Here is a 55,979-nt window from a genome sequence, read left to right on the forward strand (position 1 = left end):
TGTCGTTACCGTCGGCAACGGCACGGACGAGACCCGTCAGGTACAAGGTGTGGCGGCAGGTGTGGTATCGGCGGATTCTACCGATGCGATCAACGGCAGCCAGTTGTATTACACCAACCAGGCGATTGCCAATGTGGCGACACAAGCGACGGCGGCGAAAACCGAAGTTACCGCAGGTAAGAACGTCGTCGTTAACCAAACGACCGGCAACAGCGGTCAGACCGTGTACAACGTTGCGACTGCCGATAAACTCGACGTAACCAGCGTAACCGCAGGCGGTGTAACCGTTAACGCGCAAGGTGTCAGCATCGCTGCTCCGACCGCCCATAATCCGGCGAATACCGTCAGTCTCAGCCCGATCGGTCTGAACAACGGCGGACAACGCATCACCAACGTCGCTCCGGCGAAAGAAGGTACTGATGCTGTCAACCTGAACCAGCTTGCCGGCATGGGTAACGCTCTGCAAAACAACATCGAACGCGTCGGCAAAAAAGCCTACGCAGGTGTAGCGGGCGCGATTGCACAAGGCTCGATTCCGCAAGTAACCCGTCCGGGTGCGACCGGTATCGGCGTGGGTAGCGGCTACTACGGTGGTCAATCCGCCATGGCAATCGGTGTGTCTGCTATGAGCGACGGCGGTAACTGGGTTGTTAAAGGTAACTTCTCCGCCAACACAGACGGCCACGTCGGTGTCGGAGCAGGTGCGTTGTACCAGTGGTAAGCTAACGGCTCTTAGCTGAAGCAAAGCAAAGGTCGTCTGAAATCCAAACAGGGTTTCAGACGACCTTTTTTATATGGATGAAGGGAGTATGCAGGAATCAATTGTATAGTGGATTAAATTTAAATCAGGACAAGGCGACGAAGCCGCAGACAGTACAAATAGTACGGCAAGGCGAGGCAACGCCGTACTGGTTTAAATTTAATCCACTATAAAGATAGAGGGGTGCGCATAATTGTCGATATAAGACGGCGGTCTCAAACAAAACTCATCGCGGCAGGATGGTAACGTCAGGGCGAAAGTTGGACGAGGGCGGAGCAAAGTGGAATACCTGACAACAGTCATTTCTATTTGTATAGCAATAGCCGCAAAGTGGCTTGGCTTGTTTGTATTAGAGTCCACGACGATCCAGCATATCTGCGGTTTGCCGTCTTGTGTCCGCTTGACTGTTTTCTCTATTCTTTGCTTACATCGTTATGAAAAAAGGTCGTCTGAAACTGAATACATTGGTTTGAACTGGCCCCCAAATCTTGGACACTCATAAAAGCCTTTTCAGGCGCTCTGTGTAAGCTGGGTTCTGTATGCGACAGGACTCAGCTTTTTCAATTTCAGACTGCAACGCTCCCGGTTGTAGTAATCCATATAGTCATCTATCTGCTTCATCAATTCGTCCACCGTCAATTCTCCTGCGTTATAGAAACACTCCGTCTTCAACACCGCAAAGAAACTCTCCATTGGCGCATTGTCCCAGCAGTTCGCCTTACGCGACATGCTTTGAACCATGGAATGCTCCGCAAGCAATTCCCTATACCCCGCCGTACGGTACAGCACACCCTGGTCGGAATGCAGCATCGTTCCCTTATCAGTCAGACGGGGTGCGGCTTTTTCGAGCATTTCCTTCACCATTTCGCTGTCGGCTCTGCGGCTCATGGCGTAGGCGACGATCTCGCGGTTGAACAAGTCCAAGATCGGCGAGAGGTACAGTTTGCCGTCGCTTCCTTTGAGTTCGGTCACGTCGGTCAGCCATTTTTCGTTGGGCTTTCGGGCTTTGAACCGGCGTTTGAGGAGATGTTCCGATATTTCGCCCATGGCGGGATGGCGGTAGGCTTTTTTCGCCCGTATTTTGGCTTTCAGCCCCATCTGTTTCATCAGCCGAGCTGCTTTTTTGCGGTTCCAATCCAATGCTGTGGCAATGCGCCTTTGCCCGTAGCGTCCTTTGTGCCGCCGGTAGGTTTCGACAAGGAGGGCTTCGTCGGGGTCGGGGCGGTCTTGTTGGTGGTAGTAAAAGCTGCTTTTGGGCAGGTGTGCGATGTGCAGCAGGTATTTGAGCGGATGTTGCGCTCTCAGTGTTTGGACGGTTTGGCTTTGTCCTTTTCGGTCTGCTTTTGGCTGAGGGCTTTTAACTCCTTTAGGTAGGCGACCTCTGCGCGCATATAGCATAGTTCTTCGATAAGCTCTGCCTGTGTTTTTTCGTGGTCGGGTTTGTCGGCGATGAAGGGGTTTTTGCGGTGGTCGGTCATGGTTTTGGATTGGGGATGTTCGAGTGCGCCGATGCCGCCTTCTTGATAGGCGCGTATCCATCGTCGCAGGTGGGTTCGTGAGATGCCGTAGTGGTCTGCGGTACGCTGTTGGCTGCGTATGTGCAGGTAGTGGAGTACGGCTTGGTATTTGAAGTGTAATGTATATTTGCTCATAAAAAACTGCACCTTGTGAGTTGGAGGGGATGTGTCCAACTTTTGGGGTGCAGTTCAGTTTTCAGACGACCTTTTAATTTGGTAGCGTATTTAAGCAGATTGTTCTTTTTTATCTCCGTTCCAAGGCGCAACTTTAAACAGCAGCAACATACCCGGAATCCCCAACATGAAACACAGCCAGAAGAAATTGACGTAGCCCATCTTTTCAATCAGAAAACCTGCTGACGCGTTCATAAACGTGCGCGGTACGGCGGATAGGCTGGTAAACAGGGCAAGTTGGGTAGCGGTAAAGGCTGGATTGGTCTCGCGTGCCATGTAGGCTACAAAGCAGGCGGTACCCAAGCCGACGCCGAATGCCTCCGCGCCGATAATGCCTGCGAGCATTGTTTTTTCGGTCAGGGTAATGGTGTCGAATTTGCCGAAACTGGCCAGCCAAGCGAAGCCCAAGATGGTAACGAGCTGCACGACACCAAAGAGCCAAAGGGCTTTGTTGACACCAAGTTTCAGCATCCAAACGCCGCCAAGTATGCCGGCGATGACTGCGGGCCAGAGACCGGCGTTTTTGGCAATCAGACCAATGTCGGTTTTGCTGAAACCCATGTCGAGATAAAACGGAGTGGCCAGTGCGGTGGCCATGCTGTCGCCGAGTTTGTACAGGAAGATGAATAGCAGCACCAAGATGGCTTGTTGTGTTCCTTTGCGCGAGAAAAATTCTTGAAATGGTTCAACCACGGTCTGAGTCAGTGTTCGCGGTGCAGTGGGCGGCATATCGGGCTCTTGGGCGAGAAGCAGCGTCATCAATAGGCCGGGCAGCATGAATAGGGAGGTAATGAGGAAGACGCTGTTCCACGGCATTATGTCAGCCAAAATCAGGCTCAACGAGCCGGGGACGAGGGCGGCGATACGGTAGGCGTTGACGTGGATAGAGTTGCCTAGGCCCAGTTCTTGGTCCGACAGGATTTCTCGGCGGAAAGCGTCCAGTACGATATCCTGACTGGCGGAAAAAAAGGCGACGACGACGGAGAGACCGATGATGATGGGCAGGTGTTGGTGCGGATTAAGGAAGGCGTAGGCGGCAAGTGTCAGCAGTAAACCGATTTGCGTAACCAGCATCCAACCGCGGCGACGGCCGAGAAAGGGTGGGCGCACGGCGTCCATTACGGGAGACCAAATGAATTTCCAAGTAAAAGGCAGACCAATTAAAGACATCAGGCCGATGGTTTTCAGGTCGATATTTTCGGTGCGCAGCCAAGCAGGAATCAGGTTAATCAGGAAATAAAGCGGCAGCCCCGATGTGAAGCCCGTAAAAATACAAATCAGCATATTGCGCGAAAAAATCCGCTGCATCGTGCTTGGTTGGGAATCAGTCATAATAGATGAGCAGTACAAAAAGAAAGGCACATTGTAACAAATCCTGCGAAGCAGGGCGGGATTGCCTACTGTAAGGGTTTAGAAAACAAATGAGAGGGTATGAATTGCCGCAATTAGGTGTCAAAGAGCTGCTTGGTATCTGGATGGGGTCGTCTGAAAATTTAGATTCCGTCAGTAAGGGACGAGCAGCAATATATAGTGGATTAACTTTAAATCAGGACAAGGCGACGAAGCCGCAGACAGTACAGATAGTACGGAACCGATTCACTTGGTGCTTCAGCACCTTAGAGAATCGTTCTCTTTGAGCTAAGGCGAGGCAACGCCGTACTGGTTTAAAGTTAATCCACTATAGTGCCGACTATTCATTTATTTATTCAATTGCCGATTGTTTCCGCTATCGTTGCTAGAGTTGCATAGAAAAGTTAATATCCGTTAAATTAAGGCAGCCGCCGTCATACATAACAACTTACAAAGGAGCAAACTATGAACTTTCTGACTGCCGTCAGTCGGCAAATGACCCGATTCACCGCACTGATTATCGTCCTTGCCTCTGTCGTCGCCTTTATCGAGCCCGCGACATTTTCATGGGTAAAAGGCGACACTCAAGTCGTCGTACTCGGCATCATCATGCTCGGTATGGGCATGACTTTGGGCAAAGAAGATTATCAAATTTTGGCTAAACGTCCGCTCGATATTTTCATCGGCGCAGTCGCCCAATACACCATCATGCCGCTGCTCGCCATCGGTATTGCCAAAGCCTTCAACCTCTCGCCCGGATTGACGCTGGGTCTGGTTTTGGTCGGTACTTGCCCGGGCGGGGTTTCGTCCAACATCATGAGTTTCCTCGCCAAAGGCGATGTCGCCTTCTCGGTAGGGATGACTACCGTCTCCACCGTCCTTGCGCCCGTTATGACCCCGCTGTGGATGACTTACCTTGTCGGACAAACCGTCGAAATGGACGGCTGGGGCATGTTCAAGTTTATGTTGCTCGTTACCCTGTTGCCCGTCGTTATCGGCTCTGTCGCCAATATCCTGCTGCACAAAAAACACTGGTTTGAAGATGTTCGCGCCATCATGCCTGCCGTCGCCGTGGTCGCATTTGCCTGCATCGTCGGCGGTGTTGCCGCTGTTCACGGTCACCGCTTCGCCGAATCCGCCCTCGTTATGGTGCTCGCCATTGCCGCCCACAATATCGGCGGCTACATCCTTGGCTATTACAGCGGCGCACTGGTTGGTATGAACACAGCCAAAAAACGTACCCTCGCCATCGAAGTCGGCGTACAAAACGCCGGTCTCGCCACCGGTCTGAGCGCCAAATTCTTCCCGGGTAACGCCGAATCCGCCGTCGCCACCGCCGTCGCCTGCGTCTGGCACTCCGTATCGGGAACCGTCTTGGGCAACTTATTCGCTTGGTGGGATAAGCGTAAGCAATAAGCTTCGGTATTCGGTTACAAACCTTGCACAATAATCAAAAGGGTCGTCTGAAAAACATTTTCAGACGACCCTTTTGTGTCATGCGGATGAAAACGGCTTTAGCTTTAGCTGTTTTTCAATCCCAAAACGTCCTGCATATCGTATAAACCTGTTTTGCCGTTGACCCAAACTGCGGCGCGGACGGCGCCGGCGGCGAAGGTCATGCGGCTGCTGGCTTTGTGGGTGATTTCGACGCGTTCGCCGTCGGTGGCGAAGAGGGCGGTGTGGTCGCCGACGATGTCGCCTGCGCGGATGGTGGCGAAGCCGATGGTGGACGGATCGCGCGGGCCGGTGTGGCCTTCGCGGCCATAAACGGCGCATTGTTTGAGGTCGCGACCGAGCGCGTCGGCGATGACTTCGCCCATGCGCAGGGCGGTGCCGCTGGGGGCGTCGACTTTATGGCGGTGGTGGCCTTCGATGATTTCGATGTCGTAGCCTTCGTTGAGGACGCGGGCGACGGTGTCGAGGATGTGGAAGGTGAGGTTGACGCCGACGCTGAAGTTGGCGGCGAAGACGACGCCTGTTTTTTCGCCTGCGGCTTGGATGGCGGCTTTGCCTGCGTCGTCGAAACCGGTAGTGCCGATGATGATGTTGACGCCTTTTTCAACGCATTTTTGCAGGTGTTTCAGGGTCGGCTCGGGGCGGGTAAAGTCGATGAGTACGTCGCTTTGGGCGAGGACAGCGTCAACGTCGTCTGAAATGGCGATGCCGGTTTTGATGCCGGAGGCGAAACCTGCGTCCAAGCCTAAGACTTCGGAGCCGGAGTGTTCGAGTGCGCCGGAGAGGACGGTGTCGGGATGGTTGTTGACGGCTTCAACCAGTACGCGCCCCATGCGGCCGTTGACGCCGGCGATGGCGATTTTTAATGCGCTCATGCGTTTTCCTTGTGATTATTGTGCGGTTTGGGCTGCTCTTTGTTCGGCTTGGAGGGTTTCGATGGATTTTTGGATGGCGTCGCCTTCTGCGCGGACAAGGACGTCGTTTTCAAAATAAACGGTGAGGTTGCTGCGGTCTTTGATGATGCCGTTGCGGCTGGTATTGAAGGTGTAGTCCCAGCGGTCGGCGTGGAATGCGTCACGCAGCAGCGGGGTGCCGAGCAGGAGTTGGACTTGGTCGCGGCTCATGCCTGCTTGGAGGGAGACGACGGCGCGGGGATCAAGTTCGTTGCCTTGGATGACTTTGAGTTTGTAAGAGGGGAACAGGGAAACGCGTTCGGCGCTGCATGCGGAAAGTCCGATGAGGGCGGCGAGGGCAAGACAGAGGGTTTTGTTCACAGATATGCCTTTCTGTTCGAATTCGGGTGGAAGGGTATCATTGCTTGAATATTTCGAAAAAGCAAACGATAATCATCTCTTTGATTATAATTTCAGCCAACTATCGTTTGTATGCAAACAGGACTTGTGGTTTTATTGCAAACCGCTATGGTGTAATGGGCTGAAATTGCGTATTATAACGTCTATTACTTTACAGGGATATTGAATATTATGGAAAAATTCAGCAATATTGCGCAATTGAAAGACAGTGGTTTGAAGGTTACCGGTCCGCGTTTGAAAATCTTGGATTTGTTTGAGTCTCATGCTGAAGAGCATTTGAGTGCTGAAGATGTGTACCGTATTTTGCTGGAAGAGGGTGTAGAAATCGGCGTAGCGACGATTTACCGCGTATTGACCCAGTTCGAGCAGGCAGGCATTTTGCAGCGCCATCATTTTGAAACCGGCAAGGCGGTTTACGAATTGGACAAAGGCGACCACCACGACCATATCGTCTGCGTAAAATGCGGCGAGGTAACGGAATTCCACAATCCCGAAATCGAAGCCTTGCAAGACAAAATTGCGGAAGAAAACGGCTACCGCATCGTTGACCACGCGCTTTATATGTACGGCGTGTGCGGCGAATGCCAAGCGAAGAGCAAACGCTGATTCCCGTTTTAAGATGCTTGATGTTCAGACGACCTCGGATGAGAATTTGGGGTCGTCTGAAATTTTTTGCGGAACATAAACAGTGTGCCGCTGAGAACCAGAAAATATTTTAGGATTTCCGATGAGTATCCCCTTGCTTTACCCCGATGATTATACTTTTCCCGACCCGTTTTACGCGCTGGAAGAATGCGACGGCGTGGTCGGTATCAGCCGCGATTTGGATACGGGACGGCTGCTGTCGGCGTATCGTCAGGGGATTTTTCCGTGGTTCAGCGAAAACGGTTGGTTTTTTTGGTACACCATAGATCCGCGCGCCGTCATCGTTCCTGAAAATCTGCATATCGGGCGTTCGTTGGCGAAAACCTTGCGCAACAAACCCTATCGGGTAACGGTCAACCAATGTTTCGAAACCGTCATTGCGCATTGCGCCGCCTTTCCGCGCCCCGGTCAGGACGGCACATGGATTGTTCCCGAATTCCAAGCCGCTTATACCGAGCTGCACCGCTTGGGTCATGCCCACTCGTTTGAATGTTTCTATCCCGATGAAACAGGTCGTCTGAAACTGGCGGGCGGCTTTTACGGCGTACAAATCGGACGGGTGTTTTACGGAGAATCCATGTTCGCCCTTGAGCCGGATGCCTCCAAAATCGCCTTCGCGCGAGCCGTCCCGTTTCTTGCTGGATTGGGCATCGAGTTGATTGACTGTCAGCAAGATACCCTGCATATGCATCGTTTCGGTTCGGAACCGATACCGTTCGTCGAATTTCAGACAGCCTTGCAACGCTTGAATGCTTTGCCTTTGAAGGAAGCGTTGGGTACGCGGGTAGTGGGTGGAACGTTGGCATAGTGGCAAGATATAGAGCCGATTTCGAGTCAGAAGCGAATAGAAAAAAGGTCGTCTGAAAACTCAATTTTTGGTTTTCAGACGACTTTTTTAAAGATTACGCCTTACAAATCAAATTCAGCCACGACCGGCGCATGGTCGCTGGGGCGTTCTTGCGCGCGCGCGTCCAAATCGACATAAACATCTTTCAACACGGCAGACAGGGCGGGGCTGATGAGTTGGTGGTCGATGCGCAGTCCGAGTTTGCGTTGGAACATTGCGCCGCGATAGTCAAACCAAGTGTAAAACGCGCCTTTGGGGTGGATTTGGCGCAGGCTGTCGGTTAGGCCCAAATCCAACAGATTTTTGAACCACTGTCTCTCGATGGATGAGCAGTGGATTTTTTCATGCCATTTTTCGGGGTCGTAGCAGTCGGCATCGGCGGGCGCGATATTGAAGTCGCCGAGCAAGACCAGTTTTTCGTGGCGGGTCATTTCGTCGCGGACAAATTCAGTTAAAGCGGCAAACCATTGTTCTTTATATTGGAATTTCGGGCTGTCGAGGGCTTCGCCGTTGACACAATAAACATTGATGACGCGCACGCCGTTGACGGTTGCGGCGATGACACGGCGTTGCGGGTCGTCGGGCAGGGTGGGCAGACCGATATGCACGTCCTGAGGCTGATTGCGGCTGATGATGGCGACGCCGTTGTAGGTTTTTTGTCCGCTCCAAACGCTGTGCCAGCCCATCATTTGCAGGGCGGCGGCGGGAAATTTGTCTTGGTCGAGCTTGAGTTCTTGCAAAACGAGGACATCGGGCTGATGGTCGGCAAGCCAGTTTTGCACCTGCGGCAGGCGCACGTTGAGGGAATTGACGTTCCAAGTGGTGATTTTCATGCGGATTCCGTGTGTGAGGGTCGTCTGAAAAGTGTTTCGGGCTTTTCGGGCAAAATATAGTGGATTAAATTTAAACCAGTACGGCGTTACCTCGCCTTGCCGTACTATTTGTACTGTCTGCGGCTTCGTCGCCTTGTCCTGATTTAAATTTAATCCACTATAAGGACAAAACAAAAGCGGTTCATGCAAAACCGCTTTGTTGGGTAAACGGGACGTTATTGTAACATCAGGGGATTTTGGCGGCTGCCGGTTTTGAAACAAAAATCCGTTTGAGAAAATAAGGTTCAACAGCCCTTAGGCTGCTTTACGGTTTTCCAAATGGCGCAGCGTATTGAGAATGGCGGCGGCTTCTTCGGATACCAATCGGTATTCGATAATGCGGTGGTAGCGGGTGAAATCGATCAAACCTTCGGAGCGCAGGCGCGCGAGATGGTTGGAAACGGCGGTCGCGGGCTGTCCGAGTGCTTCGGATAACTCGGCGATGCTGCGTTCGCTGTCCATCAGCATGAACAAAATGGTCATACGGTCGGGGTTGGCGATAAGTTTGAGTAACGAAGAGAGACGTTTGGTTTCCATAGTGTGACTTTCTTTAATCAGTGAGATTGGTTTTTTGGGGATTGAAACAGGAAGAGCAAAATGAGTTTGATTCTTTTTGCGTTTATCCGTAAATTCAACCGTTTATATCGGTCAATTATAAAGCAAGCAGCGTGAAAAAGGAGTATATCCGTTAAAATTTATCGTAAATAATTGTTGTTTCGCCGGCTTTTGAGGCAGTAACCGAATCGGGTGAATATGTTTTTGGAATGTAGATAAAGGTTCTCATTTTATTTTTGTGTTTATAAAAACTAAAGAAACTATTTCTATACAAAGTGTTATCGGCGGTGTCGTATTTGGGAACTGTGTCGGGAGGTTGGAAATATTATTGGGGTCGTCTGAAAACAGAGGCAGGGAAGGGCTGTCGGGGAGTGTGATATTTTGCCGACACTTAAAGAGGTGTGGCGGATTGATGTCACAGATTATTTTTGTAGCGGGATTGGGTTTTTGAAGGTTTGCGCGTCGGTTTCGGATTAATTTATGATGAATGCTTGAGATTGAATAATCAGGAGATTTTTTGGATTTGGAAAGTGAAGGGATGGAAACGGTCAGGCAAGGTCAAGCTGAAGAATGGCAGCTTCAAAAAATGATAAGCGGTGTAAATTTTATACAAATGGTATTTTTTATTGTAAATAATATAAATTGCGTTATAATCATAAAAAATTACATTAGCATTATAAATAAGCTAATACATTATAAAAAATAACATTTTTGCCGTCTGTATGGGGTATGGGGAGTGCTGTTCATGCAGGAGCGGCAGTATTTGCGGGAAAATATCATTTATGGATACCGACTTTCTGTCTTCAGGCGGTCTTGTGCTGACGGGCTGTGCAGCGGCATTTGTGCTGGCAACCTGCCTGTCTAAAAATACGCCTGTCAAACAATTTATCAGCCGTTTTGCCGTCAATGTCCGTGCGGATTGCAGCTTGGACGAATCTGTCTATCATGAGTTTCGCGGCTTGGATATTTATCGAAATGGTCAACATGAACAGATCGATTATGTTTATGTATCCTGTTTCGGGATTTTCGTGGTTGCCACGCCGAATTATCAGGGCAGGATTTGGGGCGACGACGGCAATGGGATGTGGACGCAGAAGTTTCACAAAAGCAAGACGCTGTTTCCCAATCCTTTGTTGAAAAATCAGCAATACATTCGGATTTTGTCTGAAAAACTCCATTTGCCGACGCGGGCGTTTTCTTCGGTGGTGGTTTTTCCGGGTAATTGCCAATTTCAAACCATGATGCCGGACAATGTTACGGAAGACTCTGATTTTGCTGAATATATTTCACAATATACAGAAGTTGTGCTGATGCCCGAAGAAGTTAAGCAAATCAGGGAAGTGCTGGAAGGCTATGAATTTGATTTGGTTTTCAACCGGCAGAGGTTTGAATCGCATGTATGAACAGGGTGGGGCGGTTTGACTGGATTGGGCATAATCGGTTTTTATGTATTGCAGATTACCCACTTCATCAACCTTCCACCTAGAAAGGGTAAAACGTCGTCTGAATCGTTTTCAGACGACGTTTTTCTTCAGATGTTTTTAAGGTTCCGAGCGCCCCAAAACCATCGCGTCCCCGTAGCTGAAAAAACGGTATTCATGTTCGACCGCATGGCGGTACACCGCGCGGATGTGTTCCATGCCCGAAAACGCGCAGACGAGCATCAGGAGCGTGGATTTGGGCAGGTGGAAATTGGTAATCAGGCGGTCGATGACGCGGAAGCGGTAGCCCGGCGTGATGAAAATATCGGTGTCGCCCTGTCCCGCTTTCAGACAACCTGTCTCGCGCGCGGCGGATTCGAGGGCGCGCATGGAGGTGGTGCCGACTGCCCAAACTTTGTTTCCGCGTGCATGGGCGGCTTCGATGGCGGCGACGGTTTCGGGCGGTACGTCAAACCATTCGCTGTGCATTTTGTGTTCTTCGATTTTGTCCACGCGCACAGGCTGGAACGTTCCCGCACCGACGTGCAGGGTCACTTCCGCCGTTTCCACACCTTTGGTTTTCAGACGACCTAAAAGCTCGTCCGTAAAGTGTAAACCCGCCGTCGGCGCCGCGACCGCTCCCTGATGTTTGGCGTAGACGGTTTGATAGCGTTTGTCGTCATCCGCTCCGGCGGCGCGTTCGATATAGGGCGGCAGCGGCAGATGGCCGTTTTGCTCCAACAGCTCGTAAACGGTTTGCCCGCCTTCAAAGCGCAGGCAGAACAGTTCGTCCGCACGCTCAACCATGACGGCGCGAATATCGCCTTCGAAAATCAGCTTCGTGCCGGGTTTGGGCGATTTGGATGAGCGGATGTGCGCCAGCGCGGTGTGGTTGTCCAAAACGCGTTCTATCAAAGCTTCGATTTTGCCGCCGCTCTCTTTTTGCCCGAACAGCCGCGCTTTCATGACTTTGGTGTTGTTGAACACCAAAACGTCGCCCGCCTCAATATAATCAGGCAAATCGCCGAACGCCCGGTCTTGCAGCGGCATATCGGGCAGCGCGACCAAAAGACGGCTGCTGCCGCGCACTTCGGGCGGATGCTGGGCAATTAATCGGTCGGGCAGGGTAAAATCGAAATCGGAAATGTCCATTATCTTATTTTGATGCTTACAAATTTTGTCAGGCGGTCATTATACGCACTTTGGCTTTTTTCAGACGACCTTTTCCCTTCATAAACCAACAAATTAGAATAAACACTCATTGAAAAAATACACATTCGAGCGAAATCTCCGAATTTGCCCGTTTTGTTCAAAAACCGCCTTTTTTCGAGATTTTGCTAGACATTTGTCGGCAAGTTCGGGAAAATAGTCAAATTCATTTACGGGGTTTCCGCTCCTGCGAATGCCCTTTATGCAACCCAATACCGTCCGGCTTGCGCCGTTGCCGCAGGCCGGTTGTTTTCTGAAATATCACGCAACAAACACGGCCGCTTCACGACATTTGGGCCGTATCGTAAAGGAACGAAAATGGATTTGCGCAAATTAAAAAAACTGATTGATTTAGTAGAAGAATCAGGTATCGCCGAAATCGAAGTGACCGAAGGCGAGGAAAAAGTCCGCATCACCCGCGCCACCGCCGCTCCGGCTCCCGTTTATGCAGCACCCGCCCAAGTAGCGGTGCCTGCCCCTGCACCCGCCGCCGCTCCTGCTGCCGCAGCAGCACCCGCTCCCGCAGCCCCAGCCGCCCGCGACCTGTCCAACGCGCAAAAATCGCCCATGGTCGGTACGTTCTACCGCGCGCCCGGCCCGAATGCCGCCGCCTTCGTCGAAGTCGGCCAGCAAGTCAAAGCCGGCGATACGTTGTGTATCATCGAAGCGATGAAGTTGATGAACGAAATCGAAGCCGAGAAATCCGGCACGGTTAAAGAGATTTTGGTGGAAAACGGTACGCCTGTGGAGTTTGGCGAGCCGCTCTTCATTATCGAATAATTCATTTTCAGACGACCTTCCGGATTGCGCGCAGGTCGTCTGAAATGCTTTCCAACTCAGGATTTCCACCATGCGCCTGCTGTTAGCCATCTTCCTGCCCTTCGCTGTATTCTTCACCATCGGCCGTCCGATTGCGGGCATCATCTGTCTGATTCTCCAATTCACCTTAATCGGCTGGATTCCTGCCGCCATGTGGGCGGTGTACGCGTTGAGCCAATACAAGACCGATGAAAAAATCCGCAATGCGTTGGGCAAAAGGTAACAAGCAGGTCGTCTGAAACCACAGGAAAGGTCATCATGCTGAAAAAAGTATTAATCGCCAACCGAGGCGAAATCGCGCTGCGCGTCCTGCGAGCCTGCCGTGAAATGGGCATCGCCACCGTCGCCGTGCATTCCGAAGCCGACAAAGACAGTCTGCACGTCAAACTTGCCGACGAATCCGTGTGCATCGGTCCTGCCGCTTCCGCACAAAGCTATCTCAATATCCCCGCCATCATCGCCGCCGCAGAAGTTACCGGCGCGGATGCCATCCACCCGGGCTACGGCTTCCTTGCCGAAAATGCCAATTTTGCCGAACAGGTCGAACAATCCGGCTTCATCTTCATCGGCCCCAAAGCCGAAACCATCCGCCTGATGGGCGACAAAGTTTCCGCCAAACACGCGATGATTGAAGCGGGCGTCCCTTGCGTTCCCGGTTCGGACGGCGCCCTGTCCGACGATCCCGCCGAAATCCTCAAAACCGCCGATAAAGTCGGTTATCCCGTGATTATCAAAGCATCGGGCGGCGGCGGCGGACGCGGTATGCGCGTGGTCGAGAAAAAAGAAGACCTGATCAAATCCGTCGAAATGACCAAAGCCGAAGCAGGTGCGGCGTTCGGCAACCCGATGGTCTATATGGAACGCTACCTGCAACGCCCGCGCCACGTCGAAATCCAAGTGCTCGCCGACGAACACGGCAACGCCATCTACCTTGCCGAGCGCGATTGCTCCATGCAGCGCCGTCACCAAAAAGTCATCGAAGAAGCACCTGCTCCCTTCATCGACGAAAAAGCCCGCGAAAAAATCGGCAAAGCCTGTACCGACGCCTGCAAGCGCATCGGCTATCGCGGCGCAGGTACGTTTGAATTCCTGTATGAAAACGGCGAATTCTTCTTTATCGAAATGAACACCCGCGTCCAAGTCGAACACCCCGTTACCGAGCTGATTACCGGCGTGGACATCGTACAGGAACAAATCCGCATTGCTGGAGGCCTGCCTTTGCAATACAAGCAAAAAGACATCCACATCGAAGGCCATGCTTTCGAGTGCCGCATCAATGCGGAAGACCCGTACAACTTCATCCCCAGCCCCGGTCTGATTGAAAGCTGCCACCTGCCCGGCGGCTTCGGCATCCGCGTGGACAGCCACATTTACCAAGGCTACCGCATCCCGCCTTACTACGACAGCCTGATCGGCAAAGTCTGCGTCATCGGTAAAACCCGCGAGCAGGCAATGGCAAAAATGCGCGTCGCCCTCGCCGAGCTTGCCGTAACCGGCATCAAAACCAATACCCCGCTGCACCGCGATTTGTTCAGCGACCCCGGTTTTGAAAAAGGCGGCGTCAGCATCCACTATCTGGAACACTGGCTGGAAGAACGCAAAGCCAAACAGGACAAATAAAACCGTCCCGCTTGGATAGTCGAAGGTCGTCTGAAAAACCATATGGCTTTCAGACGACCTTTTTTCAGACAGGTTGAAACCTGATTTCGGGCGTACAGTCGCGATTGCCGACAAGCCTAGAATTATGACTGAGTAAGCCTGTCCGCCGCCATTTCACGCAAGAAAAAAACGTGTTCAGGCAGAAAAACGATTCAATCACACTGTTACGCCAATAGCCGAAACATACCGCAAACGACCAACATCGCGTATTTGACCGCCATTTCCTAATTTCAGACGACCTCACCGAGAAAGCCCACCATGTCCTATCAACAAATCACCATCAACGTCAACGACGCCGTCGCCGAACGCCTCGCCGACGCCCTGATGGAACACGGCGCACTCTCCGCCGCCATCGAAGATGCCTACGCAGGCACCGAAAACGAACAAGCCATCTTCGGCGAACCCGGCATGCCGACCGAACAAATCTGGCAGCAAAGCAAAGTCATCGCCTTGTTCGGCGAAAATGACGATGCCGCAGCCATGATTCAAGCCGCCAGCCAAGCATGCGGACTGAAAGACTTGGCATACACCAGCGAAATCCTCGCCGACCAAGACTGGGTGCGCCTGACCCAAGCGCAGTTCGACCCCATCCAAATTTCCGAACGCCTGTGGATTACCCCCTCTTGGCACGAAGCGCCCAACAGCAACGCCGTCAACCTCCAGCTCGACCCCGGCCTTGCCTTCGGTACCGGCAGCCATCCGACCACCCGCCTCTGCCTCAAGTGGCTGGACACACAACTCAAAGGCGGCGAAAGCGTCCTCGACTACGGCTGCGGCTCAGGCATCCTGACCATCGCCGCCCTCAAGCTCGGCGCAGGTTCTGCCGTCGGCGTCGATATTGACGAACAAGCCATCCGCGCCAGCAAGGACAACGCCGCACAAAACAACGTCGATGCACAGTTCTACCTGCCCGACGGTTTACCGCAAGGACAATTCGACATCGTCGTTGCCAACATCCTCGCCAACCCCCTGCGCATGCTCGGCGAAATGCTCGCCGCCCGCACCAAACAAGGCGGACGCATCGTGTTGTCCGGTTTGCTGGACGAGCAAGTTGAAGAACTCAGCGGCATTTACCGCCAATGGTTCGACATCGAACCCGCCGAAATCGACGAAGGCTGGGCAAGGCTCAGCGGCGTCAAACGCTGATAGCGATACGCTTAAACAAAAGGTCGTCTGAAAACCGATTCAGGTTTCAGACGACCTTTTTCATGCCAATCCTGTATTAATAATTGGTCGAACAGAACTGTTCACGCTTGTCCGCATCAGCGGCATAACACGTCAAGCCCATGCCCGCCGCGTTGCTGTTGCTCGCCTTCGCTCCCGGTTTTTTGTTCACCAAAACCTTGCCGTTTTTCCCGATTTCGACGGTTACGCCTTTACCGTTTTTCAGCTTCCATTTCAACACCTGCGCATCGGCATTCTGACACTTGTTGACCGAACAGCCGCCTTCAGCCGCGACATTGCCGTTTTTATAAATCACACACTGCTGCTGGCTGTCGGTGCAGGCCGCATAGGCAGCAACGGAAAAACAGGAAATCAGCGCGGCAAACAAAACAGGTTTCATGGTTTGGACTCCTTTAATGGTGATGATGGGTTTGCAATATCTCAAACTATACGCCTGTTTATATCGGCAAGCCATCGGTTATGACGTCTGTTTGCAATTGCATTGCCGTTAAAGCATAATGTCATAATCGACACTGTTGTATGATAAAAGGAATAATAAATGAAGAAGTTGTTTTTGGCTGCCCTTGTTTCCGTCACATTGGCAGGCTGTTTCGGTAATAATTTCAGTTGGACAAACGCCCGGCAAATCAGGCAGGGCATGAGTGAAAGAGAAGTGATTGCATTGATGGGCAAACCGACCAGAATTCAACCTTCTCCAATAGGGCTGGTCTATATATGGGGACACCTCAATGCCGTCACCGGCTCCGTTAAGACGACATCAGTCATTGTCAATGATGGCATTGTGGCTGCCGATCCTATCATTCTGGGTGATCGCAGCCTACCGCTCAATATTTATTGATGGTTTAAAAAATAACGATATTAACCGCCTGTTTGGGGCGGTTTTTGCATTTTCAGGTCGTCTGAATCGGTGTTTCTCTTTGGCAGAAGGGTTTGAACTTTGGGCATGTTCATCAAATATAGTGGATTCGATTTAAAAAAAAGAGCCGCAAATCATTTTGCAGCTCTTTTTAATACCCGCCTTACCGTTTCAATTTCGCAAACGCATCCGCCATCGCCGAATTGGTCGGGGCGCGGTCGTTGCGTTGGGGTTTGCGGTCGCGGCGTTCCTGATGTCGGGTTTCAGACGACCTGTTGCCTTTGGTTGCGCCGCCCGGTTCGTCATCCAAGCGCATAGTCAGCGCGATGCGTTTGCGTGCGGCGTCGACTTCCAGCACTTTCACTTTCACCACGTCGCCGGCCTTCACGACTTCGCGCGGGTCTTGGACGAACTTATTGGACAGGGCGGAGATGTGCACCAAGCCGTCCTGATGGACGCCGATGTCCACGAATGCGCCGAAGTTGGCGACGTTGGAAACCACGCCTTCGAGTATCATGCCGACTTGCAAGTCGCTGATTTCGTGGATGCCTTCGGCGAATGAGGCCGTCTGAAACTCGCCGCGCGGGTCGCGGCCGGGTTTTTCCAGCTCGGACAGGATGTCCAGAATGGTCGGCAGGCCGAAGCGTTCGTCGGTGAAGTCGGACGCTTTGATTTGCTTCACACGCTCGCGGTTGCCGATGAGTTCGGCGGCGGTAATGCCTTGTTGCGCCAGCATTTTGGCGACGACAGGATAGGCTTCGGGGTGGACGGCGCTCGCGTCCAGCGGCTCTTTGCCGCCGTTGATGCGCAAAAATCCGGCCGCCTGCTCAAAGGTTTTTTCTCCTAGGCGCGGCACTTTGAGCAGTTTTTTGCGGCTGTCGAACGCGCCGTTTTCATCGCGGTAGGCGACGATGTTTTGGGCAAGGGTTTGATTCAAACCGGAAATCCGCGCCAAGAGCGGGGCGGAGGCGGTGTTTACGTCCACGCCGACGGCGTTCACGCAGTCTTCGACCACCGCGTCCAGCGATTTGGCGAGCTGGCTTTGGTTCACGTCGTGCTGATACTGGCCCACACCGATGGATTTGGGGTCGATTTTGACCAACTCGGCAAGCGGGTCTTGCAGCCTGCGGGCAATGGACACCGCGCCGCGCAGGGAAACGTCCAAATCGGGGAATTCGCGCGCCGCCAGTTCGGACGCGGAATAAATCGACGCGCCGGCTTCGGACACGACGATTTTGTGCAGCCCCATTTCCGGCATTCCGCGCACCAGTTCGCCCGCGATTTTGTCGGTTTCGCGGCTGGCGGTACCGTTGCCGATGGCGATGAGTTTCACGCCGTGTTGTTTAATCAGGCGCGACAGCGTTGCCAACATATTGTTTTCTTGATGCAAATAGACAATGACCGTATCCAACAGCTTGCCCGTATCGTCCACCACGGCGCATTTCACGCCGTTACGATAGCCGGGGTCGAGACCCAAAGTGGTCAGCCGTCCGGCGGGCGCGGCGAGCAGCAAGTCTTTGAGATTGCGGGCGAACACGGTAATCGCGTCGGTGTCGGCGGCTTCTTTCAGACGACCTAAGGCTTCAAGTTCCAACGACAAAAAGATTTTCGCGCGCCAAGTCAGGCGCACGGTGTCGCGCAGCCATTTGTGGCCGTCTGAAACCTTGAAGCGGCGGGCGATGATTTGCTCGTATTCGCTTTGCTGGGTAATCGGCGTGTCGTCGGGCTGGTATTTGAGCGTGATGTTCAACACGCCTTCGTTGCGGCCGCGCAAAACCGCCAGCGCGCGGTGGCTGGGCATGGCGCGGACGGGTTCGCGGTGGTCGAAATAATCGCTGAATTTTTCGCCTTCGGTTTCTTTGCCTTCAACGACTTGTGCATGGATTTCGGCTTCGTTCCACAACTTATCGCGCAGCGTGCCGATGAGTTCCGCGTCTTCGGCAAACTGCTCCATCAGAATCGCGCGCGCGCCGTCCAGTGCGGCTTTGGCATCGGGAACGTTTTCGTTCAGGTAGCCCTGCGCGGCGGCTTCCACGTCCTGCGGCTGCTCGGCAAGCAACACGTCCGCCAGCGGCTGCAACCCGTGTTCGCGCGCGATTTGCGCCTTGGTGCGGCGTTTGGGCTTGTAGGGCAGGTACAGGTCTTCCAGTGCGGTTTTGTTGTCGGCGGCTTCAATTTGCGCCCTGAGGTCGTCTGAAAGCTTGCCTTGCTCTTCAATGCTTTTTAAAACAACGGCTTTGCGCTCTTCCAACTCGCGCAGGTATTGCAGCCGCTCGGCAAGCTGGCGCAACTGCGTATCGTCCAGCCCGCCCGTGGCTTCCTTGCGGTAGCGGGCGATAAACGGCACAGTCGCGCCGTCGTCCAAAAGCTCGACGGCGGCGGTGATTTGCGCGGCGGTGGCGGAGAGTTCTTGAGAGAGGATTTGGGTGATGTTCATAAAGTTCCTTGTGTGAATGGGGTGCAGGCTGCTTTTTGGGGTGCAGGTTGAAACGAAATTTTCAGGTAGCCTGAAAGGTTATTTTTGAGGATTTTGTTTGTGTTCCCAAGTTTCAAGTAAATAAATTGCCAGAGCTCCTGATAAATTAACGGCTAATTGTGCATGACGGGGCTTGGGATTAACTCCTATTTTTCCCTTACCGTGCGCATCGCTCAAACGGTTTCGCAATGCACCTAATCCTTCAATGGTAGCAGTGCAGCCACCTAGTATTTGCTTGAAAATATCTTCCGTATGTTGTGATGGCGCAAGGTTGAGATATTCGGCTGTTTGTTTATACAGTTTCTGTAAATCCTGTCTGTCATCGTAAGTAATTTTTGCTTCATCTAAGATATATTTGCATACACTTTCTATCAATGTTCGTGCAGATGTAATTGCTCCTTCTGGGTCATTAATCCGTCTTTCGAGAGCCTTTTTCCAAACATTTTCTATATGTATAGCATCGAGTTTTTTAATGCCTTGATTGATTAATTCATCAGAAGGACAAGTCTTGCGATAACTAAATTCTATAAAATTCAATAATGGTTCAAATGCTTTATAAATAAATTCTCTGCGCTCTTCATATCTATGAAATCGTGGTGCTTTTACTTCATTCCAAAATTGATGTAAATCCCTGCATGTAAGTAAAAAAGTTGGGATGTATTTCTCAAATTCTTTGTTTGTGATAAATAATTGCCTTAGCTGCAAATATTGTGCATTAGATTCTCTTTCGTTGGCGGATGTAATTCCACCAGTGGCACGAGAAATTAATAAATTTTGTAGACTTTGTGCTTGAATTAATAAATCTTGCATTTTTATACCTATCTGTTCATTTAATTTATTGATTTCAGGCTACCTGAAACTACCGTTTCAACGCTTCCAATTCGGTAATATCTTCCGCTTCAGCCTGCCGCGCCATTTGTGCCAAACGGTTTTGCCTGAACAGTCCGTATTGTTCGCCGGCAAACGCTTCCATTTGCTTGTGGCTGCGCGTGCCTTTGCCTTCCAATATGGCGAAGCCGTTGTCGGCGATGATGCTGTCTATGCGACTTTGCCAAAACGCAAGCGTCAGACCTTGCCGGTTTTTGGCGCGCAGTTCCGCACTTTCCAGAAAGATAACGGTCAGGCGGTTGAGCGTGTCGATTTCGTCGGTGTTCAGGTAGTTTTTGGCAATGACGATATCGGCTTTGCGTACGCGTTCGCCGCTCCATGATGTCAGCCCCATATTGGGGGCGTTGCCGTCGGCGCGGTGGCAAACGAGTTCGGCGGCGGTTTGCTGCGTTACGGCGTAAATCAGCTTGTTTTGCGCTTGGGCGAAAAACATCTGCGTGGCTTTGTCGGTGGGGTCGTAATCGGCGGAGAGTTTGAACAGTTCGCGCACTTTTTGATAAAACCGCATTTCGCTGGCGCGGATGTCGCGGATTTTTTCCAGCAGTTCGTCAAAATAATCCACGCGCCCGTTGGGATTTTTCAGGCGTTTGTCGTCCAGCACGAAGCCTTTTTCCAAATAACCCGTCAAAACCTCGTTGGCCCAACGGCGGAACTGCACGCCGCGTTTGCTGCGCACGCGGAAGCCGATGGCCAGAATCATTTCCAAAGCATAGTGTTTGACTTGGTATTGCTTGCCGTCTGCGGCAGTTATTAAGAAATCCTTAATAACTGAATCCTCATACAACTCTTTGTCTTCAAATATATTTTTGATATGCGTTGCGATGTTTGGCACGGAGGTGTCAAAAAGTTCGGACAGTTGGCTTTGGTTGAGCCAAACGGTGTGTTCCTGCACCAGCAGGTTTACTTGGGTGCGGCCGTCTTCGGTTTGGTAAATCAGGATGTCGGACATGGGTTTTCTCCGTTTGCAGGTGGAGGTCGTCTGAAAAATATCGCTGGTTTATTCTTCATCACATTCCTCATCTTCGTCATCTTCTTCGTCATAGGAAGTGTAGAGCCAACTATCCCAGCCGAACAGTTCGAGCAGCGTGTCAAAGCGGTCTTGGTCGGCGGTGCCGATGAATACGCCGCTTGTGTTGCCGTTTTCAGCGAAGCAAAGCAGGATGATTTCGTGAAAGCCGTCAGTGTAAAAGCGTTGGTTTTTTTGGCGAAGTTCTGTGATTTCAGTGCGGTTTTGTTGGATAAACTGCACGGCTTGGGCATCTGTCGATTCTTTGTCCATGATGTTGGCGCAGTAGCGCAGACCGCCCATAGCGGCGTTGGTATAAGCCAGTTCTAGCAGTAGGGCGTGGGTGTCGGGCAGGTGCGGCTGCCATTCGTAGCTGTCGGTTTTATCGGTGTAAAAGCCGATATGGACGGGCGGGTTGTCTTGCGCCAAATCGGCTTTGGCAATGCCGCACAGAAACACGCCTTAGTATTCCTCTATCAACACTAGATAATCGCCGTCAAAATCCATCTTTTCCAATAGCAACAATCGGTTAAACGACTGATTGACTGCCTCGCTGCCGCCCAGTGTAAGCAGATATTCGCGCAAGATGGCGGGGAAGCGGATGCCTAGGCGTTGCTCGGCAGCGGTGATTTCGGCTTCGGGCAGACCGCAGGGGAGGTGGTCGAGGTGATAAAGGGTGGCGATATTTTGCAGATAATTCATGGGGTAATCTGGGGCAGGGGTCGTCTGAAAAACACGCTATTATAAAGGATTAACTTGGTGCTGAACGTCCTTTCAGACGACCCCTTCCTACATTTTCAGATAAAATACGCGCCATTAAAGGACAAAGCCATGATGACGCCCGAAACCCAGAAACAGCTCAAAATCACCGACGTTTCCGCCAAGAAGCTCGACAAACTCAACCTCCATACCGCATGGGATTTGGTTTTGCATCTGCCGCTGCGTTACGAGGATGAGACGCACATCATGCCGATTAAGGATGCGCCGATCGGCGTGCCGTGTCAGGTTGAGGGCGAGGTCATCCATCAGGAAGTAACGTTCAAACCGCGCAAGCAGCTGATTGTCCAAATTGCCGACGATTCCGGCAGCGTCCTTTTTCTGCGCTTCATCCACTTTTACGCCAGCCATCAGAAACAGATGGCGGCCGGCAAACGCATCCGCGCCGTGGGCGAAATCAAACACGGGTTTTACGGCGACGAGATGATTCATCCCAAAATCCGCGATGCCAAGAGCAGCGGTTTGGCGGAAAGCCTCACGCCGATTTATCCGACCGTAAACGGCTTGAACCAGCCCACTTTGCGCTGCATCATTCAGACGGCGTTGGACGTTACGCCGCTGCACGACACGCTGCCCGATGCCTTATTGGGTCGTCTGAAACTGCCGCACCTTGCCGAAAGCCTGCGTCTTTTGCATTCGCCGCCGCCGAGCTTCACCATCCACCAGCTTTCCGATGGCGCGCTGCCCGCATGGCAGCGGCTTAAATTCGACGAACTTTTGGCGCAACAGCTTTCCATGCGGCTGGCGCGGCAGAAGCGCGTCAGCGGCACGGCGGCGGCATTGGGCGGCGATGGCACATTGACCCAAGCCCTGCGCCACGCCTTGCCGTTTGCCCTGACCGATGCACAAGAAAGGGTCGTGTCCGAAATCCGCCGTGATATGGCGCAAACCCATCCTATGCACCGCCTGCTACAAGGCGATGTCGGCAGCGGCAAAACCATCGTCGCCGCCTTGTCCGCGCTGACCGCCATCGAATCCGGCGCGCAGGCGGCTGTGATGGCGCCGACCGAAATCCTTGCCGAACAGCATTTCATCAAGTTCAAACAATGGCTTGAACCTTTAGGACTCGAAGTCGTCTGGCTCTCCGGCAGCCAGCGCAAAAAAGCCAAAGACGAAGCCAAAGCCAAACTCGCCGACGGCACCGTCAAAATCGCCGTCGGCACACACGCCCTGTTTTCAGACGACGTCGAGTTTCAAAATCTGGGCTTGGTGATTGTGGACGAGCAACACCGCTTCGGCGTCGCCCAACGCCTCGCCCTCAAAAACAAAGGGCGCGATGTCCACCAGCTGATGATGTCCGCCACCCCCATCCCGCGCACGCTCGCCATGAGTTTTTTCGCCGACTTGGACGTGTCCGTCATCGACGAATTGCCGCCCGGGCGCACCCCGATTAAAACCCGCCTCGTCAACAACGTCCGCCGCGCCGAAGTCGAAGGCTTCGTCCTCAACATCTGTCGCAAAGGGCAGCAGGCATACTGGGTCTGCCCGCTGATTGAAGAAAGCGAAACCCTGCAACTGCAAACCGCTACCGAAACCCTCGAGCAGCTTCAGGCGGCATTGCCCGAACTCAACATCGGCTTGGTACACGGGCGCATGAAGACCGCCGAAAAAGCCGAAGTCATGGCGGAATTTGCCGCAGGCCGTCTGAACGTCTTGGTCGCCACCACCGTCATCGAAGTCGGCGTAGATGTGCCCAACGCCGCCCTGATGGTCATCGAACACGCCGAGCGCATGGGCTTGGCGCAGCTGCACCAATTACGCGGGCGGGTAGGGCGCGGCGCGGCAGAAAGCGTGTGCGTCCTCCTGTTTGCCGAACCCTTGAGCGAACTCGCCAAAGCGCGGCTGAAAGTGATTTACGAACACACCGACGGCTTTGAAATCGCCCGCCAAGACCTCAACATCCGCGGCCCCGGCGAATTTCTCGGTGCGCGCCAAAGCGGCGTCCCCATGCTGCGCTTCGCCAACCTTGAAGAAGACCTACATCTCTTGGAACAAGCACGTGAAATCGCCCCGATGCTGATTGAACAAAACCCCGAAATCGTCGAGGCGCATCTGGCAAGATGGCTTGCCAGCAGGGAAGGGTATTTGGGCGTGTAAGGTCGTCTGAAAAGGCTTCGCCTGCGGATATAGTGGATTAACTTTAAACCAGTACGGCGTTGCCTCGCCTTAGCTCAAAGAGAACGATTCTCTAAGGTGCTGAAGCACCAAGTGAATCGGTTCCGTACTATCTGTACTGTCTGCGGCTTCGTCGCCTTGTCCTGATTTTTGTTAATCCACTATAATGAACAAGGGGCGCATGATTGTGCCCCTTGTCGTGTGTTTTGTGTTTGAAGAAAAGAGTGATGGTGTGCTGGGTTTGAAGCTGTTAGAGCGTTCCCGATATGTCCGGACTATTAAATATCGACAGCCCCTAGGAGACTTATATGGCGAAAGGAATAATAATCCCGACAAGCATGCACCCTGCGCCTATCATCAAGCCGAGCATAGACAGCGCGAAAACGATTACGGAAACATACGGACGGACTTGAAGAGAAAATTTGCTGTAATCAACCGGTCCCAGCGTGGCTGTAATCAAATTATTGACGACACCTTTGGGCTCTCTTTTGTTGTTTATCGAAAGAACATATGTTCCTTCTTCTGCTTGAAAACAAAATAATACGTTTCGGGTTGTTCCAAAGCCGTTCACTTCAAGTGAGAGACATCCTGATTAAGGGATATGTTTGCCTGTTTTTTGATTGATGATGCTTAAACTGAGCGCGCCCAGTGTTACTCTTATAAACTGTTTGTCCATAAGCCATACGCTATATTTCCCTTTTTTTGTCAGCGTAAATGTTCCCTCTTGCTCGGTACAGGGCATTTCATAGACTATTTCGGTGCTGACATACCGGAGCATGTGTTTCAGGCTGATGATGAATAAGGTGAATCCTATCGGGATTAATAAAAGCAGTAAGAATTTCATGTTTTTTATCCATGATTTTTTCGGGAAAAGTAAATTGCCTCTATTCAAGCCTTGATTTTTATAGTGGATTAAATTTAAACCAGTACGGCGTTGCCTCGCCTTGCCTTACTATTTGTACTGTCTGCGGCTTCGTCGCCTTGTCCTGATTTTTGTTAATCCACTATATATCCTTCACGCCTGAGAGACATTTAAATATGATTATATTATAAAATTCCCTGACCGATTCTTTGTCTAGGGGCTGTCGGCAGCCCCTAGTGTTGTCCAACATATAAAAAGGTCGTCTGAAAACGTTTTCAGACGACCTTTGGGGTTTGATGGAGAACCGGTTTTATTTCGTGCCGTAATTGGGTTGCAGCAGGGCGCAGGGTTGACGTTCTCTACGGCTGCGGCGGCTTCGTCCGGCAATGGTGCCGCAGGCTGCGCCGGGATCGGTTTTGTCCGCTTTGGGTGATTTGTCGCCGCGGTCGTTACGCTCGTTACGTTCATTGCGTTCGCTTCGGTTGTTCCGTTCGGAACGGTTTCTGTCGCTGCCGCGGGTGCGGGTCGGGGTGGGTTGGGTGTCAGTGGCGGCATCACCGTCGGTATCGCTTCCCCACCAGTTCGGCTCGAAGCCTTCGATGCGTTCGACTGCCAAGTCGTTGCCGGTCAATTCTTTGATGGCTTCAAACATTTTCTGTTCGGTTTTGTCCATCAGGGAAATGGCAACGCCGTCCGCGCCCGCCCTGCCGGTGCGTCCGATGCGGTGGACGTAGTCTTCGGGCTGAGTCGGCAGCTCGTAGTTGATGACGAAGGGCAGCTCGGCGATGTCCAGTCCGCGTGCGGCGACGTCGGTGGCGACGAGGACGCGCAGGCTGCCTTCTTTGAAGGCGTTGAGGGTTTCGAGGCGGCTTTGCTGGGATTTGTCGCCGTGGATGGATTGGGCGGCGAGGTTGCGGCGCACGAGGTCGCGGGTCACTTGGTCGACGCTTTGTTTGGTTTTGCAGAACACGATGACTTGGTTCATCTGCAAATCGACAATCAGCCGCTCTAAGAGGTTGCGTTTTTTGAGGGCGTCAACGGCGATGATGTGTTGCTCGACATTGGCGCTGGTGGTGTTTTGCGCGGCGACTTCGACGATTTCGGGCGCGTTCATGAAGTCTTTGGCGAGTTTGCGGATGGGCGGGGCAAACGTTGCGGAAAAGAGCAGGGTTTGGCGTTGCTTGGGCAGCATCTGCATGATTTTTCGGATGTCGTCAATGAAACCCATATCCAACATGCGGTCGGCTTCGTCGAGGACGACGATTTCGACTTTGTTGAGGTTGATGTTTTTCTGTTTGACGTGGTCAAGCAGCCTGCCGACGGTGGCGACGACGATTTCGCAGCCGGCGCGCAGGTCGGCAGTTTGTTTGTCCATGTTGACGCCGCCGAAGAGGACGGTGTGCCGCAACGGCAGGTTTTTGATGTAACCCTGCACGTTTTGGTCAATTTGGTCGGCAAGTTCGCGCGTCGGGGTCAACACGAGCATACGCACGGGGTGCATCGCGGGCGAGGTGCTGGCGGTGGCGTAGCGTTTGAGGCGTTCCAGACTGGGCAGCATAAAGGCGGCGGTTTTGCCCGTGCCGGTTTGGGCGGCGGCGAGCAAGTCATGGCCGGCGAGTGCTTTGGGAATGGCGGCGGCTTGGATGGGCGTCGGGTTTTCGTAACCTTGTTCGGTCAGCGCGGAAACGAGTTCGCTGCCCAGCCCGAGTGAGGCGAATGGATTCATGGCGGTATCTTTCTGTCCAGACGGGATGCGGCATGCTGCGTGGGGTCGTCTGAAACGGGAGGATGTTTTGATGATGTGTTTTATAGGATGCCGCCGGCAAAGTGTGCGACCGGTTTACGGCAAACCGCAGAAAATGAATGTGGCTTCTGCGGTATGGAAAGGTAAGCGGGATTATGCCATAAAACCCCTGCGCCGCCTAACGGCAGGCGGGCGAGGCATGGTTTTTCGGCTGTATTGTCGAGTCGATAAGGGAATTTTTTACATTGCGGTGGCGTCGGTGTTTATGTTCCTTAAATTTCTGAAACCGCTTATCATTTTCTGACGGCATTTACTGTCATAGTTCAAACTTATCGAAAACTTTCATATGTAAATGAAACTAAATCGTACTAATGGGACTCTGTTTTGGGACAGACGCAAATTTGCGCTGTAAACCATCAATCACAATAGGAATATACGACATGAAAACTTTATTGATCGCCGTTGCCGCTGCAAGCCTGATGCTGGGTGCCTGCTCTAGCAGCAAAACTTCTGAAGAAGCTAAAACCCCTAGCGTTAGCGTTGAAGAAGCAATTGCTCAATGTCAACAAGCTTCCGGTGCAAACCAAGACCGCGCCGTGTTCGATGCATGTATGAAAGACAAAGGCTACCAACGCAGCGCCGCTGAAGGTGGTGCCGCTGCTTCTGCACCTGCCGCACAATAAGCACAGCTAGGAATTATTGATGTATCACCCGATCTGTTCGGGGTCATACATCAACAATTTCTCGCAATGCTTGCCCCGCCTGATTGCATTCACTCCCGGAAGGTAAGGCGGGGATAAACGCAAAGGTCGTCTGAAACCTGATTTTGGGTTTCAGACGACCTTTGCGTTTGTTTTATTTGGCGGATTCGGTTATTACAAGGCGCGGTCAAAATACAGCGGCACGCCCGATGCTTCGCTCATCCGCAGCAGGTAATCCATAATCTTTTGCGGCCACTCGATACCGCGCACGACAGTCAGGTTGCGCAATATCGGGAACACCAACACATCTTCCATACCGGCTTCTCCGTTCAAACCCACGCCGCCTTCGGTCATCAGCGTTTCCAGTTCCGCCAAATCCTCGTGCAGCCGCTCCACATACTGACCGGTTTTGTCCAGGTTGGTGGCAAAGCTGCCGATGGTTTTCTCTTTTTTGTCCGTGAAATATTTCACCGCTTCCGGCGTTTCAAATTCGGGCAAACCGATTTTCACCACACGCGGATGGACGAGTTTGGTGTTGTAGCCGTTTACCTTGTCAAACCACGCCTGTATTTCCGGGCGGATTTCATTTTTCAGACGACCCTCGCGGTCAAGATAGCGGACAACGTCCAAACTCTCGCCCATAAACGAACCGTCTTCTTTTTGCAGGATGGGCACTTGTTTTGCGCCGATCATGCCGATGGGCGTCGCCTCGTCGTCATTTGCCAGCACGACTTCTTCAACGTCCGCGCCCAACAGCCCCGCCGCCATCCGCGCCCGCACGCAATAGGGGCAATGGTCGTAGTAATACAGTTTCATTAAAAATCCTCCGAAAATGGGTTTGATTGGGCAAAGGCCGTCTGAATGCCTCACGCAAAAGGATTATCCTACCAAATATCTTTGGAAGCCATATCTGATAACGTGTTTATACGGCCGGGATATATGCAGTATTTTCTCCGGGCAGTATAACCGATGTTGAAATTTCCGTCGGATATACGACATCAGCGGCTGTCTCTGCTGAAATTTCACCTGCCAACTCATTGTATAGTGGATTAAATTTAAATCAGGACAAGGCGACGAAGCCGCAGACAGTACAGATAGTACGGCAAGGCGAGGCAACGCCGTACTGGTTTAAATTTAATCCACTATAAATTCCTTTGTCGTTTTGGAAATCAATATCGGCAACCTTGCGCCTTTCCCCGTTTTCCAAAACCACTTCTGATTCAAATAATATTTTATTATCGGCTTCATCTTTCAGATTGATTTCTGCAAAATCCAAAGAGATCGACTGGATATCCCAGTCGGACAATAGAGAAAGCTCTCCTTCCTCCGTTTTCCCGTTACTGTTTTCGTCATGCCAGATTCTTAGCTCGCCCCACAATTCATCATATTGATTAATGATATTATTATTGTCGCTGTCCAAATCTTTCAAAGCTTCTACGCCGTTTTCTGCGCGCTTGCCGTCAGACATAAGCCTGTTGTTGGTTCATCGCCTTGATTGCTGCCGTATCCGATCCGTATTTGGTTTCTTTGGGATTATTCCGCAGATCAAACTGAAAACGGTTGTATTCGGCTTTTCCTTCCTCATAAACAAATCTTCGTGCATATTCATTCGCTGTTGTATTACGATTTCCATCAATATCAAGATCAAGCTTGGACATTGTTTTTGAAAGCCCATGCCCTATTTCATGCGCCCAATCAGAAGCAGTCAGATATCTTTTGTCTGCCGTACCGAATACAATGCTTCTATTTTCTTTGTTATTAACTAGTTCACTTTTAAAAAATATACCGGAATATTCGGGATCCGCTCGAACGCTCCCTAATCCCCACTGACTAATAAAATTACGAGTTTGTCCCATTAAAATCGGATCCCGAATAATCTGATTTACCTCTGAAACAGGCATCCCTAATTTTAAAAAATGCTGCCGGATTTGTGCTGTTGTAGCCATACCATATACCTTTAAAATTAAATACTATCGACTATCTGATAAGAAAGATGCTGGAAATATCATTAATGCATTTGTCTGTTGGATGCTGAAATAATATTCCTGCACCTTTCCCCTCCCTTATAATCAAATGTCTATCACTCCCGATCAAACGGTTGTCTTCATCTACTGCTACTTGATTTACTACCGTATACCTGGGGAAATTCTTTCTTGTTCCGTCGTTAAAGCATACGCTGACCGGGCTTAGGATATGAGATGAAACATAGGGTTTCGGCAAATCATCAGGATAACGGTTGTCAGGAAACAGCGAACGGTAATGCTTTAAATAATCAGGCGTTGCTTCGATTTCTAAAAAAGTACTGCCGTCGTAGTCGGTCTGATGCACTACCGTAAAGCCATCGGTCGGCCGTTTTAGCTTACGCCGCCTGTGTTTGAGCCATTTCTGCCGCTCTGCCTTGTCTTTCCATCTGAGTACCGCCTGTTTTTCTCCGTCAGGCCGCAAACGGCCAGAAAGCCGCAGATAGCGCCGGTACACGGGAATCTGCCACTTTTTCGCTAAATCTTCAGGCGGCATATCAAGCAAACAGGCACTATGCAGCGTGCCTGCCATCTGTCTGAACAAATTCTCGAAGCTATTTACAGGATAAAGCTGCTCGCAGCCCGTTGCGTCATCCGCATATGCTTGAGAAACAGAGACCGTCTGAATGCCGCTATCAGCATGAGACAAAATGGGCAGCAACATGGCCGGCCACAACAAAGCAGCTAAAAATTTCACACCCATCTCCTTCTTGATAAAAATTATTACTTACATTGATATTATTCCCAATATTTTTTCACTGCAAGCACATTTACACGCTAATTGTTTGTTTTATTTTGATGTTTATATGTTATTGCAAGTTGGGTAGCCCAGGCCGTCTGAAACATGCTTTGTCGCAAAATACGGGCAAGCTGCTACAATACAGCCGCTATGTCGAAACAAAACAAACGGAGAAACGGCACGCCATGAGCAACACACGACAAACACCGGAAATCCCCGCCGCACCGATGCAAGAATCCCGCGCGTGGTTTGACGCGCACACCGCCGGTTTGCCCGAACCTGCGCAAAAGCTGCTTCAGACGGCCTTGTCGCTGGCCGAGACGCATTATCCTGCCGATGCGGCCACGCCTGCGGGCGAGCCGCTTTTGGCGCACCTTTTGGGTGCGGCGCGTATGGTGAACGAATTGGATTTGCTGCCCGATGCGGTGGCCGCCACGCTTTTGGCCGACATCGTGCGTTTTGTGCCCGACTGGCGCGAGCTGCTCACGGAACGCTGCAACAGCACCGTCGCCGAGCTGGTCAAAGGTGTGGACGAAGTGCAGAAACTCACCCACTTCGCCCGCGTGGACAGCCTCGCCACTTCCGAAGAACGCGCGCAGCAAGCCGAAACCATGCGTAAAATGCTGCTGGCGATGGTAACTGACATCCGCGTCGTGTTAATCAAACTTGCCATGCGCACCCGCACCATGCAGTTTCTCAGCAATATCCCCGACAGCCCCGAAAAACGCGCCGTTGCCAAAGAAACCCTCGACATCTTCGCCCCGCTCGCCAACCGTTTGGGCGTGTGGCAGCTCAAATGGCAGCTCGAAGACCTCGGCTTCCGCCATCAAGAACCTGAAAAATACCGCGAAATCGCGCTGCTTTTGGACGAAAAACGCACCGAACGCCTCGAATACATCGAAAACTTCCTCAACATCCTGCGTGGCGAACTTAAAAAATACAACGTTCACTTCGAAGTAGCCGGCCGCCCGAAACACATCTACTCCATTTACAAAAAAATGGTGAAGAAAAAACTCAGCTTCGACGGCCTCTTTGACATTCGCGCCGTGCGGATTTTGGTCGATACCGTCCCCGAGTGTTACACCACGCTGGGTATCGTCCACAGTCTCTGGCAGCCCATCCCCGGCGAGTTCGACGACTACATCGCCAACCCCAAAGGCAACGGCTATAAAAGTTTGCACACCGTCATCGTCGGCCCGGAAGACAAAGGCGTGGAAGTGCAAATCCGCACCTTCGATATGCACCAATTCAACGAATTCGGTGTCGCCGCCCACTGGCGTTATAAAGAGGGCGGTAAAGGCGACTCCGCCTACGAACAGAAAATCGCCTGGTTGCGCCAACTCTTGGACTGGCGCGAGAACATGGCGGAAAGCGGCAAGGAAGACCTCGCCGCCGCCTTCAAAACCGAGCTTTTCAACGACACGATTTACGTCCTGACCCCGCACGGCAAAGTCCTCTCCCTGCCTACGGGCGCGACCCCCATCGACTTCGCCTACGCCCTGCATAGCAGCATCGGCGACCGTTGCCGCGGCGCGAAAGTCGAAGGGCAAATCGTGCCGCTGTCCACCCCGCTTGAAAACGGACAGCGCGTCGAAATCATTACCGCCAAAGAAGGGCATCCTTCCGTCAACTGGCTCTATGAAGGCTGGGTCAAATCCAGCAAGGCAATCAGCAAAATCCGCGCCTACATCCGCCAGCAAAACGCCGACACCGTGCGCGAAGAAGGCCGCGTTCAACTCGACAAACAGCTTGCCAAACTCACGCCCAAACCCAACCTGCAAGAGCTTGCCGAAAACCTCGGCTATAAAAAACTCGACGACCTATATACCGCCGTCGGACAGGGCGAGATTTCCAACCGCGCCATCCAGAAAGCCTGCGGCACGCTGAACGAACCGCCGCCCGTACCCGTCAGCGAAACCACCATCGTCAAGCAGTCTAAAATCAAAAAAGGCGGCAAAACAGGTGTGCTCATCGATGGCGAAGACGGCTTGATGACCACGCTTGCCAAATGCTGCAAACCCGCGCCGCCCGACGATATTGTCGGCTTCGTTACCCGCGAGCGCGGCATTTCGGTACACCGCAAAACCTGCCCCTCTTTCCAACACCTTGCCGAACAAGCACCCGAAAAAGTGTTGGACGCAAGCTGGGCGGCGTTGCAGGAAGGGCAAGTGTTCGCCGTCGATGTCGAAATCCGCGCCCAAGACCGCTCAGGACTTTTACGCGACGTATCCGACGCACTCGCCCGCCACAAACTCAACGTTACCGCCGTGCAAACCCAGTCCCGCGACTTGGAAGCCAGCATGAGGTTCACGCTCGAGGTCAAACAAGTCAACGACCTCCCGCGCGTCCTCGCCAGTCTCGGCGACGTCAAAGGCGTGTTGAGCGTTACGCGCTTGTAAGGAGGAGCAAAAGGTCGTCTGAAAAACGGGTTTGCGGTTTTTCAGACGACCTTTTTGTCTGTGTCTTAAATCGACATCGGAAGTATAGTGGATTAACTTTAAATCAGGACAAGGCGACGAAGCCGCAGACAGTACAGATAGTACGGAACCGATTCACTTGGTGCTTCAGCACCTTGGAGAATCGTTCTCTTTGAGCTAAGGCGAGGCAACGCCGTACTGGTTTAAAGTTAATCCACTATATCTGTCCTGTCCTTCCTGCTTGTACGGAAATGACGGCAATTTGAGCAGCTTTGCTAAATCGCTGTCTGCCTTTTAAAAACAGCCAAACTTGCAAATCAAAGGTCGTCTGAAAACTGCAATATGCGGTTTCAGACGACCTTTTGTGTTGCCAAGCTCAAAGTCAGGCTGAACCTGATTCGGGTAAGGTCAGTGATCGACGGTAATACCTTTGCTTTCCTGCTGTTTCTGTTCGTCCAGTTTCTTTTGCAGCGTGTCGCACGGGGTGTCGCAGTCGCAGACTTTTTTCATGCCCAGCGAAGAGATGCCGCCGCAACTGCCTTTGATGGTGCGCTTGGAGAAAATGTAGCCGACCGCCATGCCGAGAATGACGAGGAGGAAGAGGCCGAAGGTGAGGAGTAGGGTTTTCATGATGGTGTTCCTGTGGGATGGATATGGGTGTGCGGGTATTAATGGAGTAGTTTTTTAAACGCGCCGGACATTTCGGTATGGTAGCCGTTTTGGTCGCGGATAATCAGGAAAACGGCGAGGTTTTGCTGTTCGGCAAGTTTGAGGGCTTCGGTTTCGCCGAGTACGAAAAGTCCGGTGGACAGGCCGTCTGCGGTGGTGGCGTTGTCGGCGACGACGCTGATGGAGGCGAGGCGGTGCGAAAGCGGGCGGCGGGTTTTGGGATCGATGATGTGGGACAGCCGCCTGCCTTGCGGGTCAACGTGGAAAATGCGGTAGTCGCCAGAAGTGGCGAGGGAGCGGTTGTCGAGGGGGACGACGATTTGGGTGTTGCCGCCTTGGACGATGTTAGGCTGTTCGATGCCGATACGCCAAGGCTCGCCTTGGGCGTTGCGGCCTTTGCCGTGCAGTTCGCCGCCGATTTCGACAAGGTAGTTTTGGATGCCGAGTTTTTCAAGTTCGCCTGCTACTTTGTCCACGCCGAAGCCTTTAGCGATGGAGGAGAGGTCGAGATAGGCTTCGGGTTGGGTTTTGGCGAGCGTGGCTTGTTTGCCGTTTTGCGTGAGGATGATTTTGTCCGTACCGGTTTGGGCGGCGGCTTTGTCGATTTCGGCCTGGGTGGGTTCGCGGGTGATTTCTTTGTTCGGTCCGAAGCCCCAAAGGTTGACGAGCGGGCCGACGGTTACGTCGAGCGCGCCTTGTGTGAGGCGGTTGAGGCGTAAGGCTTCGACGGTAACGGCGGCGAAATCGGCGGAAACGGGCATGGGTTTGAGGGTCTCGCGCATTTGGTTGAAGCGGCTGATTTCGGAGTCTTCGCGGTAGGTGGACATTTGGCGGTTGACCTCTTCGAGTGCGTCGTCAATCTGCTTTTTCACGGCTTCGGGCGCGGGCGGGTTGGGGAGGTCGTCTGAAAGGTATTTGACGGTATAGGTCGTACCCATCGTTTCGCCCTGAAGCACGGTTTGTTCGGATGTTTTTTTGCCGCACGCGCCCAAGGGCAGGGTAAGGGCGAGGGCGGTGGCAAGGGCGGGAATGGCGGAGGGCAGGTGCATGATAGGGTGTTCGGGTGTTTTCAGACGACGTATTGTAACGTAAAACGCAAGAGCGCGCGGCTTGCGGGGGCGGGGCTTTTCTGCTAACATCCGCGCTGCATTAAGAGTTGGGAATTCCATGCCAACCTGCTTTTCAGACGGAAAGGTAAGGTGGACGGCTGCAAAGCCGATGTGGTCCGAGAGGGCAATTCAAATCCCCCCGCTTGATGCGGGAATTTTTTTGCCCGTATGTTCTGTACGGGCAGGATTCCGAACCGCTTTATCCAAGTGGGAATATTTATCATTTGGATGGAGTGCAGGTGGAAATTTTGTTATGATTTCCGTTGTGGGACGTATATTGAAACAACAGGTCGTCTGAAAGCAGACGGCTTGTTTTTGAAGGAAAATATTGAAATGAGCGAATATCTGTTTACTTCCGAATCGGTTTCCGAAGGCCATCCGGACAAAGTAGCCGACCAAGTGTCCGATGCGATTCTGGATGCGGTTTTGGCACAAGACCCCAAAGCGCGCGTCGCGGCGGAAACTCTGGTAAACACCGGTTTGTGCGTGTTGGCGGGCGAAATCACCACCACCGCCCATGTGGACTACATCAAGGTCGCACGCGAAACCATCAAACGCATCGGCTACAACTCGTCCGAGCTGGGCTTTGACGCCAACGGCTGCGCGGTCGGCGTGTACTACGACCAGCAATCCCCCGACATTGCCCAAGGCGTGAACGAAGGCGAAGGCATCGACCTGAACCAAGGCGCGGGCGACCAAGGCCTGATGTTCGGCTACGCCTGCGACGAAACCCCGACCCTGATGCCGTTTGCCATCTATTACAGCCACCGCCTGATGCAGCGTCAAAGCGAATTGCGCAAAGACGGCCGCCTGCCGTGGCTGCGTCCCGACGCAAAAGCGCAGCTGACCGTGGTTTACGACAGCGAAACCGGCAAAGTAAAACGCATCGACACCGTCGTCCTGTCCACCCAGCACGACCCTGCAATCAGCCATGAAGAACTGAGCAAAGCCGTGATCGAGCAGATTATCAAACCCGTTCTGCCGCCCGAAATGCTGACTGCCGAAACCAAATACCTGATCAACCCGACCGGCCGCTTCGTCATCGGCGGCCCGCAAGGCGACTGCGGTCTGACCGGACGTAAAATCATCGTCGATACCTATGGCGGCGCAGCTCCGCACGGCGGCGGCGCATTCTCCGGCAAAGACCCGTCCAAAGTGGACCGTTCCGCCGCTTACGCCTGCCGTTATGTTGCGAAAAACATCGTTGCCGCCGGTTTGGCAACCCAATGTCAGATTCAAGTTTCCTACGCCATCGGCGTTGCCGAACCGACCTCGATTTCCATCGATACTTTCGGTACAGGCAAAATCAGCGAAGACAAACTGATTGCCTTAGTTCGCGAACATTTCGACCTGCGCCCCAAAGGCATTGTCCAAATGCTCGACCTCTTGCGCCCGATTTATGGCAAATCCGCCGCATACGGACACTTCGGGCGCGAAGAGCCCGAATTTACTTGGGAGCGCACTGACAAAGCAGCCGCATTGAAAGCAGCCGCAGGCGTATAAAGAAGCATGAAGGTCGTCTGAAAGGGAGTTTCAGACGACTTTTGTCGTCCCGAGTCAAAAACTTTTTGGCAAACGACGTATCATATGTTTTACAAAAAAACAGCGCGGCGCTGTGTTTCCTTACCGCGCCGTCTTTTACCCATCCACCAATAAAATAAAACTGAAGGAATACATCATGAAAAAATGGCTGCTGGCTGTTTTGCCCGCCACCGCACTGGCCGCTCCGCCTCAAGGCTTTTATCAAAATTACCAAGACTGGGACATTGCTTGCGACAATACCGGCACCTGCCGTCTCGCCGGATATCAGGCGGAAGAGACAGAAACGCCGGTTTCCATCTTGTTTACCCGACAAGCGGGCGCGAATGCCGCCGTTGCCGGTGAAGTTTCCCTGCTGCCGTTTAACGACGATGACCGCCAACTCGCCCGCGTGGCAGCCCGCAGCGAATTGATGCTGAACGGCAAATCACTGGGCAAATTGGCGTTGAACAAAAAAGGCACAGGCAAATTGAGCAGCGCGCAAACCAACGCCTTGCTCGAAGCGTTGAAAAAAGAAAGCAAAATCAGCATCCGCGCCGGAAAATATGAATGGCATTTGTCTGACAAAGGCGCAGCGGCGGCAATGTTGAAAGCGGACGAATTCCAAGGTCGTCTGAATACGCCTTCTGCGCTGATTCGCAAGGGCGACAGCAGTCAGGCAGTCCTCAGCCCGCAGCCTAAACCCGTCATCCGCGCCGTTGTCGTGCCGAAAAAAGCGGGCGATATACTGGAACAAGACACACCGCGCCACAGCGCCGTCATGAAGCTCTTGAGCGACAGCAACCGCGTTTCCGAAGGCGACGATAATTACTGTTACGCCCTGCACAATAAAGAGCAAATGCATTGGAACCGCAGCCTGTATGTCCATCCGCTCAACGATCATCAGGTTTTGATTTCGGCAATCTGTATCGGCGGCGCGTATCAAACCAGCGGCTACTATGCCATTGCCGATAAAGAATTGACCAAAATCGAACAAGTGCTGCCGCCGATGACATACGGCGGACACGGCGGATTCGATGAGAAAACAGCCACCCTCAGCGGCAGCTTCAAAGGCCGCGGCATAGGCGACTGCTGGACAAGCAATACGGCAGTGTGGGACGGCAAGGCATTCGTCCGCAGCGGCGAACACACTACCGGCTCATGCAAAGGCTTTACCGGCGGTGCGTGGGTGATGCCGATTTTTGATACCCGTGTCGAGCGTTAAAACACACTGAATATCGACGACATACGGCAAAAGCCGTTTTAAAAATGCCCGCAAGATTGAGTCATTTTGCGGGCATTTGCTACACATGGGCGATGTTTTGAAGGGAAAAGACGCGGGAATCGAATGCCCGTTTTCAGACGACCTTTTTCCTTATACAATAGCCGCTTGAATTTTATATATTCTGATATAAAGGATACGGATTATGTTCGGCAAACAACTCTTTGAAGAAGTCAGCGCAAAAATCAGCGAAACCATCGCCAACAGCCCCGCCAAAGACATGGAGAAAAACGTCAAAGCCATGCTCGGCAGCGCGTTCAACCGCATGGACTTGGTCACGCGCGAGGAATTCGACATCCAGCAGCAGGTTTTGATTAAAACCCGCACCAAGCTGGTCGAGCTGGAAGAGCGTCTGGCAAAACTTGAAGCCGCGCAAGAGCCGGAGCAGACCGCATTGGAAGCCGCGCAAGCCGCAGCCCAAGAAGCCGTCGACGAGATCAAACAACAAACCGAAGCCGGCGAATAAGGTCGTCTGAAACATGTCGCTTGCCTTGGTTTACAGCCGCGCCTTGAGCGGCATGAATGCGCCGTTGGTCGAAGTGGAAGCCCACCTTGCCAACGGCCTGCCTCATTTCAACATCGTCGGATTGCCCGACACCGAAGTCAAAGAAAGCCGCGACCGCGTGCGCGCCGCCATCATCCAAAGCGGCTTCGACTTCCCCGCTAAAAAAATCACCGTCAACCTCGCCCCCGCCGACCTGCCCAAAGAATCGGGACGTTTCGACCTGCCGATTGCGCTGGGCATCCTCGCCGCATCCGGACAAATCGCACCCGAAAAGCTCGCGCAATACGAGTTTGCCGGCGAATTGGCACTTTCCGGTATGTTGCGCCCTGTGCGCGGCGCGTTGGCGATGGCGTGGCAGGGTATGCAGGCGGGACGTTCTTTTGTTTTACCGCAGGAAAACGCAGAACAAGCCGCCGTGATGCGCGGCATTACCGTTTACGGCGCGCGTTCGTTAGGTGAAGTCGCCGCCCATTTGAACGGCATCGAACCCTTGGCGCAAACCGACTGCCAAGTTCCGCAGAGGTCGTCTGAAAACGCCAAACTGCCCGACCTCATCGATGTCAAAGGTCAACACACCGCCCGCCTTGCTTTGGAAATCGCCGCCGCGGGTGGGCACAGCCTCTTGATGATGGGGCCGCCGGGAACGGGTAAGTCCATGCTTTCCCAACGGTTGCCCGGCATTCTGCCGCCTTTGACCGAAGACGAATTGGTCGAAGTATGGGCGTTGCGTTCGCTCCTGCCCAACCACCAACAACAACTCGACAGCCACCGTCCTTTCCGCAGCCCGCACCATAGCGCCAGCTCGGCAGCCATGGTCGGAGGCGGTTCCGACCCGCGTCCGGGCGAAATTTCATTGGCGCATCACGGCGTTTTGTTTTTGGACGAGCTGCCCGAGTTTGACCGCAAAGTTTTGGAAGTTTTGCGCGAACCTTTGGAAAACGGCGAAATCCACATTTCCCGTGCGGCGCGTCAAGCCGTCTATCCGGCGAAATTCCAGCTCGTCGCTGCCATGAACCCTTGTCCGTGCGGCTATCTCGGGCATCCCGTCAAACCCTGCCGCTGCACGCCCGAAAGTGTCGCACGTTACCGCAGCAAGATTTCCGGCCCGCTGCTCGACCGCATCGATTTGACCATCGAAGTTCCGAGCCTGTCCGCCGCCGAACTGATGCAGCAGGAAGCAGGGGAAAGCAGCGCCCGTGTGTTAGAGCGCGTGATCGCCGCCCGCGACAAACAATACGCGCGGCAAGGTAAGGTGAATGCTGCCTTGAGCGTCAGTGAACTCGACACGTCCGCACGCATCCAAAAAGAAGCGCAGGAAGCCTTGGGCAGCCTGTTGGAAAAACTCTCCCTCTCCGCCCGCAGCTTCCACCGCATCATGCGCGTGGCGCGTACGCTGGCAGATTTGGCGGGCGATGAAGAAGTCGGCAGAAGCCATGTTTTGAAAGCCGTCAGCTTCCGCCGCGCGTTGTAAGATTTTTCAGACGACCTTGAATACTGAAAATGGAAGATTCAAGGTAAAAAGCCGAGACAGGTTGGGTATCTTGCTGGTGTTTTAAGCGCGGAATGTACTGTTTTATCAAGGAAATTCTGTTTTTGATAAATTGTCAGCGCGTCCTAACATCACGGCGGTTTTCGTAAAAACCATGTAAACAAACGGCGCATTTTTGCCCAATATAAAGGATATTGATAAAATGACCCGTCCCTGCCGATGGCAGCAGCAGATTCCTCTGCCGCCAAAAGGTCGTCTGAACGGCATCATCAATATAGGTATCTCATGAATAAGAACACTCAATACGGCAAAGGCCTTTTCGGCTTTTTCTTCGGCCTCCTCCTCGCCACCGGCGTGATCGGGGGTATCCTGTATTTTCTGAATCAAGACACCCCGAGCGCCTTCAAGGGCGCGACCGAGCCGCAAAAACAGCAAACCGAGCCTGAAATCCTCAAGCCGCAGGAAAAATCCAAACCTGAGGCTAAGCCTGAGGCTGAAGAGCAGCCTGTCGTCGTTCCCGTAGAGAAAGAGCGTCCGGTAGAAGAAGCCAAGTCCGAAGAGAAACGCAGCGAAGCCGATGACGATGCGGCAGCCAAAGAAAAAGAACGCGCTGAGAAAGAAGCGCAAGAAAAGGCAGATAAAGCCAAAGTCGACAAAGAGCGCGCAGACAAAGAAAAAGCGGAAAAAGAGCGTGCCGTTCGCGAAGCGGAAGACGAAGCCCGCGAAGCAGAAAAAGCTCTGCGTGAAGCTGAAAAAGAAGACAAAGAATCTGCCGAACGCGAGTTGAAACAAAAACTTGCCGAGAAAAAAGCAGAGCTTGCGAAAAAACGCGCAGAAAAAGCCAAAGCCGACAAAGAAGCCGCCGATAAAGCCAAAAAGGCAGCCGAGTTGACCGACAAACAAAAAGCGCGCGCCGAGCGCAAACTTGCCGAGAAAAAAGCGGCAGAGAAGAAAGCCGCCGAAGCCAAGAAAACCGAAACAGCTAAAAAAACCAACAAACCGACTCCCGAACAAATCCTGAACAGCGGCAGCATTGAAAAAGCCCGTCAGGAAGCGAATAAAGGTGCGGCGAAAGAAGTGAAGAAAGCCGAAGCGGACAAACAAACCGCCAAAGCCGACAACACCAAAGCCGAAGCCAAAACTGCGGAAGGCGGTAAAAAAGTCATCCTGCAAATGGGTTCGTACGCCGACCGCAACAGCGCCGACGCGCAACGTGCCAAACTCGCCATGCTGGGCATTTCGTCCAAAGTGGTCGAGCGCACCAACGGCGACAAAACCGTTTACCGCGTACAAAGCAACAGCATGTCGTCTGAAACCGCGAAAAACATTCAGAAAGACTTGCAAAAACACAATATCAACAGCCTGATGCGTTCGGCTCAATAAGGAGGAGGCAATGAAACGGACAACCAAACCGGCAGCCGTACTCTTCAGCCTCGCGCTTGCCTTTTCCGCAAGCGCGCAGGCTGCGGTCGAAGGCGTGGATTACACGGTTTTGAACAAACCGATTCCGCAACAAGACGCATCCAAAATCGAAGTTTTGGAATTTTTCGGCTATTTCTGCGTACATTGCCAAAACTTTGATCCTGTCTTGCTGTCGTACAGCAAAACTTTCCCGAAAGATGTTTACCTGCGTACCGAACACGTCGTCTGGATGCCTGAAATGTTGGGCTTGGCGCGGGTTGCCGCGGCGGTTAACGCTTCGGGTTTGAAGTATCAGGCAAACCCCGCTATTTTCAAAGCCGTACACGAACAGAAAATCAATTTGGCGGATACCGCCACTTTCAAAAGCTGGGCGGCGGCACAAAAAAGCTTTGACAGCAAAAAACTGATTGCCGCATACGACGCGCCCGCGAGCCTCGCAGCCGCTAAAAAAATGCAAAGCCTGACCGAGACTTACCGTATCGACGGCACGCCGGACGTCATCGTCGGAGGCAAATATCGGGTCATATTCAGCAGCGATTGGGCGAATGGGCAGAAAATCATAGGCGAGCTGATTAATAAAGTCCGCCAAGAGCGTTCCAGTAAAGCCGCGCGCTGACGGAATTTATCCAGACAGTTTCGGAATGACCGCAAAAGATAAGGCGGTTTCCGAACTGTCTGTTTGTTTTGGGCGGCGTATAATGGATTAACAAAAATCAGGACAAGGCGACGAAGCCGCAGACAGTACAGATAGTACGGAACCGATTCACTTGGTGCTTCAGCACCTTAGAGAATCGTTCTCTTTGAGCTAAGGCGAGGCAACGCCGTACTGGTTTAAATTTAATCCACTATAAAATCCATAAAAACGATACTGCTGAGGGATAGGGCAAAACACCGCCATCCCGCAGCAGTTTTCTGATTCTGATACCGCTTTATCCTGAAATCCAGACGGGCAAACGTCGTCTGAAAACCAAAAAAGAAAGCAATATGGACATTTTGACTTTATTAAAAGCCCTGATTATGGGCATTGTGGAAGGCTTGACGGAATTTCTGCCGATTTCAAGTACCGGCCACTTGATTGTATTGGGCGATTTGCTTAATTTTCACAGCAACGGCAAAGTATTTGAAATCGCCATTCAACTGGGCGCGGTGCTTGCCGTAATTTTTGAGTATCGTCAGCGTTTCACTTCCGTTTTGTCCGGACTGGGCAAAGACCGTGCCGCCAATCGCTTCGTGCTGAACCTTGCCATCGCGTTCGTGCCTGCCGCTTTGATGGGATTTCTGTTTAGAAAACAAATTAAATTATATCTGTTTAACCCAAAAATCGTCGCCATCATGCTGGTGTTGGGCGGACTCTTTATTCTGTGGGTCGAAAGACGCCAAAGCAAAGTCAAACCTAAAGTCAAAAGCGTGGACGAAATGCGCCCGATTGACGCGCTTGTGGTCGGCTGCGCCCAAGTTTGCGCGCTGGTGCCGGGGACTTCGCGTTCGGGCAGTACGATTATGGGCGGTATGCTGTGGGGCATCGAGCGCAAAGCCGCGACCGAATTTTCTTTCTTCCTCGCCGTACCGATGATGATTGCCGCCACCGGCTATGACGTATTCAAACATTACGAACTCTTCACGTTGCAGGATATCGGTCTGATTGCCGTCGGTTTTATCGCCGCCTTCTTGGCAGGTTTCCTGGCGATTAAATCGCTGCTGAAATTCGTGTCCAGCAAAAACTATGTTCCGTTTGCCTACTATCGCATCGTCTTCGGCGGATTGATTCTGCTGACTGCGCAGATGGGCTGGGTCAAATGGACTACATGATGTCGAAGCAGGGATAATCTGAACATGATAAAAGGTCGTCTGAAACCTCAAAAACAAGGTTTCAGACGACCTTTGATTTATCCGAACACACAATCCCGCAATAGATTCAGGTAGTTCCTTTGAAAGTTTGTCCTGCTAAATCCATACGCGGGAATGAACGTTGAGGACTATTGTTTCAACGTAAAGGTCGTCTGAAAACCATCGTTTAAGGTTTTTCATACAACCTTTTACAAACACTTCAGACAGGATTATTCAATGATTTCAGTAAAGACGACGGTTTTACCGCCGCGGGTCAGCGTGGCGAAGCCGTCTTGAAGCTGCCATCTTGTGCTTGCGTTGCGGTATTCCGTGGTTTTGGTCATCGAATGGGTCTGCGTCAGTTTTTCAACCGTACTTCCCTGATGCAGCTCGACCGTCATCGGGCTGTTGCTGTTGACGTAGATGGCGGAGATGCGGCTGCCGTCGGCGGCTTGATAGCGGATGGTGTTATTTTGCGCTTCGGCGACGACGGCGCGCGGGGCATCGGGGCGGACGGCTTTATACGAACCGCAGGCGGTACACAGTCCGAGCAACAGCAGGAGGGCGGATCTCTTCATAGCGTCTCAATAATGGTGGTGGGGAATGTGGCCTTCGAGATGGTAACGCGTTCCGCAGTAGGGGCATTCGATGTCGCTGTCGGACTGAATCGGAAGGAAGACGCGCGGATGACCGTTCCAAGTTTCGTGGTTGGGGCCGGAGCAGTGCAGCGGCAGGTCTTTGGGCTGGATAACGACGGTTTCGGTGTTTACGTTCATGATTTTTCCTTGGTAAGTCCGACCTTATTGTACGATATATCGCCTTCTTGTGCAGCGCAAAAGGTCGTCTGAAAAGAAGTTTTGATTTGATAATGCTTTGGTTATAATGCAGTTTTTATAAATCAGCTTTAAATCCACTTTATTTCAGACGGGCTTTAACATGACGACACTTTTCCGGCAGGATGATTTGAACCCTCAAGATGCGGCAGAATTTCTCTACACATTGAGCGCGGCGTATTTGGATTATACGGATGCGGCAGGCGATGAGGAAATGCGGTGTTTGAACGACGAGCAGCACACGCTGACGGCTTACTGCTATTTGGACAGCCAAGTGCAGGAGGGCGGCTTCGTGCAACTGATTGCGGCGGGTTACGGCGAATATGTGTTCCATAACCCCGTTGCCGACAGCCTGCGTCGCTGGCGGATTAAACCGACGCCTAAGATTTTGGATAAGGCGAAGGCTTTATACGAGCTGGATGGCGCAAAAATCGAGGAAATGGCAGATAGCGGGGCATCTTTGGACGAGATTCGTGCTAAGTTTCCCGATTTTGAGGAATTGGACGGCGAATATTACGAAATCGCGGACGACGATATGGCAGCGGCTGTGGCGTATGTATTGGCAAATTGGGAGAAGTTTGCAGAGATTGCAGATTGATGGGGTGTTATAGTGGATTAAATTTAAATCAGGACAAGGCGACGAAGCCGCAGACAGTACAAATAGTACGGCAAGGCGAGGCAACGCCGTACTGGTTTAAATTTAATCCACTATAAGAAATATTGAACGGATTTCCCTGTGTAGGAGGTCGATAACAAAAGGTCGTCTGAAAACCTGATTCGGTTTTCAGACGACCTTTTTTTCAGATGACCTTAAGCGTAATGCCGTTCTTCGCCTTTGCCGTCCACATTCTCGGCGCAGCGTTTGCAGATGGTTTCATGACCTGCGACGGAGCCGATGTCGTGGGTGTAGTGCCAGCAGCGTTCGCATTTTTCGCCGTCGCTGGCTTTGGCGGTTACGGCAAGTTCGCTGCCGGTTTTGACTTCGACTTTGGACACCAAGAGGGCAAAGCGCAATTCTTCGCCCAAGGCGTTCAGGTAGTCGGCGGTGGCTTCCGGTGCGGTGATTTCGGCTTCTGCCTGCAAGGACGAACCGACGGTTTTGTCGGCGCGCAAAGGCTCGATGGCGGCGGTTACGGCTTCGCGCGCTTCGCGGACTGCCGTCCATTTTTTCACCAGTTCGGCTTCGGCTTTTTCGTTGATGGGCGGGAACTCGTGCCAGGTGTGGAAGAGGACGCTGTCTTCTTCGCCGCCGCCGATGATGTCCCACGCTTCTTCGCCGGTGAAGCACAAAATCGGTGCAATCAAGAGAACCAGGCTGCGCGTGATGTGGTACAGGGCGGTTTGTGCGCTGCGGCGGGCGTGGCTGTCGGCTTGGGTGGTGTAGAGGCGGTCTTTCAGGATGTCGAGGTAGAACGCGCCCAAGTCTTCCGAGCAGAAGGCGACGATGTCTTTCACGGCGAAGTGGAAGGCATAACGCGGATAGAAGTCGCCCGCCAGACGCTCTTGCAGCTGACGCGCCAACACTAAGGCGTAGCGGTCGATTTCGACCATGTCCGCCTGCGGTACGGTGTGTTCGAACGGGTCGAAATCGCTGAGGTTGGCAAACAGGAAGCTCAAGGTGTTGCGGATGCGGCGGTAGCTTTCGGTGACGCGTTTGAGGATTTCTTTGGAAATCGCCAATTCGCCGCTGTAATCGGTGGATGCCGCCCACAGGCGCAGGATGTCCGCGCCGAATTCGTTATAGACTTCTTGCGGCGCGACGACGTTGCCGATGGATTTCGACATTTTGCGGCCGTTTTGGTCAACCACGAAACCGTGGGTCAGAAGCTGTTTGTACGGGGCACGGCCCATTGAAGAGGCGCAGCCGGTCAACATGGAGGATTGGAACCAGCCGCGGTGTTGGTCGCTGCCTTCGAGGTAGAGATCGGCAGGCCAGTCCAATTCTTCGCGCTGTTTCAAGACGGAATAATGGGTCGAGCCGGAGTCGAACCATACGTCCATCGTGTCGGAAAGTTTGTCGTAGTTTTCGCAATCTTCTGCGCTCAACAATTCGCTTTTATCGAGTGAGAACCATGCTTCGATGCCTTTTTCTTCGATTTTCAGGGCGACTTTTTCCAGAAGCTCGGCGGAGTTCGGATGCAGCTCGCCCGTTTCTTTGTGGACGAAGAAGGTCATCGGCGTGCCCCAGTAGCGTTGGCGCGAAACGACCCAGTCGGGGCGGCCTTCGATCATGGCTTCGAGGCGCGCGCGACCCCAAGACGGGAAGAATTCGGTGTCATCCACGGCTTTAATGGCTTTGTCGCGCAGGGTTTTGCCGTCGCTGCCGGCTTTGTCCATGCCGACAAACCACTGACCCGTCGCGCGGTAAATTAGCGGGGTTTTGTGGCGCCAGCAGTGGGCGTAGCTGTGTTCGATTTTGCTGCTTGCCAAGAGGTTGCCGGTTTCTTCCAGCCATTGCAGGATGACGGGGTTCGCCTCCCAAACGCTCATGCCTGAGACGCGCGGCGTTTCGCTGATGTATTTGCCTTCGGCGTTGACGGGGTTGTAAAGCTCGATGCCGTATTTGTTGCAGACGGCGTAGTCTTCCAAACCGTGCGCGGGGGCGGTGTGCACCAAGCCCGTACCGGCGTCGGTGGTAACGTGTTCGCCGTTGAGCATGGGAATATCGCGTTCGAGGAACGGATGGTTCATGTGCAGGTTTTCCAGCTTGTCGCCGGTGGTTTCCGCGAGGACGCTGAGGTCGTCTGAAACGAAGCCGTAGCGTTTGAGCGTGTCTTCCGCCAAATCTTTCGCCAATACCAATTTGCCTTTGGGCGTATCAATCAGTTGGTAAACCACGTCCGCACCCGCAGATACGGCTTGGCTCGCGGGCAGCGTCCAAGGCGTGGTCGTCCAGATGACGGCAAACGCTTTGCCTTCGATGCCTGACAAACCGAATGCGGCGGCAAGCGCGGCGGTGTCTTTAAACGGATAGGCAACGTCAATCGCAGGCGATACTTTGTCTTTGTATTCCACTTCCGCTTCCGCCAGCGAAGAGCCGCAGTCCAAGCAGAACTGAACCGGTTTCGCGCCGCGGTAGAGATAGCCCGATTTGTAGATTTCGCCGAGCATACGCACGGTATCCGCCTCGGTTTTGAAATCCATGGTCAGGTAGGGGTTGTCCCAGTCGCCCAATACGCCCAGACGGATGAAGTCTTTTTTCTGGCGGGCAACCTGTTCGGCGGCATATTCGCGGCACAATTCGCGGAAACGCGCTTTGGGCATGTCTTTGCCGTGCAGCTTTTCCACCATCACTTCGATGGGCAGACCGTGGCAGTCCCAGCCCGGCACATAAGGCGCGTCGAAACCGGCTTGGGTTTTGCTGCGGATAATGATGTCTTTGAGGATTTTGTTGACGGCATGACCGATGTGGATGTCGCCGTTGGCATACGGCGGGCCGTCGTGCAGGATGAATTTCGGACGGCCTTTGGCGATTTCGCGCAGTTTTTGATAGCGTTTGTGCTCGTACCAGCTTTTCAGCCACGCAGGCTCGCGCTTGGCAAGGTTGCCGCGCATCGGAAACGGGCTTTCGAGCAGGTTTACGGTTTTGCTGTAATCGGTCATGTTGTGATTCTCTATGGTTTCGGTATTTCGGTTTCAGACGGCGTTTCGCTAAGGTCGTCTGAAAAAATGCAAAGGGCTATTGTAGCCGAATTGTATTGTTTTTATAAGGGGTTTGGACGAAAGCTTGGGGCTTGGCGCAAGGGTGGATGAGTCGGTTTTGTCGTAAATTTTGCGGTTTGACGGATGCACATTCAACCGAGGCGGCATAGTCTCGATTTGCTTTGATTTTTCGTTACTTTTTTAATGAAGATTGACCCGATGTCAAAATTAAATGATAATCTATATCATTAATATTATAAATAGATGAATTTAATTTCATTACTTTTGCAAAACATCCTGCGGTTCACTTGCGTTTTGCGTCTGCTCGTCCCTTAAACTTCAAACTAGGCGACATACTCAAGCAATGCTTTTCAAATCAAAATTTACCCTTCTTTTTCTAGCAGTTTCCGCTATTCCTGCTTCTGCTTTTGCCGAATCTTCCAATAATCAAATTGCTGCCGACGAATACCGTGCCGCTGCCGTGGGCGTACTGCCGACGGTTGAAGTGCGCGGGAAGCGTGCGGACAAGCCGTTTCGAACGCCTTCTGCGGTCAGCCACCGCGATGCGGACGAATTGGGGCAGGATGCGAACACGCTGATCCGTACCATGCCCGGTACGTTTACGCAACATGATTTGGGGCAGGGCGGTTTTGCCGTCAACATCCGCGGACTGGAAGGCTTCGGGCGCGTGAATACGACGGTGGACGGCGTGACGCAGACCTTTTTCCAAGCCAATCCGGCGCACGGTTGGAACGGCAACACGACTTACGTCGATGAGAACTTTATTGCGGGTATCGATGTATCGCGCGGTTCGGTTGCCGGCGTGGGCGGTGTGAACGCCTTGGCGGGCAATGCCGAATTGCGGACGCTGGATGTGGACGATTTGGTTGCCAAAGACCGCAAATTCGGTTTTCAGACGACCTATCGTCAAGGTACGAACGGCTACGGCAAAAACGGCATGATGGGCGCGGCGGTCCGCCACGAATTTGAAAACGGCGGCAGCATCGGCTTTCTCAGTGCGATCAGCGGCAAGCGCAAGAGCGGCTATAAAAACGGTGCGGGCGAAGTGATTACCGGCGATGAGTTCGACGCGGATACGGCGGCGGAAAGCGGCATCCGTTCGTGGGGTACGCTCAACAAGTTGCACATCCGCCCCAACCGTTACCACAGCATTATCCTCGGGCATATGATGAACCGTGCGCGCTTCACCAACAACCACAGCCCTTTGCAGGTCAATACGCAGACGGGTTTGCTGAAATACCGCTACAACCCTTTGTCCGACTGGGTGGATCTCCAACTTGACGCATCTTTCAGCAATGCGCGGCAGAAGTTTTTGCAGGGCGAAAGCGCGCGTGAAGACTACGTCGGACGCACCACGCGCAGCCCGACCACTTCGCTGACCCTGCAAAACCGCTCGACCACCGACATAGGCAACAGCGAATTGTCGTTGAACTACGGCGCGAAATTCATGCGTACGCGCTACAACAGCAATTACGAAAACAACACCATGCTGCTTGCCGAAGGCAAACAAAACCTCGACAGCGCATTTTTCGATGCCGAGTGGAAACCCGGAAAATGGACGCTTCATGCCGGTTTGGGCTATGAACGCTACGGCTTGCGCGGCTATCTGCCGCCGACCGACGACGACGGCGCGATTATCCTGCCGCGCGGCGGCGACATCCGGTTCAACCGCAAAGAAGACCATCTGAATCCGCGTTTTGGCGTCGCTTACAAGCCGTGGGACTGGTTGCAGGTTTACGCCAATATCGGCAAAAGTAGCCGCAGCCCGACCGTGCAGGAATTCATGTACGTCAACAACGTCCAAGGTAGCCCGTATTCGGTCAATCCGTATTTGAAGGGCGAATCTTCGTTCAACCGCGACATCGGCTTCAATATCCACAAACAAGGCATTTGGAAAGCGGACGACACTCTCAACTTGAAAGTCGGTTATTTCAACAACCGCGTGAAAAACTATATCGTCCAAGACCAGTTTTATATCTGTCGGGACAACGGCGTACAGCGTTGCACCATCGACGAGGCGGTCGGCAGCGACAGCAACACGATAGGCGTGTTCCGCAATATGCCCGACACCACCAAAATGCGCGGTTGGGAAATCGAAGGCGGTTACGACTTCGGGCGCGGCTACATCAATCTCGCGTGGAGCAAAACGCGCACCACCTTCCCGCATGATTTCCTTGCCGATTTGGGCTTCTCCCATATCCGCGCCATGCCTTCCAGCGTTTGGATGGTGGATGCGGGAACGCGCTGGCTGGACAACCGCCTGACAGTCGGCACGCGCATCAGCTATACGGGCAAAGACACCGTGGCTGAAGGCGTGGATGTCGATACTCAGGTTCAGACGACCCGCCAAGTTGCCGGCAATCCCAAAATTATCGATCTTTACGCCACTTGGCAGGCGCGTAAAAACCTGCGTTTTTTCTTTAATATCGACAACCTGACCAACCGCGTTTACAACTACCCGCTCAGCGGCGGCACACTCGCCACAGGCAATTTGGGCGAGGGCAACAACGTCAACCAAGGCACGGGACGCGGGCGGACGATATACGGCGGTCTGACCTTGAAATTCTAAAAGGTCGTCTGAAAAGCGCAAACGTCGTTTCAGACGACCCCAAACCGACAGGACAAACATGATGTTCAAACCGATTTTATACAGGCTCGCCGCTGCCGCTTGGCTGTTTGCGGCAGCCACCGTCCACGCCGCCGCACCGCAAGGGCGGATTTACGATACGCAGGCGGGGCGGGAAATTGCGCCCGAAGCTTTGGTGCAGCAGTTGAAGCAGGCGGATGTCGTCTTAATCGGCGAGAAACACGACGAAGCGGCGCACCACAACGCGGAAACATGGCTGTTGGCTCAGACTGCCGATGCAAGGCAGTCAGGCTCGGTGCTTTTGGAAATGCTGGACGCTTCGCAGCAGCGGCAGGTTGGCGAAGTGCAGGCATGGATGCAGTCGGGCGGTAAAACCACGCCGCGCCGCCTGAATGAAAAAATGGGCTGGAACAACGCATGGCAATGGCAGGATTACAGCACGCTCGTCCATTTTCTGATGGGACAAAAAGCCAAAGTTTTGGCAGCAAACCCCGATCGCGCCGCCGTGCGACAGGCAGCTTCGTTCGTGCCGCAAGGGAAAGCGGGCGGCGATGCGCGCGTACGCGAGGCGTTGGGCAAAATCATGGGCGGCAACCACGGCAGCACTGACGGGCTGGTGTCCATGCAGCAGTTTAAAGACCACACAATGGCGCAAAACCTGATTGCCGCGCCCAAACCCGCCTGGATGCTGGCGGGCGCGATACATACGTCCAAGCAGCTCGGCGTCCCCTTGTTTCTGCGCGATGCGGGCTATGGCGGCAAAGTGAAGGTCGTGATACTCGCCGACCCTGCCAACAGCCCCGAAAACGAACATGGCGATTTTATTTGGTATGTGAAATAGACGTGCAGTCAAGATACAGGTCGTCTGAAAACGTAGGTTGGATTCTCGAATCCGACAGCCTGTTTCTTATGTTTTAGAAGCATAAAGCATGAATGTCGGATACAAGTATCCGACTACGTTTTTCAGACGACCTCCCAAACCATACGCAACCCACCACAAGGAAAGACGGAAAAATGCCCGAACCAACCCTTTACGAACGTTATCTCGAACTCAAAAAACAAGGCGTCCACCAGCGCGATGCCGTTGCGCGCCTGGGCGTCAGTGAAGGCGAACTCGTTGCCGCCTTCCCCGAGACGCAATATCTGGGCGGCAACTGCGCCGACTTCCTGCACGAACTCGAAGCCTTGGGCGAAGTGAAAAGCGCGGTACGCAATGTTGCCGCGTTGTCCGAAAAAACAGGTATTTACCGCAACCTCGAACTCTCGCCCATGATGGGGACAGCCATTAATTTGGGCGGACTGGATTTGCGCCTTTTTATGCGCCATTGGAAACACATCTTCGCCGTCCGCAACGGCGAGGCGCGCGCGTTTCATTTTTACGATGCGGCGGGCAAAGCCATTCAGAAAGTCCATCTGACCGAAGCTGCCACCGTACCCGTATGGGAACGCCTGTGCGCCGCCTACCGCACGGATGCCGCGCCTGTTTTTGAAACGCCGCCCGAAGTCGCGCCCTACGAAAACGTCGAGCTGACGGACGATGCGCTTGCCGCCTATCGTGAAGAGTGGAAAGGGCTGAAAAACGTCCACCATTTCCGCATCGTCCTCTCCCAATTCGGTATAGACCGCCTGCAAGGTTTGGAATACGCGCCTGAAGGCGACGCGCAAAAACTGAAGCGCGAAACCGTCGAGTTCATTTTCCGCCAATGCGCCGAAAGAGGCACGACCCTGCTCGTGTTTGTCAACAACAGCGGCATCGTACAAATCCAAACCGGACAGGTTCACCATGTCGATCGCGCCGACGGCTGGCTGACCGTCAGCGATTTTGCCGAAGAAAAATTCAATTTCTTCCTCGACGACGCCAAGCTCGCCGAACTTTGGTTCGTCCGCCGTCCGGGCAGCAATGGCATTGTCCACAGCATCGAAGCCTACGATGACCGCCGCAATTTGGTGCTGCAACTGTTCGGCAGACCTGCCGATGCCGAAGCGGAATCCGAAGCGTGGCGCGCGCTGATTGCCGAAGTGCGCCAAACATACGGGCTGTAATCTTTTTAAACCCACACCTCGTCTGAAATCTCGTTTTGGGTTTTCAGACGACCTCCAAACCCCGCAAACCATACGGAAACATCATGAAAAAACACATCTTCGCCGCCGTCCTGACCCTGCTTGCCGCCCATGCCGCCGCGCAGCGCGTCGTGATCCTGACGCCCGACGTTGCCGACATCGCCGCCAAACTCGGTGCGGACAAAGAAGTTGTCGGCATACACGAGTTCAACCGCAACCCCGCCTATAAAAACACGCCGTCCATCGGCTTCTACCGCAATTTCTCCGCCGAACCCATCATCGCCAAAAAGCCCGATTTGGTGATCGGAAGCTGGATGGCGAAACCCGACGGCATTTACGCCCAACTCAGCCGCGCCGGTGTCAAAGCGGAAAACGTCAATTCAAACGAAACGCTGGAGCAATACCAGCAAAGTTTTGCCCGCATCGGCAAATTGTTGGGCAAGGAAAAGCAGGCGCAGGCTTTGGCGCAGCAGTTTAAAAGCAGCATCAAGGCGCAGCCTGCTAACGGCAAACGCTACATCCTCAGCTACGACGGTCGTTATGTTGCGGGTAAAAACACTGTCGGCGACGTGCTGATCCGTTTGGCAGGCGGGACGAACGCGGCGGCTTCGGTGGACGGACTCAAACCGTTCTCGCGCGAAGGCTGGCTCAACGCGAAACCTGACGTCATCATCATCGCCAAACACAATGAAAAAGCCCTCGGCGGTCTCGACAAAATCATGACGCGCCCCGAAATCGCTTCCAGCCCCGCCGGAAAAAACAAACGCATCCTGTTCTGGCAGGCGGACGACTATATGCGCTACGGCCTCTACACGCCCGACATCGTCCGCAAGCTGCATGATTTAGGGAAATAAGGGGCGGTCGTCTGAAAGTTGCGTGATGGCACGAAGTCGGATGGGACAATCCGGCTTTTTGTCGGTTTCAGACGACCTTCTTTTGCCGTCGTTGTTTCGGAACGGATGCACATGAAGGCAACGATGTTCTACGTTCGTTTATCGTGAACAGGTCGTCTGAAAACGGGCAACGGCGAATCCGTCGGCGTTTCGCAGCCGCTGCCGAATACTCTTCAAAGAATCACAACATGAAAAAATGGCTTCCGGCGTTGCCGGTTTTATCTTTGTTTCTGATCTGGTTTTGCGCCGGAGTGGGCGAGGGTGGGTGGAGCAATCCGCTTGCCGCCGATCCCGTGTTGATGGAAATCCGCCTGCCGCGTATTTTTGTCGCTTTGCTGGTCGGTGCGGCACTTTCCGCCAGCGGTGCGGCGTTGCAGGCGTTGTTTGAAAACCCGCTTGCCGATCCGAGCCTGATTGGTACGTCGGGCGGGGCGGCAATGGGCGTGGTGCTGGCGATTGCGATGGGCTGGAGCATCGCCGTGCCGCTGGCGGCATTTGCGGGCGCGTTTGCCGTCTGTATCCTGATTCTGCTCGGACACCGTCTGGTCGGCGGCGGCAAGCTGGGGCTGTTGGTCATGGGTTTTGTGGTCAGCGCTTTGTGCGGCGCGTTGGTCAGCCTGATTCTCTTCCTTTCAGACGACATGGCATTGCGCAGCGCCATGACTTGGCTCTCGGGCAGCTTCTCCGAAGCAGGCTTTGTTTCGCCCGCTTACGCAGGCGGCGTGATGCTGGCGGGACTGGTCGTGTTGACCGCCGTCGGCCGCCGTCTCGACTATCTGCTCTTGGGCGACGAAACCGCGCACACTATGGGCATCAGTGTCGCCGCCACCCGCGTGGCAACCATCATCGGTGCGGCTTTGATGACTGGTGCCGCCGTCTCGCTCGGCGGCATCATCGGTTTCGTCGGCATGATGATACCCAACGTATTAGCGCAGGCAGTCGGCGGCTCGCGCACCCGCCTGATTATCCTGTCCGCCGCCGTCGGCTCGATTTTTATGTTGCTCGCCGATACGTTTGCCCGTTGGGTGGTGTACCCCATCGACCTGCCCGTCGGCATCGTCATCGCCATTTTGGGCGGGCCGTTTTTCCTGTGGCTGATTGTCAAAGACCAAAGGAGCTGACATGGCATTGCTGATCGAAAACTGCACCGTCAAAGCCGGAAAACGCACCATCCTGTCTTTGGAACGCGCCGAATTTCCCCAATGCGCCGTCAGCGCGGTCATCGGTCCCAACGGCGCGGGCAAGTCTACCCTGCTCAAACAGTTCCTCTACCATCCGCAAGCAAGCTGGTGTGGAACGCCCATGAAGGACGCGCTCAAACAACATAAAATCGCCTGGGTCGGTCAACACGAACATTTCAACCTCCCCATGACACTGTCCGAATACGTCCTCATCGGGCGATACCCCAAACTCGCCTGGTATCGGCGACCCAAACAGGCAGACACCCGACGCGCCCAAGCCCTGCTCGAGCATTTCGACCTCGCCGACCTGCAACACAAACGCATCCAAACCCTCTCCGGCGGCGAACAGCAACGCGCCGCCGTCATCCGCGCGCTGTTGCAGGATGCCGAAGTCCTCTTTCTCGACGAACCGACCAACCATCTCGACGTCCGCTATCAACACAGCCTGATGCAGCACCTCACCACCTTGCCCGAACAAGGCATGACCGTCGTCATGGTGTTGCACGACCTCAACCTCGCTACCCACTACGCCAGCCACATCACGCTGATGAAAAACGGCAGCATCACCGCTGCAGGCGCAACCGCCGACATCATGCACGCCGAACGCCTCAGCCAAACCTACGACTGGCGCATCCTCGAATGCACCGCCAACGGCAAAACGTGGTTTCAAGCGGAGACTTTGTGAGGGGGTGTCTGAAAAGCGGTTGTATCACGGGTGGTTTGTAAAATGAATCTCCGCAAAAAGGTCGTCTGAAAAAGAAATGTTCAGACGACCTTTATCGTCAATATAAATAAGAGATACCCATGACGTCATTTCCTGACCTGCGTAGCAACTGTATTTTCACCCCGTCGGGCAAAAATACCAAAACTCAAATCAAGCCGTTTGGATACCGTTTTCGGCAAAGTAATCATTCAATATCGTCAGTAGTCGGTATGCATTGTAGCGTGAGCTTTGCCCACGATAATGTTGGGTAAAAGAGGTCGTCTGAAATTTTGAGTTTCATTCGTGGGCAAAGCCCACGCTACGGGTTTCTATTCTCTCTTGCTACGGCTTATCGTAAGTTGTTGAGTGTGTAGTCGGATTCTCGAATCTGACAACTTTAGACGTTGGGAATCCTCGCAAAAAAGGTCGTCTGAAATTTTCAGACGACCTTCCTTATAACTATTTACACACTTTCTTCACAACAAACCTTCCGCTTTAACCCAAGCCAGAATATCGGCTTCTACGGCTTCGGGCGAACCGGGGTTGTCGATTTTGACGCCGTATTCGTCCGCGCCGAGTTCTTCCAGAATTTCCAGTTGCGAATCCAGCATGCCCGCTTTCATGTAATGCCCTTGGCGCGCCATCATGCGTTCGAGGTTGATGGCTTGCGGCGGTGTCAGGTGGATGAAGGCGGTTTTGCCTTGTGCGCCGCGTAGGATGTCGCGGTATTGGCGTTTCAAGGCGGAGCAGGTAACGATGGTGTACGCCGCGCCGCTTTGTGCCTGTTCCGTCATCCAGTCGCGCAGGTTGCAGAGCCACGGATAGCGGTCTTCGTCGGTCAGCGGGATGCCCGCGCCCATTTTGTCGCGGTTGGCTTGGGTGTGGAAATCGTCACCTTCGGCGTAGGGGCATTGGTCGAGGTGTTTTTGCAGGGACAGGGCGGCGGTGGTTTTGCCGCAGCCGCAAACACCCATCATCACAAAATGCGTCGTCATGTTCTCTTCCTTTGTTGGATTTGAAAAATATAAGGTCGGGCAGACGGTTTAGAACGTCTCAAAACCGTTTTCAGACGACCTCAAACCACGGCAAACAGCAGCGCCGACACTGAAAAGCCGATGGCGGCAATCAGCGTTTGGTTGACCGTCCATGTTTTCAGTGTGGTCGGTACGTCCATATCCAAAAGGCGGCCGACCAGCCAGAAGCCCGAGTCGTTGAAGTGGCTGCAACCGACCGAGCCTGCCGCGGTTGCCAAAACGACGCAGGCGAGTTGCCAGTCGTTGAAGCCTGCGGCGGCAACGGCGGGCGCCATCAATGCGGCGGCAGTCGTCAGCGCGACGGTTGCCGAACCTTGCGCGATGCACAGCGCCAAAGCCACCAAGAAGCAGCCCAGCAATACGGGTATGCCCAAATTTGCCATGCTGTCCGCCAACGCCTGACCGATGCCCGATGCGCGCAACACGCCGCCGAACATCCCGCCCGCACCGGTAATCAAGATAACCGAACAAACGGGGGCGAGCGCGCCGTCCACCGTTTTTTCCAACGCACTCGCCTTCACGCCGCGTTTGCTGCCCAAAACATAAAGTGCCACCAAAACCGAAATCAACAGCGCGACAGGGGTCGAGCCGATCATGCGCGCCACTTGCACCCAATGCTCGTCCGCGCTGACGACTTTTTCACTGATTAAGGTGGACAGCCCCGTGTTCATAAAAATCAACAGCATAGGAATCAACATAATGCCGACTACGGTTGAAGCCTTGGCAGGCGTTTGCGGCTGGTCGTTGTCCACCGTGCCGCCGCTGAGCAAATCAGGGACGGGAACGCGGATGGTGCGTCCCAAAACCTGCCCCAGCAGAT

The 55,979-nt window shown here is 53.2% G+C and carries 54 protein-coding genes and 1 riboswitch (1 of these 55 running past the window's edge); of the genes, 27 read left to right on the forward strand and 27 right to left on the reverse strand.

The window, feature by feature from the left end:
- A partial coding sequence (locus tag DBZ16_RS13370; protein WP_205836796.1) for a YadA family autotransporter adhesin occupies positions 1-721 on the forward strand: 721 nt, incomplete at its 5' end.
- Between the two features lie 549 nt (positions 722-1,270).
- On the opposite strand, the gene DBZ16_RS13375 is transcribed toward DBZ16_RS13370, so the two are convergent.
- The 3 genes from DBZ16_RS13375 to DBZ16_RS13385 all read right to left on the reverse strand — a co-directional run bounded on the left by DBZ16_RS13375 (position 1,271) and on the right by DBZ16_RS13385 (position 3,783).
- Entirely contained in the window at positions 1,271-2,158 is an 888-nt protein-coding gene (locus DBZ16_RS13375; RefSeq protein ID WP_107814345.1) for an IS3 family transposase, read from the reverse strand.
- Complete coding sequence (locus DBZ16_RS13380; RefSeq protein WP_240600389.1) at positions 2,062-2,412, reverse strand: helix-turn-helix domain-containing protein; 351 nt, start codon at positions 2,410-2,412, stop codon at positions 2,062-2,064. The genes DBZ16_RS13375 and DBZ16_RS13380 overlap by 97 nt, the downstream gene beginning before the upstream one ends.
- A 90-nt stretch (positions 2,413-2,502) precedes the next feature.
- Entirely contained in the window at positions 2,503-3,783 is a 1,281-nt protein-coding gene (locus tag DBZ16_RS13385) for an AmpG family muropeptide MFS transporter (RefSeq protein ID WP_430914366.1), read from the reverse strand.
- Between the two features lie 483 nt (positions 3,784-4,266).
- Here DBZ16_RS13385 and DBZ16_RS13395 point away from each other — a divergent pair, with 483 nt between their 5' ends.
- Complete coding sequence (locus DBZ16_RS13395; RefSeq protein WP_107814346.1) at positions 4,267-5,217, forward strand: bile acid:sodium symporter family protein; 951 nt, start codon at positions 4,267-4,269, stop codon at positions 5,215-5,217.
- A gap of 104 nt (positions 5,218-5,321) precedes the next feature.
- Here the strand turns inward: DBZ16_RS13395 and dapB are convergent, their stop codons facing one another.
- The gene (gene dapB / locus DBZ16_RS13400; RefSeq protein WP_107814347.1) at positions 5,322-6,131 is read right to left on the reverse strand and encodes a 4-hydroxy-tetrahydrodipicolinate reductase; all 810 of its coding nucleotides are present in this window, start codon (positions 6,129-6,131) and stop codon (positions 5,322-5,324) included.
- Positions 6,132-6,146: 15 nt separating this feature from the next.
- Positions 6,147-6,530: an outer membrane protein assembly factor BamE gene (locus tag DBZ16_RS13405; protein WP_016686935.1), complete on the reverse strand. Its 384-nt coding sequence runs from the start codon at positions 6,528-6,530 to the stop codon at positions 6,147-6,149.
- Between the two features lie 210 nt (positions 6,531-6,740).
- Here DBZ16_RS13405 and fur point away from each other — a divergent pair, with 210 nt between their 5' ends.
- Both fur and aat read left to right on the forward strand, forming a co-directional pair.
- On the forward strand, positions 6,741-7,175 hold the full coding sequence (gene fur, locus DBZ16_RS13410) for a ferric iron uptake transcriptional regulator (protein WP_003742777.1): 435 nt from the start codon (positions 6,741-6,743) through the stop codon (positions 7,173-7,175).
- A gap of 121 nt (positions 7,176-7,296) precedes the next feature.
- On the forward strand, positions 7,297-8,022 hold the full coding sequence (aat, locus tag DBZ16_RS13415; RefSeq protein WP_107814348.1) for a leucyl/phenylalanyl-tRNA--protein transferase: 726 nt from the start codon (positions 7,297-7,299) through the stop codon (positions 8,020-8,022).
- 101 nt (positions 8,023-8,123) lie between these two features.
- On the opposite strand, the gene xth is transcribed toward aat, so the two are convergent.
- Both xth and DBZ16_RS13425 read right to left on the reverse strand, forming a co-directional pair.
- The gene (gene xth / locus DBZ16_RS13420) at positions 8,124-8,894 is read right to left on the reverse strand and encodes an exodeoxyribonuclease III (protein ID WP_107814349.1); all 771 of its coding nucleotides are present in this window, start codon (positions 8,892-8,894) and stop codon (positions 8,124-8,126) included.
- A gap of 294 nt (positions 8,895-9,188) precedes the next feature.
- A complete protein-coding gene (locus tag DBZ16_RS13425) occupies positions 9,189-9,470 on the reverse strand; it encodes an ArsR/SmtB family transcription factor (protein WP_107814350.1) in 282 nt (93 codons plus the stop codon).
- An 800-nt stretch (positions 9,471-10,270) separates the two neighbouring features.
- On the opposite strand from DBZ16_RS13425, the gene DBZ16_RS13435 reads away from it, so the two are divergent.
- Positions 10,271-10,891, forward strand: coding sequence for a nuclease-related domain-containing protein (locus tag DBZ16_RS13435; RefSeq protein WP_107814352.1), 621 nt, complete (start codon positions 10,271-10,273; stop codon positions 10,889-10,891).
- A 138-nt stretch (positions 10,892-11,029) separates the two neighbouring features.
- Here DBZ16_RS13435 and queA read toward each other — a convergent pair whose 3' ends face one another.
- Positions 11,030-12,061, reverse strand: a complete 1,032-nt coding sequence (gene queA, locus DBZ16_RS13440; protein ID WP_107814353.1) for a tRNA preQ1(34) S-adenosylmethionine ribosyltransferase-isomerase QueA — start codon at positions 12,059-12,061, stop codon at positions 11,030-11,032.
- 375 nt (positions 12,062-12,436) lie between these two features.
- Between queA and accB the strand changes: the two genes are divergently transcribed.
- The 4 genes from accB (at position 12,437) to prmA (ending at position 15,742) form a co-directional block, all read left to right on the forward strand.
- Positions 12,437-12,898, forward strand: coding sequence for an acetyl-CoA carboxylase biotin carboxyl carrier protein (accB, locus tag DBZ16_RS13450; RefSeq protein ID WP_003757188.1), 462 nt, complete (start codon positions 12,437-12,439; stop codon positions 12,896-12,898).
- A 70-nt stretch (positions 12,899-12,968) separates the two neighbouring features.
- Positions 12,969-13,160, forward strand: coding sequence for a YqaE/Pmp3 family membrane protein (locus DBZ16_RS13455; protein ID WP_003741645.1), 192 nt, complete (start codon positions 12,969-12,971; stop codon positions 13,158-13,160).
- 35 nt (positions 13,161-13,195) lie between these two features.
- Positions 13,196-14,557 (forward strand): acetyl-CoA carboxylase biotin carboxylase subunit, encoded by a 1,362-nt coding sequence (gene accC, locus DBZ16_RS13460; RefSeq protein ID WP_003757186.1) that lies wholly within the window; start codon positions 13,196-13,198, stop codon positions 14,555-14,557.
- A gap of 297 nt (positions 14,558-14,854) precedes the next feature.
- Entirely contained in the window at positions 14,855-15,742 is an 888-nt protein-coding gene (gene prmA, locus DBZ16_RS13465; RefSeq protein ID WP_003757185.1) for a 50S ribosomal protein L11 methyltransferase, read from the forward strand.
- 76 nt (positions 15,743-15,818) lie between these two features.
- On the opposite strand, the gene DBZ16_RS13470 is transcribed toward prmA, so the two are convergent.
- Positions 15,819-16,160 (reverse strand): hypothetical protein, encoded by a 342-nt coding sequence (locus DBZ16_RS13470; protein WP_009312778.1) that lies wholly within the window; start codon positions 16,158-16,160, stop codon positions 15,819-15,821.
- A 159-nt stretch (positions 16,161-16,319) separates the two neighbouring features.
- On the opposite strand from DBZ16_RS13470, the gene DBZ16_RS13475 reads away from it, so the two are divergent.
- A complete protein-coding gene (locus DBZ16_RS13475) occupies positions 16,320-16,619 on the forward strand; it encodes a membrane protein (protein WP_003766302.1) in 300 nt (99 codons plus the stop codon).
- A 181-nt stretch (positions 16,620-16,800) separates the two neighbouring features.
- Here the strand turns inward: DBZ16_RS13475 and DBZ16_RS13480 are convergent, their stop codons facing one another.
- From DBZ16_RS13480 to DBZ16_RS16450, 5 genes are all read right to left on the reverse strand, one after another.
- Entirely contained in the window at positions 16,801-19,074 is a 2,274-nt protein-coding gene (locus DBZ16_RS13480) for a Tex family protein (protein WP_107814354.1), read from the reverse strand.
- 78 nt (positions 19,075-19,152) lie between these two features.
- Positions 19,153-19,923 carry an abortive infection family protein gene (locus DBZ16_RS13485; protein ID WP_107814355.1) on the reverse strand — a complete coding sequence of 257 codons (771 nt, stop codon included), beginning with the start codon at positions 19,921-19,923 and terminating at the stop codon, positions 19,153-19,155.
- 49 nt (positions 19,924-19,972) lie between these two features.
- A complete protein-coding gene (locus DBZ16_RS13490; protein WP_107814356.1) occupies positions 19,973-20,950 on the reverse strand; it encodes a virulence RhuM family protein in 978 nt (325 codons plus the stop codon).
- A gap of 48 nt (positions 20,951-20,998) precedes the next feature.
- Complete coding sequence (locus tag DBZ16_RS13495) at positions 20,999-21,466, reverse strand: hypothetical protein (protein WP_240600391.1); 468 nt, start codon at positions 21,464-21,466, stop codon at positions 20,999-21,001.
- 3 nt (positions 21,467-21,469) lie between these two features.
- Entirely contained in the window at positions 21,470-21,709 is a 240-nt protein-coding gene (locus tag DBZ16_RS16450) for an SMI1/KNR4 family protein (protein WP_240600393.1), read from the reverse strand.
- 129 nt (positions 21,710-21,838) lie between these two features.
- Here DBZ16_RS16450 and recG point away from each other — a divergent pair, with 129 nt between their 5' ends.
- Positions 21,839-23,881 (forward strand): ATP-dependent DNA helicase RecG, encoded by a 2,043-nt coding sequence (gene recG / locus DBZ16_RS13500; protein WP_107814357.1) that lies wholly within the window; start codon positions 21,839-21,841, stop codon positions 23,879-23,881.
- A 610-nt stretch (positions 23,882-24,491) separates the two neighbouring features.
- Here recG and DBZ16_RS13510 read toward each other — a convergent pair.
- Positions 24,492-24,743, reverse strand: a complete 252-nt coding sequence (locus DBZ16_RS13510) for a hypothetical protein (protein WP_107814359.1) — start codon at positions 24,741-24,743, stop codon at positions 24,492-24,494.
- A gap of 328 nt (positions 24,744-25,071) precedes the next feature.
- On the reverse strand, positions 25,072-26,487 hold the full coding sequence (locus tag DBZ16_RS13520) for a DEAD/DEAH box helicase (protein ID WP_107814360.1): 1,416 nt from the start codon (positions 26,485-26,487) through the stop codon (positions 25,072-25,074).
- A 458-nt stretch (positions 26,488-26,945) separates the two neighbouring features.
- Between DBZ16_RS13520 and DBZ16_RS13530 the strand changes: the two genes are divergently transcribed.
- Positions 26,946-27,188: a hypothetical protein gene (locus tag DBZ16_RS13530; RefSeq protein ID WP_016687314.1), complete on the forward strand. Its 243-nt coding sequence runs from the start codon at positions 26,946-26,948 to the stop codon at positions 27,186-27,188.
- Positions 27,189-27,380: 192 nt separating this feature from the next.
- Here the strand turns inward: DBZ16_RS13530 and DBZ16_RS13535 are convergent, their stop codons facing one another.
- From DBZ16_RS13535 to DBZ16_RS13555, 4 genes are all read right to left on the reverse strand, one after another.
- Positions 27,381-28,022, reverse strand: a complete 642-nt coding sequence (locus DBZ16_RS13535) for a GrxB family glutaredoxin (RefSeq protein WP_107814362.1) — start codon at positions 28,020-28,022, stop codon at positions 27,381-27,383.
- A 244-nt stretch (positions 28,023-28,266) separates the two neighbouring features.
- Positions 28,267-28,674, reverse strand: coding sequence for a bacteriocin (locus DBZ16_RS13545; RefSeq protein ID WP_240600395.1), 408 nt, complete (start codon positions 28,672-28,674; stop codon positions 28,267-28,269).
- Positions 28,667-29,152 carry a hypothetical protein gene (locus DBZ16_RS13550; protein ID WP_240600397.1) on the reverse strand — a complete coding sequence of 162 codons (486 nt, stop codon included), beginning with the start codon at positions 29,150-29,152 and terminating at the stop codon, positions 28,667-28,669. The genes DBZ16_RS13545 and DBZ16_RS13550 overlap by 8 nt, the downstream gene beginning before the upstream one ends.
- 31 nt (positions 29,153-29,183) lie before the next feature.
- A complete protein-coding gene (locus tag DBZ16_RS13555) occupies positions 29,184-29,930 on the reverse strand; it encodes a hypothetical protein (protein ID WP_049227184.1) in 747 nt (248 codons plus the stop codon).
- Positions 29,931-30,151: 221 nt separating this feature from the next.
- On the opposite strand from DBZ16_RS13555, the gene DBZ16_RS13560 reads away from it, so the two are divergent.
- Entirely contained in the window at positions 30,152-32,365 is a 2,214-nt protein-coding gene (locus DBZ16_RS13560) for a RelA/SpoT family protein (RefSeq protein WP_049227182.1), read from the forward strand.
- Positions 32,366-32,791: 426 nt separating this feature from the next.
- Here the strand turns inward: DBZ16_RS13560 and nqrM are convergent, their stop codons facing one another.
- Both nqrM and DBZ16_RS13575 read right to left on the reverse strand, forming a co-directional pair.
- Positions 32,792-33,013 (reverse strand): (Na+)-NQR maturation NqrM, encoded by a 222-nt coding sequence (gene nqrM / locus DBZ16_RS13570; RefSeq protein WP_003757168.1) that lies wholly within the window; start codon positions 33,011-33,013, stop codon positions 32,792-32,794.
- A 38-nt stretch (positions 33,014-33,051) separates the two neighbouring features.
- A complete protein-coding gene (locus DBZ16_RS13575) occupies positions 33,052-34,101 on the reverse strand; it encodes an FAD:protein FMN transferase (protein ID WP_159070336.1) in 1,050 nt (349 codons plus the stop codon).
- 92 nt (positions 34,102-34,193) lie between these two features.
- Positions 34,194-34,303: riboswitch (SAM-I-IV-variant riboswitch) on the forward strand.
- 191 nt (positions 34,304-34,494) lie between these two features.
- Here DBZ16_RS13575 and metK point away from each other — a divergent pair.
- The 7 genes from metK (at position 34,495) to DBZ16_RS13610 (ending at position 42,186) form a co-directional block, all read left to right on the forward strand.
- A complete protein-coding gene (gene metK, locus DBZ16_RS13580) occupies positions 34,495-35,664 on the forward strand; it encodes a methionine adenosyltransferase (RefSeq protein WP_049224311.1) in 1,170 nt (389 codons plus the stop codon).
- Positions 35,665-35,839: 175 nt separating this feature from the next.
- Entirely contained in the window at positions 35,840-36,904 is a 1,065-nt protein-coding gene (locus DBZ16_RS13585; RefSeq protein ID WP_107814364.1) for a DUF1176 domain-containing protein, read from the forward strand.
- 202 nt (positions 36,905-37,106) lie between these two features.
- The gene (locus DBZ16_RS13590; protein WP_070539180.1) at positions 37,107-37,427 is read left to right on the forward strand and encodes an accessory factor UbiK family protein; all 321 of its coding nucleotides are present in this window, start codon (positions 37,107-37,109) and stop codon (positions 37,425-37,427) included.
- 13 nt (positions 37,428-37,440) lie between these two features.
- Positions 37,441-38,937 carry a YifB family Mg chelatase-like AAA ATPase gene (locus DBZ16_RS13595; RefSeq protein WP_107814365.1) on the forward strand — a complete coding sequence of 499 codons (1,497 nt, stop codon included), beginning with the start codon at positions 37,441-37,443 and terminating at the stop codon, positions 38,935-38,937.
- 303 nt (positions 38,938-39,240) lie between these two features.
- Positions 39,241-40,338, forward strand: a complete 1,098-nt coding sequence (locus DBZ16_RS13600; RefSeq protein WP_107814366.1) for an SPOR domain-containing protein — start codon at positions 39,241-39,243, stop codon at positions 40,336-40,338.
- A gap of 10 nt (positions 40,339-40,348) precedes the next feature.
- On the forward strand, positions 40,349-40,993 hold the full coding sequence (locus tag DBZ16_RS13605; protein ID WP_107814367.1) for a thiol:disulfide interchange protein DsbA/DsbL: 645 nt from the start codon (positions 40,349-40,351) through the stop codon (positions 40,991-40,993).
- Between the two features lie 368 nt (positions 40,994-41,361).
- Positions 41,362-42,186 carry an undecaprenyl-diphosphate phosphatase gene (locus DBZ16_RS13610; protein ID WP_107814368.1) on the forward strand — a complete coding sequence of 275 codons (825 nt, stop codon included), beginning with the start codon at positions 41,362-41,364 and terminating at the stop codon, positions 42,184-42,186.
- A gap of 248 nt (positions 42,187-42,434) precedes the next feature.
- Here DBZ16_RS13610 and DBZ16_RS13615 read toward each other — a convergent pair whose 3' ends face one another.
- Together DBZ16_RS13615 and DBZ16_RS13620 are read right to left on the reverse strand one after the other, a co-directional pair.
- Positions 42,435-42,782, reverse strand: a complete 348-nt coding sequence (locus tag DBZ16_RS13615) for a hypothetical protein (protein WP_107814369.1) — start codon at positions 42,780-42,782, stop codon at positions 42,435-42,437.
- A 6-nt stretch (positions 42,783-42,788) separates the two neighbouring features.
- Positions 42,789-42,980: a zinc-finger domain-containing protein gene (locus DBZ16_RS13620; RefSeq protein ID WP_107814370.1), complete on the reverse strand. Its 192-nt coding sequence runs from the start codon at positions 42,978-42,980 to the stop codon at positions 42,789-42,791.
- Positions 42,981-43,140: 160 nt separating this feature from the next.
- Between DBZ16_RS13620 and DBZ16_RS13625 the strand changes: the two genes are divergently transcribed.
- A complete protein-coding gene (locus DBZ16_RS13625) occupies positions 43,141-43,635 on the forward strand; it encodes a DMP19 family protein (RefSeq protein WP_107814371.1) in 495 nt (164 codons plus the stop codon).
- Between the two features lie 212 nt (positions 43,636-43,847).
- Here DBZ16_RS13625 and ileS read toward each other — a convergent pair whose 3' ends face one another.
- Positions 43,848-46,640: an isoleucine--tRNA ligase gene (ileS, locus tag DBZ16_RS13630; protein ID WP_107814372.1), complete on the reverse strand. Its 2,793-nt coding sequence runs from the start codon at positions 46,638-46,640 to the stop codon at positions 43,848-43,850.
- A gap of 403 nt (positions 46,641-47,043) precedes the next feature.
- On the opposite strand from ileS, the gene DBZ16_RS13640 reads away from it, so the two are divergent.
- From DBZ16_RS13640 to DBZ16_RS13665, 6 genes are all read left to right on the forward strand, one after another.
- Positions 47,044-49,269: a TonB-dependent receptor domain-containing protein gene (locus DBZ16_RS13640; RefSeq protein ID WP_101810576.1), complete on the forward strand. Its 2,226-nt coding sequence runs from the start codon at positions 47,044-47,046 to the stop codon at positions 49,267-49,269.
- 58 nt (positions 49,270-49,327) lie between these two features.
- Positions 49,328-50,128, forward strand: coding sequence for a ChaN family lipoprotein (locus DBZ16_RS13645; RefSeq protein ID WP_101810575.1), 801 nt, complete (start codon positions 49,328-49,330; stop codon positions 50,126-50,128).
- 173 nt (positions 50,129-50,301) lie between these two features.
- Positions 50,302-51,330, forward strand: a complete 1,029-nt coding sequence (locus DBZ16_RS13650) for a ChuX/HutX family heme-like substrate-binding protein (protein ID WP_159070335.1) — start codon at positions 50,302-50,304, stop codon at positions 51,328-51,330.
- 83 nt (positions 51,331-51,413) lie between these two features.
- The gene (locus DBZ16_RS13655) at positions 51,414-52,202 is read left to right on the forward strand and encodes a heme/hemin ABC transporter substrate-binding protein (RefSeq protein ID WP_045072742.1); all 789 of its coding nucleotides are present in this window, start codon (positions 51,414-51,416) and stop codon (positions 52,200-52,202) included.
- A 227-nt stretch (positions 52,203-52,429) separates the two neighbouring features.
- A complete protein-coding gene (locus DBZ16_RS13660; RefSeq protein ID WP_003743801.1) occupies positions 52,430-53,362 on the forward strand; it encodes a FecCD family ABC transporter permease in 933 nt (310 codons plus the stop codon).
- Position 53,363: 1 nt separating this feature from the next.
- Complete coding sequence (locus DBZ16_RS13665) at positions 53,364-54,107, forward strand: ABC transporter ATP-binding protein (RefSeq protein ID WP_101810573.1); 744 nt, start codon at positions 53,364-53,366, stop codon at positions 54,105-54,107.
- 494 nt (positions 54,108-54,601) lie between these two features.
- Here the strand turns inward: DBZ16_RS13665 and DBZ16_RS13670 are convergent, their stop codons facing one another.
- Together DBZ16_RS13670 and DBZ16_RS13675 are read right to left on the reverse strand one after the other, a co-directional pair.
- Positions 54,602-55,120, reverse strand: coding sequence for a gluconokinase, GntK/IdnK-type (locus tag DBZ16_RS13670; protein ID WP_003763385.1), 519 nt, complete (start codon positions 55,118-55,120; stop codon positions 54,602-54,604).
- Positions 55,121-55,200: 80 nt separating this feature from the next.
- A protein-coding gene (locus tag DBZ16_RS13675; protein ID WP_107814373.1) for a GntP family permease crosses the window boundary here: on the reverse strand, positions 55,201-55,979 show its 3' portion. 607 nt of this gene lie beyond the right edge of the window; only the last 779 of its 1,386 coding nucleotides appear in the window; its start codon lies beyond the right edge, outside the window; its stop codon occupies positions 55,201-55,203.

Source organism: Neisseria sicca, from assembly GCF_003044565.1.
In the GTDB taxonomy this organism is placed as follows: domain Bacteria; phylum Pseudomonadota; class Gammaproteobacteria; order Burkholderiales; family Neisseriaceae; genus Neisseria; species Neisseria sicca_A.

Excerpts from the sequence above, each read along its gene's own strand:
- accC (WP_003757186.1), top strand. The coding sequence starts at position 13,196 with ATGCTGAAAAAAGTATTAATCGCCAACCGAGGCGAAATCGCGCTGCGC.
- ileS (WP_107814372.1), bottom strand. The coding sequence starts at position 46,640 with ATGACCGATTACAGCAAAACCGTAAACCTGCTCGAAAGCCCGTTTCCG.
- DBZ16_RS13455 (WP_003741645.1), top strand. The coding sequence starts at position 12,969 with ATGCGCCTGCTGTTAGCCATCTTCCTGCCCTTCGCTGTATTCTTCACC.
- recG (WP_107814357.1), top strand. The coding sequence starts at position 21,839 with ATGATGACGCCCGAAACCCAGAAACAGCTCAAAATCACCGACGTTTCC.
- accB (WP_003757188.1), top strand. The coding sequence starts at position 12,437 with ATGGATTTGCGCAAATTAAAAAAACTGATTGATTTAGTAGAAGAATCA.
- DBZ16_RS13590 (WP_070539180.1), top strand. The coding sequence starts at position 37,107 with ATGTTCGGCAAACAACTCTTTGAAGAAGTCAGCGCAAAAATCAGCGAA.
- DBZ16_RS13610 (WP_107814368.1), top strand. The coding sequence starts at position 41,362 with ATGGACATTTTGACTTTATTAAAAGCCCTGATTATGGGCATTGTGGAA.
- DBZ16_RS13490 (WP_107814356.1), bottom strand. The coding sequence starts at position 20,950 with ATGTCCGACATCCTGATTTACCAAACCGAAGACGGCCGCACCCAAGTA.
- DBZ16_RS13435 (WP_107814352.1), top strand. The coding sequence starts at position 10,271 with ATGGATACCGACTTTCTGTCTTCAGGCGGTCTTGTGCTGACGGGCTGT.
- DBZ16_RS13620 (WP_107814370.1), bottom strand. The coding sequence starts at position 42,980 with ATGAACGTAAACACCGAAACCGTCGTTATCCAGCCCAAAGACCTGCCG.
- DBZ16_RS13575 (WP_159070336.1), bottom strand. The coding sequence starts at position 34,101 with ATGCACCTGCCCTCCGCCATTCCCGCCCTTGCCACCGCCCTCGCCCTT.
- DBZ16_RS13535 (WP_107814362.1), bottom strand. The coding sequence starts at position 28,022 with ATGAAACTGTATTACTACGACCATTGCCCCTATTGCGTGCGGGCGCGG.
- DBZ16_RS13655 (WP_045072742.1), top strand. The coding sequence starts at position 51,414 with ATGAAAAAACACATCTTCGCCGCCGTCCTGACCCTGCTTGCCGCCCAT.
- prmA (WP_003757185.1), top strand. The coding sequence starts at position 14,855 with ATGTCCTATCAACAAATCACCATCAACGTCAACGACGCCGTCGCCGAA.
- DBZ16_RS13585 (WP_107814364.1), top strand. The coding sequence starts at position 35,840 with ATGAAAAAATGGCTGCTGGCTGTTTTGCCCGCCACCGCACTGGCCGCT.
- queA (WP_107814353.1), bottom strand. The coding sequence starts at position 12,061 with ATGGACATTTCCGATTTCGATTTTACCCTGCCCGACCGATTAATTGCC.
- DBZ16_RS13375 (WP_107814345.1), bottom strand. The coding sequence starts at position 2,158 with ATGCTATATGCGCGCAGAGGTCGCCTACCTAAAGGAGTTAAAAGCCCT.
- DBZ16_RS16450 (WP_240600393.1), bottom strand. The coding sequence starts at position 21,709 with ATGAATTATCTGCAAAATATCGCCACCCTTTATCACCTCGACCACCTC.
- dapB (WP_107814347.1), bottom strand. The coding sequence starts at position 6,131 with ATGAGCGCATTAAAAATCGCCATCGCCGGCGTCAACGGCCGCATGGGG.
- DBZ16_RS13670 (WP_003763385.1), bottom strand. The coding sequence starts at position 55,120 with ATGACGACGCATTTTGTGATGATGGGTGTTTGCGGCTGCGGCAAAACC.
- nqrM (WP_003757168.1), bottom strand. The coding sequence starts at position 33,013 with ATGAAAACCCTACTCCTCACCTTCGGCCTCTTCCTCCTCGTCATTCTC.
- DBZ16_RS13530 (WP_016687314.1), top strand. The coding sequence starts at position 26,946 with ATGAAAACTTTATTGATCGCCGTTGCCGCTGCAAGCCTGATGCTGGGT.
- DBZ16_RS13615 (WP_107814369.1), bottom strand. The coding sequence starts at position 42,782 with ATGAAGAGATCCGCCCTCCTGCTGTTGCTCGGACTGTGTACCGCCTGC.
- DBZ16_RS13470 (WP_009312778.1), bottom strand. The coding sequence starts at position 16,160 with ATGAAACCTGTTTTGTTTGCCGCGCTGATTTCCTGTTTTTCCGTTGCT.
- DBZ16_RS13520 (WP_107814360.1), bottom strand. The coding sequence starts at position 26,487 with ATGAATCCATTCGCCTCACTCGGGCTGGGCAGCGAACTCGTTTCCGCG.
- DBZ16_RS13510 (WP_107814359.1), bottom strand. The coding sequence starts at position 24,743 with ATGAAATTCTTACTGCTTTTATTAATCCCGATAGGATTCACCTTATTC.
- DBZ16_RS13395 (WP_107814346.1), top strand. The coding sequence starts at position 4,267 with ATGAACTTTCTGACTGCCGTCAGTCGGCAAATGACCCGATTCACCGCA.
- DBZ16_RS13605 (WP_107814367.1), top strand. The coding sequence starts at position 40,349 with ATGAAACGGACAACCAAACCGGCAGCCGTACTCTTCAGCCTCGCGCTT.
- DBZ16_RS13545 (WP_240600395.1), bottom strand. The coding sequence starts at position 28,674 with ATGTCTGACGGCAAGCGCGCAGAAAACGGCGTAGAAGCTTTGAAAGAT.
- DBZ16_RS13660 (WP_003743801.1), top strand. The coding sequence starts at position 52,430 with ATGAAAAAATGGCTTCCGGCGTTGCCGGTTTTATCTTTGTTTCTGATC.
- DBZ16_RS13385 (WP_430914366.1), bottom strand. The coding sequence starts at position 3,783 with ATGACTGATTCCCAACCAAGCACGATGCAGCGGATTTTTTCGCGCAAT.
- DBZ16_RS13550 (WP_240600397.1), bottom strand. The coding sequence starts at position 29,152 with ATGGCTACAACAGCACAAATCCGGCAGCATTTTTTAAAATTAGGGATG.
- DBZ16_RS13625 (WP_107814371.1), top strand. The coding sequence starts at position 43,141 with ATGACGACACTTTTCCGGCAGGATGATTTGAACCCTCAAGATGCGGCA.
- DBZ16_RS13480 (WP_107814354.1), bottom strand. The coding sequence starts at position 19,074 with ATGAACATCACCCAAATCCTCTCTCAAGAACTCTCCGCCACCGCCGCG.
- metK (WP_049224311.1), top strand. The coding sequence starts at position 34,495 with ATGAGCGAATATCTGTTTACTTCCGAATCGGTTTCCGAAGGCCATCCG.
- DBZ16_RS13425 (WP_107814350.1), bottom strand. The coding sequence starts at position 9,470 with ATGGAAACCAAACGTCTCTCTTCGTTACTCAAACTTATCGCCAACCCC.
- DBZ16_RS13380 (WP_240600389.1), bottom strand. The coding sequence starts at position 2,412 with ATGAGCAAATATACATTACACTTCAAATACCAAGCCGTACTCCACTAC.
- DBZ16_RS13560 (WP_049227182.1), top strand. The coding sequence starts at position 30,152 with ATGAGCAACACACGACAAACACCGGAAATCCCCGCCGCACCGATGCAA.
- aat (WP_107814348.1), top strand. The coding sequence starts at position 7,297 with ATGAGTATCCCCTTGCTTTACCCCGATGATTATACTTTTCCCGACCCG.
- DBZ16_RS13600 (WP_107814366.1), top strand. The coding sequence starts at position 39,241 with ATGAATAAGAACACTCAATACGGCAAAGGCCTTTTCGGCTTTTTCTTC.
- fur (WP_003742777.1), top strand. The coding sequence starts at position 6,741 with ATGGAAAAATTCAGCAATATTGCGCAATTGAAAGACAGTGGTTTGAAG.
- DBZ16_RS13640 (WP_101810576.1), top strand. The coding sequence starts at position 47,044 with ATGCTTTTCAAATCAAAATTTACCCTTCTTTTTCTAGCAGTTTCCGCT.
- DBZ16_RS13555 (WP_049227184.1), bottom strand. The coding sequence starts at position 29,930 with ATGGGTGTGAAATTTTTAGCTGCTTTGTTGTGGCCGGCCATGTTGCTG.
- xth (WP_107814349.1), bottom strand. The coding sequence starts at position 8,894 with ATGAAAATCACCACTTGGAACGTCAATTCCCTCAACGTGCGCCTGCCG.
- DBZ16_RS13665 (WP_101810573.1), top strand. The coding sequence starts at position 53,364 with ATGGCATTGCTGATCGAAAACTGCACCGTCAAAGCCGGAAAACGCACC.
- DBZ16_RS13650 (WP_159070335.1), top strand. The coding sequence starts at position 50,302 with ATGCCCGAACCAACCCTTTACGAACGTTATCTCGAACTCAAAAAACAA.
- DBZ16_RS13645 (WP_101810575.1), top strand. The coding sequence starts at position 49,328 with ATGATGTTCAAACCGATTTTATACAGGCTCGCCGCTGCCGCTTGGCTG.
- DBZ16_RS13595 (WP_107814365.1), top strand. The coding sequence starts at position 37,441 with ATGTCGCTTGCCTTGGTTTACAGCCGCGCCTTGAGCGGCATGAATGCG.
- DBZ16_RS13475 (WP_003766302.1), top strand. The coding sequence starts at position 16,320 with ATGAAGAAGTTGTTTTTGGCTGCCCTTGTTTCCGTCACATTGGCAGGC.
- DBZ16_RS13485 (WP_107814355.1), bottom strand. The coding sequence starts at position 19,923 with ATGCAAGATTTATTAATTCAAGCACAAAGTCTACAAAATTTATTAATT.